The organism is Cupriavidus sp. GW823-FHT07A04 (genome assembly GCF_058794615.1).
On record NZ_JBXAHA010000010.1, the window covers coordinates 113,069 to 168,192 of the forward strand.

Below are 55,124 nucleotides of genomic sequence, written 5' to 3' on the forward strand. Positions count from 1 at the left end.
CCTGCATGTCGGCCACCTTCTGGTCGGTGTCCTGCTGCGCCACCGAGCGGGATTTGAGCAGGTCTTGCCAGCGCTCGGCGGTGCTTTTGGCCAGCGCGTAGTTGGCCGCGGCGATGGCTTCGTCGGCGTGCGCTTGTCGCAGCTGGTCGCTGACCTCGGGCGCGTCGATCTCTGCCAGCAACTGGCCTTGCTTGACCGGGGTGCCGATGTCGGCGTACCAACGGCGCAGGTAGCCGTTGACGCGCGCATAGACCGGTGCGTCCTGGAAGGCGCGCACGTCGCCCGGCAAGGTCAGTTCCTGCAGCGCTGGCGCGCTGGCAGGCCGCACCGTCGAGACGGTGGTGGCCAGGGCTTCGGCGGTGCGCGCGGCCAGCGTGGCATGGGCATGCAGCCTGGGGAGGATGCCGGTGGCCAGCGCGCCGCCAAGCACTGCCAATACCAGCAAGCCCAGCAAGCTGGCTCGCAGGCGGCGCGTGCGCGCGGGTGCCATGCCTGGGGCGGCGGCGACGTCGCTGGATGGGGACATGGGGGGAGCAGGGAGAGTCATGCCGGGCCTTTCTGGTCGAGACCGAGAGCGGGATGCAAATCAGGGACAGGGATAGGGGCCGGCGCACGAGCGGCAAGCCACCGGTGCAGCAGCGCGAACAGGGTGGGCACCAGCACCAGCGTGGCGACGGTGCCGCAGGCTAGCCCGCCGATCACGGCGCGGCCGAGCGGGGCGTTCTGCGCGCCGGCATCGCCCGCGCCAAGCGCCATCGGGATCATGCCGATCAGCATGGCCAGCGCGGTCATCACCACCGGACGGAAGCGCCCGATGCCGGCCTGCAGCGCCGCCTCGAGGGGCGCCACGCCCGCCGCGCGCAGTTCGCGCGCCAGGCTGACCACCAGGATGCTGTTGGCGGTGGCGATGCCGATGCACATGATGGCGCCGGTCAGTGCCGGCACGCTGATGGTGGTGCGCGTGACAAACAGCATCCACGCCATGCCCGCCAGCGCGCCTGGCAGGCCGCCGATGATGGCCAGCGGGTCAAGCCAGGACTGGAAGTTCACCACCATCAGCAGATACACCAGCACCACCGCAATCGCCAGGCCGCCAAGCAGCCCGGCGAAAGAGGCGTGCATGGTCTGCACCTGCCCACGCACCACCAGCTCGGAGCCGGGCGGCAGCGTCTTGCGCGCGGCATCGACGATGCGGCCGATGTCGCCCGCCACCGCGCCAAGATCGCGCCCGCGCACCGAGCCGAAGATGTCGATCACCGGCTGCACGTTGTAGTGCGACACCACGCCTTGCTGGCTGGACCGCACCACGTTGCCGAGCGACCCGAGCAGGTCGCCGCCGCTGGCGGAGTCTAGCGAGGCGGCGCCAAGTCCCATCGGAATGTTGGACAGCGACTGCAGCGAGCCCATGGCGGACTGCGGCACCGACACCATCAGCGGATAGCTCACGCCGTTGCGCGGATTGAGCCAGAAGTTGGGTGAGGTCTGGCCGCTGCCGGAGAGTGAGATCAGCAGGTTCTGCGCCACCTCGCGTTGCGACAGCCCGGCCTGCAGCGCGCGGGTGCGGTCCACATTCACCGTCAGCGCGGGCTGGTCGTCCGGTTGCTGGATATGCACATCGGCCAGCCCCGGCACCGCGCGCAACTGGCCAACCAGTTTCTGCGCCACCGCGCGATTGGCTGCCAGCTGATTGCCCACCACCTGGATATCGATTGGCGCCGGCAGCCCGAAATTCAGGATCTGGCTGACGATGTCGGCCGGCAGGAAGGAGAAGCTCACGCCCGGGAATGCCTTGGGCAGCAGGGCGCCCAGCTGGTCGACATAGCCCGCCGTGGCGCCATGGCCCGGCTTCAGCGACACCAGGATCTCGGCGTCGGCGGTGCCGATCGGCAGCGCGGAGTCATAGGTCAGGTTGATGCCGCTGACAGGCAGGCCGATGTTGTCGATGATGCCGGCCACCTGGTCCGGGCCGATGGCCGCGCGGATACGGTTCTCCACCGCATCGGCGATGCGCGCCGTTTCCTCGATGCGGGTCCCCGTGCGCGCGCGCATGTGCAGGCGGATCTCGCCACTGTCCACGCTGGGGAAGAAGTCCTGCCCCAGGAAGGGCACCAGCGCCATCGAGGCGGCACAGCAGGCCAGGAAGGCGGCGGCCAGCCGCCTGGGGTGGCGCAGTGCTGCAGCGAGGGTCGCGGCGTAGCGCGTGCGCACGCCTTCGAACCCGTGTTCAAAGCGCGCCTGCAGCCGCGCGCAGGCGCGACGCAGGCGGCCGGTTCCGTGCGTCTGCGCCGCGTCGTTGTGCTCGTCGTTGCGTTCGCCACGCAGCAGGTAATGCGCCAGCGTGGGAATCAGCGTGCGCGAGAAGAAGTAGGACGCCGCCATGGCGAACACCACGGCCTCGGCCATCGGCACGAACAGGTAGCGCGCCACGCCGGTGAGCAGGAACATCGGCAGGAACACGATGCAGATCGACAGCGTGGATACCAGCGTGGGCACGGCGATCTGCGCCGAGCCTTCCAGGATCGCATGCTCCAGCGGCTTGCCCAGCTCGCGGTGGTGGGTGATGTTCTCGATGGCCACGGTGGCGTCGTCCACCAGCACGCCCACCGCCAGCGCCAGCCCGCCCAGCGTCATGATATTGAGCGTCTCGCCGAGCGCGCTGAGCGCCATCAGCGCGGCCAGCACCGAGAGCGGGATCGAGATCGCGATGATCAGCGTGGCGCGCCAGCTGCCCAGGAACAGCAAGATCATCGCTGCGGTCAGGCAGGCGGCGATCAGCGCTTCGTGCAACACGCCGTGGATGGCGGAGGTAACAAAGACCGACTGGTCCGACACCGGCTGCACCCGCAGCGAAGACGGCAGCCCGGCCATGATGCGCGGCAGCATGGCCTTGACCTGGGCGATGATGGACAGCGTGGAGGTGTTGCCGCTCTTCTCGATCTCCAGCAGCGCGGCGCGCTTGCCGTCGCGGCGCACCACGTTGGTCTGCGGCGCGTAGCCGTCGCGCACCTGGGCCACGTCGCGCACATAGACCGTGCCGCCGGGGCCGCTCTTGACCGGCAGGTTGTTGAGGCCGGCCACAGTGGCGGTGCTGCCGTTCAGGTCGACCCGGTATTCGAGCGCGCCGATCTTGGCGGTGCCACCGGGCAGCACCAGGTTTTGCGCATTGATGGCGTTGACCACGTCCAGTGGCGCCAGGCCGCGTGCCTGCAGCGCGCGCGTATCGAGATCCACCATCACCTGGCGCACCTTGCCGCCGTAAGGCAGCGGCACCGACGCGCCCTGCACGGTAGCTAGCTGCGTGCGGATGAAATTATTGCCCAGGTCGTAAAGCTGCTGCTCCGGCAGTTGGTCGCTGGCCAGCGCCAGCCGCAGGATCGGCACGGTGGAGGCACTGTAGCTCAGGATCAGCGGCGGCGTGGTGCCCGGCGGCATGTTGCGCAGCATCGATTGCGCACCCGACGAGGTCTCGGCAATCGCGCGGTTGATGTCGGCGCCGGGATGGAAGAAGATCTTGATCACCGCCACGCCGGCGAGCGATTGCGACTCGATATGCTCGATATCGTCCACGCTGTTGGTCAGCGAGCGCTCGTAGCCGGTGACGATGCGCCGCGCCATGTCCTCGGCGGACAGGCCGTTGTAGGTCCACACCACGCTGACCACCGGGATGTCGATGGCCGGAAAAATGTCGGTAGGCGTGCGCAGCAGCACCAGCGGGGCAGCAAGCAGCAAGCACAACGCCAGCACCACAAAGGTGTAGGGGCGGCTCAGCGCGAGCCTGACAATCCACATGGTGTGCACTCCGGGATGAGGGGTGGGGGCCGCGACGACCGCTTTGTTGCGGCGTCAGCGGTGTGCGATGGCCGCATTCTAGGAAGCCAGGGGAGCCGGTAATGCTGTCGAATCGATTACAGATTTGTCATTCAGGAGCGCCACGCCAACGGCTATCATCCGAGCATGCAAGGCGCCCGAAGCGCGCCCTGCCGGTACAGGCCAGGCGAGGACGGACATGAGAATTCTGGTGGTGGAGGATGAGCCCAAGACGGGCGAGTACCTGCGCAAGGGGCTGACCGAATCGTCCTTCGTGGTCGACCTGGCGGTGACCGGCGCCGATGGCCTGCACCAGGCGCTGGAGGTGGTGTACGACCTGGTCATCCTTGATGTGATGCTGCCTGGCATGAACGGCTGGGACGTGCTCAAGCAACTGCGCGAGCACAAGGACACGCCGGTGCTGTTCCTGACCGCGCGCGATGAAGTGGAGGACCGCGTGCGCGGGCTGGAGCTGGGCGGCGACGACTATCTGGCCAAGCCCTTCGCCTTTGTCGAGCTGCTGGCGCGGGTGCGCACCTTGCTGCGGCGCGGCCCGGTGCGCGAGGCCGACCGCATCGAGATCGAAGACCTGGAGATCGACCTGATCCGCCACCGCGTGACGCGCGCCGGCCGGCGCATCGAGCTGACGCCGCGTGAATTCTCCCTGCTGCATTTCCTGGCGCGCCGTCACACCGAGGTGCTGAGCCGTACCCAGATCGCCTCCCATGTCTGGGACATGAACTTCGATAGCGATACCAATGTGGTGGATGTGGCGGTGCGCCGCCTGCGCGCCAAGATGGACGACGATTTCCAGCCCAAGCTGATCCACACCGTGCGTGGCATGGGCTATGTGCTGGAGCGCCGGGAACCCTGATGCGCAGGCTCTCGCTCACTGCCCGCCTGGCGCTAGCCTTTGGCCTGGTGGCCGCGATCGTGTTCGGCGGCGCGGGCGCCTACCTCTACCGCGCGCTGGCCATGCAGGTGATAGAGCGCGACGACGCGGAACTGCTGCGCAAGGTGGCGCGCGCGCGGGCCGAGCTGATGGAACAGGGCGCCCGGCCCGACAGCGACTGGCGGGAAGTGGCCGGCGTGGTGTCGGGCAACGATGAGTTTGCGCTGGTGGTGCGCGCCGCTGGTGGCGCCGTGTTGCTTGCGGCCAATGCCGGCGAAGGGCCGCCCGCCTTGCAGCCGGTGGCGCCGGATGCGCAGCTCGGGCCCGAAGCGATCCGTGCCTGGACCACGCGGCAGGGCTACCCGGTGCACGGCGTGCAGGCGCAGGTCCCAGTCGGTCCAGGTACTGCTGGCACTGGCGCCGTCACGCAGACGCTGGCCTTCACGCTCTACCAGACCGCCATCTCCCGCACCACGTTGCTGCGCGCATACCGCGCGAAACTGCTGTTGACGGGCCTGCTGGGCACGCTGGCCGTGGCCGGGCTTGGCTACCTGGTGCTGCGCGCCGGCATGGCGCCGCTGCGGCGCATTGCCGCCGGGGCATCGTCGGTCACGGTGCGCCGGCTCGAGCTGCCGATCGACCCGGCGCGGCTGCCGCCCGAACTGGCGGAACTGGCTGCGGCCCTGCAACAGATGATGGACCGGTTGCGGGATGGGTTCGAACGCTTGTCCCAGTTTTCCGCGGACCTGGCGCACGACTTCCGCACGCCCATCGGCAACCTGCTCGGGCAGAGCCAGGTCGCGCTGTCTAGCGAGCGCAGCGCCGACGAATACCAGGCGCTGCTGGCGTCCAATATCGAGGAATATGAACGCCTGGCCCGCATGATCGAGAACATGCTGTTCCTTGCGCGGGCCGAGAACGCCCGCGTGGCGGTCAACCCGGTGCGCCTGGACCTGGCGCGCGAACTGGGCGCGCTGTCCGACTATTTCGAGGGGCTGGCGGAGGCGAGCGGCGTGGCGATCGCGGTGGATGGCGGGGGCGCCGTGCTGGCCGATCCGCTGCTGCTGCGGCGCGCGGTCAGCAACCTGGTGGCCAATGCCATCCGCTACACACCCGCCGGGCAGACGGTGGTGATGGCGGCGCGCACGGGCCCTGCAGGTAGCCGTATCGAAGTGCGCAATCCTGGGGCCGGCATCGCGCCGGAACACCTGCCCAAGCTGTTCGATCGCTTCTTTCGCGGCGATCCTGCCCGCGCCAACTCGGGAGAGTCGGCGGGCATCGGCCTGGCCATCGTGAAGTCCATCATGGACTTGCACCATGGGCACGTTGAGGTGGAGTCCGAAGTCGGGGGAACCACAGTCTTCAGGTTGCTGTTTCCGCCGAGCTTGGCGGATCCCGCGTCTTAGGGGGCCGCTGCCGGCGTTACTGGCGCAGCGACGTGAGCAGCCGGATGCCGAGCAGCGCCATCACCCCGCCGGCCGCGCGATCCAGCCACAGCTTGAAGCGCAGGTAGAAGGCACGCGGCCTGGCGGAGGAGAGCGCGATCGCCACGATCGCGTACCAGCCAGTCTCGATGGCAAAGACCATCAGCGGCAGCGCCAGCAGCAGCGAAGGCGGCACCTGGGCGGGCAACAGCGCGGCAAACACGCTGGCGTAGACCACCGCCGTCTTGGGGTTGCTCAGCTGCGTGGCGAAGCCGCTCAGCAGGACACGGCCGCGCCCCGTGGCGGGCGTTCCACCGCCTTCTGCTTTGCCGGCCGCCATCGTCAGGGGCGCGCTGGCGCCGCGCCAGATGCGCACGCCCAGATACACCAGGTAGATGCCGCCGCCCACCTTCATCGCCATGTACAGCCAGGGCACTGCCGTCAGCAAGAGCTTGAGCCCGAGCAGCGCAGCCGCCGCAAACACCACGCCGCCCAGCCCCATGCCCAGCGCCATGTAGAGCGCATCGGCGCGGGAGCGGGCAATGGCGGCGCGGGCCACCATGACAAAGCTCGGGCCGGGGCTGACCGCGCCGAGCGCCAGCGTGCCGCCAATGGCCAATGTGGATGTGAGTGCGTCCATGGGATTGTCTCGTCAGGAAGGAGGGGATCCGCTGCGGGCCAGCATGAGGCCGTTGCGCGTGGCGAAATGGTAGCAGCAAGACGCACGCGCCGCCGGCTTCGGCAGGCCCCGCTCAGTTCGCCCCGAATCCCGCCCCGCTCAGTGCCGCAATCGTCTGCGCCAGCTCCTCGCGCAGTGTCGCCACGAGTTGCGCTGCCGGCAGGGCGCGCGCCAGCGGCGCGGCTTGCCCGGCCCATTGCGCGGCGTAGTCCGCGTTGCCGCGCGCCTTGGCCGCCGCATGCAGGGCCTTGCCGGCGTCGTAGGTGATGGGGTAATCGGGGATCGCCGGGCGGTCCGCTGCCTCGCCCAGTTCCGTCAGCCGGTTGACGAAGCCGCGCGCGGCCCGGCCGGAAATGGAGCGGGTCAGCGTGGTGCTGGCAGGCCGGTCCGCCAGCAGGGCGGCGCGGTAGGGCGCGTCGGCCACGGTCTCCGGGCAGGCCACGAAGGCGGTGCCGAGCTGCGCGGCCTGCGCGCCCAGCGCCAGGGCCGCCGCAATGCCGGCGCCGTCCATGATGCCGCCGGTGGCGATCACGGGCAGGGCGGTATGGCGGACCAGCAGCCGTACCAGCGCCAGGGTGCCGAGGCCTTCGTCATGCCCTTCGGGCTTGAACGTGCCGCGGTGGCCGCCGGCTTCCACGCCTTGGGCAACGATGGCATCGACGCCGGCAGCGGCGATCTGCCGCGCTTCGTCCAGGCTGGTGGCCGTGGCCATCAGGAAGATGCCGGCGGCGTGCAGCGCGTCGATCCAGGCCTGCGCCGGCAAGCCGAAATGGAAGCTCACTACCGCGGGCCGCTCCTCCAGCAGCATCGCGAACATGGCGTCGTCGGCGACAAAGCTGGTGTAGATCTCGCGCAGGCTGGCGGGCGGCGTGGCGCCGAATTCGGCGAAGCTCGGCGCCAGGTAGGCCAGCCATTGCGCCTCGCGCGCGGGGTTGGCGACGGCGGGCGCATGGCAGAACAGGTTGATGTTGAAGGGCTTGTCCGTCAGCGCACGGGTTTCGCGGATGGTCTTGCGGGCGCCCTCGGCGTCCATGGCGCCGACGCCGAGCGAGCCCAGGCCGCCGGCATTCGACACTGCCGCGGCAAGCGCCGGTGTGCTGACGCCTGCCATTGGTGCCTGGATGATCGGGGTGGCAAGGCCGAGCCGGGAGAGCAGCGTGCGTGGTTGCGTGGCGTGGATGGGGTCGGTCATGACGGGCTCCTCGTTTCTTCGGTAATGGGTGGATTTTGTGGGGGTGGATTCTGTGGGGTGGGTTCCGTGCCGCGCGCCGGGCATGCGCTGGCCTTCACAGGAAGCAGAAGACGGCAGATGCCAGCAGCGCGGCAGCGGCGGCGGCAAGCGGCCCGCTGAAGCTATGGCTGTGCGCCATCAGCGCATCGGATACCAGCGGGCCGGCGATCTGGCCTACGCCATAGGCGGCGGTCATGATGGCAAGCAGGTTGAATGTCACGCGGTGGGCCACGCGTTTCGCGGCGGGCATGGCGATGGTCACGGTGCCAACGAAGGTGCCGCCCACCAGCAGCGCGCTAGCCAGGTAGGCCACGGCCGAGTGGCTGAGCGCGGGCAGGATCACGCCCACTGCCTGCACCAGCAGGTTGAGCGCGAGCGCACGCCGCGTGCCAAGGCGCTCGTGCAGCGCATGCCAGAGAAAACACGAAGGTGCCGCGCCAAGCCCGAACGCGGCCCAGATATGGATCGGGTCGATGTGGCCGAGCGCGTCGCGCACAAAGAGCGGCAGGTAAGTTGCCGTGACAATGTAGCCGAACCCCGCCAGCCCGTAGCTGGCCACCAGCGGCCACGGACCAGGGCCGTTGGCATTGGCCTCGTCCGTGGCACTGGCACTGGTAGCGGCATGCGGCTGAGGTGCCGGCACGCGGCCCGCAAGATAAGGCCATGCGAGCAAGCTCAGCACGGCGGCGCCACCGCCGATGGCCAGCCACAGCAAAGGACTGTGCCAACCGGCCAGGTTGCCGGCGGCAATGAGCTCGGCGGACAGCAGGATGCCGGCACCGACGCCCGAGAACAACAGCGGCGCGCCATGCGGATGCCCTACCACCTGGAACAGCCACACGGACGCGCAGATCAGCGCGATGGCGCTGAGCACGCCCGCCAGGAAGCGCACGCCGATAAAGAACCAGGGCGCGGCCGGCACGGCCAGCGCCAGCAGGCACAGGGCCGTGCCGAAGAGCGCGATGCGGCAAAAGCGCGGCGCAACGCGCTGCGGCATGCGGCTGACCGCGAGGGCGCCCACGAGATAGCCTGCATAGTTGGCGGATGCGGTCAGCGAGCCGGCACTGACGCTCAGCAGGCCGTCGCGCACCATCAGCGGATACATGCCGGTAAATGCAAAGCGCCCGAAGCCCATGCCCACCGCCAGCACCAGCGCGGCGGCCAGTGAGGGCATCCATGGCGCCATGGTCTTGCCGAAGGATTGCGGCGCGGCTGTGACGGTCCGGATCCTAGCCATGCTGCAGCTCCTGGAGAAACGCCGCGTATGCCGACGTGGCAAAACCCGAACGGCGCACCAGCAAGGTGTGCGCGACTCGCACGGGCACGGTTTGCAGGCTTGCGGCATCGGGGTGCAGCGCCAGCAGCGACCTCGGCAGGATGGCCACGGCCGAGCCCGCCGTCACGCAGGCGAGGATCGCGTGGTAAGACGCCAGTTCCAGCACGTTCAGCGCCAGCCGTGGGCCTTCGCCGCTGGCGAGCCAGTCCTCGGCACACAGGCGGTACGTGCAGCCGCGCGAGAACGTGGCCAGGCTGCGCAGCTTGATGTCCTGCGGCGTGCGCACTGGCGGATGGCTGTGCGGCAGCACCAGCAGCAGTTCTTCAGAGAACAGGAACGTGCCTTCCAGGCCGGGGCCGAGTACGTCCATGTCTAGCGTGTCCGGCGCGCCCTCGGAGGGATGGGCCACCACGGCGCAGTCGATGCGATGCGCCAGCAGTGCGTCGATCAAGGCTTGCGTGGTGCCGGTCTGGATCTCGATCCGCACGTCCGGCCATTTGCCGTGATAGCGCGCCAGCGGGCGGGGCAGCCGGCTGGCGGCCGAGCTTTCCATGCTGCCCACGCGCAGCGTGCCCGAGGGCGCATCGCTGCGCATGGATTGGCGGGCCTCTTCGGCCAGCGCCAGCAGCCGCTCGGTATAGCCCAGGAAGCGCTGTCCTTGCGGCGTCAGGGTCATGCGCTTGCTGTCGCGCAGGAACAGGGCGACGCCGAGCTCCTCTTCGAGCTGCTTGACGCGCGTGGTGACATTCGACTGCACGCGGTCCAGGGTCTTGGCCGCCCGCGTGATGCTTTCTTCAAGCGCAACGGCTCGGAAAATCTCAAGTTCGGCCAGGTCCACGGCAATCCTTTGATTGAAATAGGTTCTTAAAAAGAGAACAAATTTCAATTAACTATCATAGATAGGGAATGATAAGTCAAGAAAGCCATGATGGCAGCGGGGTGAGGCGAAGCGGGAAGCATATTCCGGCGAGCAATGCCCCGGCCCTCCGTGTACCCAAGGCGCGGGACTAATGCGGATCCTGGTATTGCGAGGGTTGGGGTTGCGCGGGTTGCTGCTGCGAATGCCGTTGCGCCGGTGCTGGCCGCGCCAGGAGCGCACGGATCGACGCAAGGTAGCGGTCGCCAACCTCCCGGCTGGCCCGGTTCGACTGGGCGCGCAGGGTGCGGCGGGCCGGTGGCGTGATGTTCAGGCTGCGGCAGATCGTTGACAGGTAGGGCTTGCGGTCTCCCGCCAGTCGCTGTGCCGCGGCTTGTACCGCCGCGTCGCCTACGCGTTCGCGCAACCAGGCCAGGACCTGCCTGTCGTATTCGTTCTGTACCCGGACCAAGTGTTCCATGATCGGCTCCCGTAGATACTGTTCATCCATACAGTTACTGTGAATATATACAGTAATCTGGTTTTTTCAAGGATGAATGCCGAGGACCAGATACGGGCCACCGTCCAGGGGGCTACAGGACCATGCAGGCGGCAGCGCTGGCGCCGGCGCGTTGCGCCAGGCAGGCGGGCCCGGCGGGCGGCATTTCCAGGTGGCAGCGCTGGCTCACAGGCAGGTTATCTTCCGGGGGCTTGCCGGCTGGGGGCGCGTCATGCCGCGGCGGGTGGTTGTCGCGCAGGGCCGGATGGTGCTTTTCCACCCAGCGCGCCGCTCTCCAGAGCGCGAAGATGCAGGCAACCGCATAACTGCAGTAGATGAGGATCAGCATAAGCACCTTGCTTCGCGCCCGCTTGGGGGCGAGTAGTTCAAGAAAGTGCGAGTATGCGCAAGATCACTCTCGATGCGGTATCACTCGATTGGGGGGAGCCCGGTGGTTGCGCGGGCCGTAAGGCCAGGCGGGTGGCCGATCTGGCGGAAATGCCGCAGTGGGAAGAGAGACAATTGTTTGCAGTTCAGGCCTGATCTTCGCCTGGCGTATCGGCGCGGTACTCAAGCAGGTCGCCCGGTTGGCATTTCAGCGCCTCGCAGATTTTCTCCAGCGTATCGAAACGGATGCCCTTGACCTTGCCGGATTTCAGCAAGGAGAGATTGGGCTCGGTGATGCCGATGTACTGGGCGAGCTCGCGCGATTTCATCTTGCGCTCAGCAAGCAGGACGTCAAGCCGGACGAGGATAGTCATAGGGTCAGGGTGCCTCAAACGCAAACGCAAACTCAAACAAAGCTCTCATTCTCCAGCGCGACGCGCGCGGCCTCGACCATCGCCCAGGCGATGGCCAGCAGCAAGCCGCCCAGCAAGCCCAGCATCACGTCGCCGAAGGTGATGATCACCACCATGTAGGGGCCGTTGGCAACCGTGCTGGCCAGGGTCATGGCCAGCAGTGTCTTGGTGAGCGGAACCACCAAGCTGAACGCCGTCACCACCAGCGCCACGCGGCGCAGGCGCACGCCCGTCTCCAGGGTAAGGACCGCGCCGCCCGCCAGGGCCGCGAATAGCCTGTGCGCTTGCATCAGTCCACTGACCAGCAAAGCCGTGGCCACGCTCGTGATGGCCAACCCGAGCAGCCGGTACGGCATCGACACCAGCAACTGCCCGCCTGGCGCAGGCCCGGCCAGGAACGCGCGCAGGTTCCGGTCCAGCTCCGCATCGGGGAGCAAGAACCAGAAGGCGAACAGGGCCGCCGTCACCACGACGGCGCAGCACAGTGTCAGCCACTGCATGCGGCGCGCGATGACGCTAACGCGCGTTAGCGCGCCATCAGCGGGCAAGGGAAGGGAAAGGGGGGTCGGCATGCCGGTCTCCTGAAGGGATTGCGCATGGCAAAAAATTACTGTAAAACAGCAATGTATTATCGTTTTACAGTAATTTATATTCGTCGGAGATTAAATTATATGCGTTTTATAGCCTTCCCTGGCCGCCTCTTTCCCATCGCGCCTGCTGCCATGTTGGTGCTTTTGTCGGTTGTGCCTGCGCATGCCGCAGCCGAGGAACTTGCCGCCAACTATTGGTACGTCGGCGGCGACCTCAATATTGCCCGCGACAAAGTCAGTGCGAGCACGCCCGGCTGGGCGGGCGGATCGTCCAACAACGTTGGACTTGGCTTGCGGGGCGGCTATCAGTTTTCGCCCTATGTGTCGGTCGAAGGCTCGCTAGCCAGCCTTGGCCGTGTCGTGGCCAAAAATGGCAACGCCAACGACAAATTCGACGTGAACGCCTTGTCCGTCAACGTAGTGGGCCACCTGCCCCTGACCGAGCGTTTTTCGCTGCTGGGCATTGCCGGGGTCAACTATATGCATGGCCGGCGCTCGGGCGATCTCGAATCGAGCAACAAGTCGCAGGGGCTCATCAGCCTGGGGGTGGGCGCGTCCTATGCGGTCACGCAGAACTGGCGCTTGCGGATGCAGTACATGAATTACGGCAAGCTCAGTTGGAAGGGCAACGATGCTTCGGTCAAGAGCCAGGCCGTATCACTTGGCGTGGACTACCTGTTCCGCTGAGGCAGGCGCACGGGCCCGCGGCGCTACCAATACTTCAACACTTCAACACTTCAATACTTCAATGGCTATGACCATCAGGACAATCGCAGGCGTTGCATGGACCGCCGCAAGCTGCGCGCTGGCCGGCTGTGCGCCAACGCAGCTTTCCAGCCCGGCCGCATCGGCGGTCAGGATCACCCACAACGAGCCTGCCGCGGGATGCACCTATCTTGGCGACGTGACCGGCAGCCAGGGCGATTTTGTGCGGGGCGCCATCACGGCCAATGCGGATCTGGAAACCGGTGCTCGCAACGACATCAAGAACAAGGCGGCGGCAATGGGCGGCAATCTGGTGTACCTGCTCACCCAGCGCGCAGGGCAGACCGGCGGCAAGGATCGCCTGGAGCAAACCAATGTGACCCTGTCGGGCAACGTGTATCGCTGCGCGTCCCCAGGCGCGCGCTAGCGCGCCGAACAGGGATCAGGCCAGCTTCTGCTTGAGGATGTCCTGCGCGGATACCGGCTGGCGGCCCCGCTTGCGCCGGTAGTTGCCGTCCGCGTCCATTTCCCAGGTGTCGCGGTTGTCCTTCAGGTAGACCTTCAGCCCCTCATCGATCACGCGATCCTTGAGGGCTTTGTCCAGCACGGGGAAGCACACCTCGATGCGCCGGAAGAAGTCGCGGTCCATCCAGTCGGCGCTCGATAGCCGCACGTCTTCGGCCTTGTCGTTGTAGAAGTAGAAGATCCGCGCATGCTCCAGGAACTGGCCAAGCACGGAGCGCACCCGGATATTCTCGGACAGGCCCGCAATGCCAGGGCGCAATGCGCAGGCCCCGCGCACGATCAGCTCGATCCGCGCGCCATCGCAGGATGCCTGGTACAGGGCCTGGATAAGCTTGGGCTCCAGCAAGGCGTTCATCTTGGCGATGATCAATCCCTTGCGGCCAGCCTTAGCGTGCTTGCCTTCGCGGCGGATGGCATCGAGCAGCGCCGCGTGCATGGTGAACGGCGATTGCCAGAAGTGCGCCAGCGTGCCGGGGTGGCCGAGTCCGGTCAGCTGTGAGAACACGTTGGCCACATCGTCGACGAGCGCTTCCTTGCAGGTAAACAGGCCGAAGTCCGTGAAGCTCCTGGCCGTCTGCGAGTGATAGTTGCCGGTGCCGATATGGGCGTAGCGCCTGAGCTTTTTCCCTTCGCGCCGCACCACCAAGGCCATCTTGGCGTGGGCCTTGTAGCCAACCACGCCGTATACCACGTGCGCGCCCGCTTCTTCAAGCTGGGCTGCCCAGTTGATATTGGCCTGCTCATCGAAGCGGGCGAGCAACTCCACCACCACGCTGACTTCCTTGCCTCTGCGCGCGGCGCCGATCAGCGCCTCCAGCAGGGCCGAGTCGTTGCCGGCGCGGTACACCGTCTGCTTGATGGCCATCACCTCCGGATCTTCCGCGGCCTGGCGGATGAAATCCACCACGGGCGAAAACGACTGGTACGGATGGTGCAGCAGGATATCGCCGTCGCGGATGGCGCGGAACATGTCGGGCTGGTCCTGCAGCGCCTTGGGCAGGCCGGGGCGGCACGGCGGGTACTTCAGGTCATCGCGGTCCACGCTGTCAGGAACTGGCAGCAAGCGCACCAGGTTGACCGGGCCATTCACCGAAAACACCTCGGCATCTTCCAGGCCGAACTGGTTTTGCAGGAAGCGGGTCATCTCCTCGGAGCAGTTGTCCGCGACCTCGAGTCGCACCGCATCGCCAAAATGCCGCTGCGGCAGCTCGCCCTGCAGCGCATCGCGCAGGTTCTTGATTTCTTCCTCGTCGACGAACAGTTCGCTGTTGCGGGTGACGCGGAACTGATAGCAGCCGCGCACGCGCATGCCGGGAAACAGCTCGCAGACGTGGGCATGCAGGATAGACGACAGGAACACGAAGCCGTGTTCGCAGCCGGAAATCTCCTTGGGCAGCAGGATCACGCGGGGCAGGGCCCGGGGCGCCTGCACGATGGCTGCGTTCGCCTCCCGGCCAAAGGCATCCTTGCCTTCGAGCTCCACGGCGAAGTTCAGGCTCTTGTTGAGCACACGTGGAAACGGGTGCGCCGGGTCCAGGCCGATGGGGGTGAGCACCGGCATCAGCTCGCGGAAGAAATAGCTGCGGATCCACTCGCCTTGTTCCTGCGTCCAGTGCGGACGGCGCAGGAAGCGGATTCCCTCTCGGTCCAGTTCCGGAACCAGCACTTCGTTGAACAGGCGGTACTGTTCCGCGACCAGCTTGTGCGTGCGGGCGCTGACAAGCGCGTAGATCTGCCGCACGTCCAGTCCATCCGGGCCGGTGGTCGCCGGCGCCTGCAGCTTGATCTTCTCCTTCAGGCCGGCAACGCGGATCTCGAAGAACTCGTCCAGGTTGCTGCTGAAGATGCAGAGGAAGCGCAATCGCTCCAACAACGGAATGTCGTGGTTCTCGGCCTGGGCAAGCACGCGCCGGTGGAACTCCAGCTGGCTGGCCTCACGGTTCAGGAAGAGCTGCCGTGCGTTGGCGCCGAGGTTTGTGCTGGCACTGGCGAGGAAGTCCGACGGGGCGCCGTGAACGTCACTCGGTGCCAGGGGGAGGGAAGGGGCGATCTCAAGTGGAGCTGCCGAGCCTTCTTCCATGATTCGCTTCAATCCTTCTCTGGGAATGGATCATCGTGCACCGATGACCTGTTGGAAAGATAGTACCGCGCGCCGCGCCGCTTGAGGAGTGGGCGCGGTGCACGTTTCCCGATCTGAGGCAGGGCCGTGTGGCTGGCGGGCCACGGACAGATGCCGGGGAGGGGCGTCCGGTCGTGGCTGCCTTGCGGGAAAACCCTGCTGTGAGTGAGGCACTGCCCCCGGCCCTGCAGTCAATGGGAATTGCAGCTACCCTGTCGCGCAGTGATGGACTGACACCGAGAAAACACAATGCAAAAGACGCTGAAAATCGATTTTGTCTCCGACGTCGCGTGCCCGTGGTGCGCCGTAGGCCTGAGTTCGCTGCAGCAGGCGCTGGCGCGGCTTGGCGATGCCGTTTCGGCAGACATCACGCTTCGCCCATTTGAACTCAATCCGGACATGGGGCCAGGAGGCGAGTCGATCCAGGATTACATGGCACGCAAGTATGGCCGCACCGAGGAGGAAATCGTGCAGAGCCAGGCCATGATCCGCCAGCGTGGCGCCGACGTCGGATTTGAGTTTGGCTCTCGGACCCGCGTATACAACACGTTCGACGCGCATCGGCTATTGCATTGGGCAAACCTGGAAGGGCGCCAACTGCCGTTGAAGATGGCGCTGTTCCGTGCGTATTTCACGGAGTCCAAGGATTCCAGCAATCATGAGGTCCTCGTCGAGGCCGCGGCTGCAGCCGGCCTGGACGCCGACAAGGCACGCAAGGTGCTATCGGGCGACGCGTATGCGGCGGAAGTCCGTGAGATGGAGAAGCACTATCAGGACATGGGCATCCGTTCCGTGCCTTCGATCATCTTCAATGACCAATACCTGGTGAGCGGCGGGCAGCCGGTGGAGGCGTTCGAGAATGCCATTCGGGAGGTGCTGGCAAAAGGCTGAAGGGGCGCATGACTATCCTGGCGCCTGCGCTAAGCACCGCAGCCATGGACGCCCCGCGCACGGGGTATCGGCGCGTCGCGCGGGCTGAGGAGATCGAGGCTTGCTTCCTGCAAAGCGTTGCCTTTCTGCATACGTACTATCACCTAATGCTGCGTTGCGTCATTTCCTTTGCTATGATTAGGGAAAACCCGATAAGGGTTATCCCTGAAAGGAAGAAAGCCATGGACACGCAAAGCGACATCAAGATGACCGACCAAATGGAACGCGATCTGATCGAGCGCGAACTTGGTCCCCGCAGCCCCAGTCTGGTGGCAGACGCGAAGCGCGCCATCTTCGCCGTCCAGCATATGCTGAGCCGCCTGCAGAACCAGGCGCGCAAGGCAAAGATCGTCTACGCGAACGGCTGATCGTTCAGGTAGCGGCATCGCATCGCGGGAGGTGTCTCCCGCACAGCAAGACCGGCCTATACGCCGCTCCGCCGGAGCGCAGCGTGGGCCGGTTTTTTTATGGGTGTCTCGCGGGCCGGAACCGCGGCATATTCGCCGCGGGACGTTGCGACCGCGCATTGCATTTGCGGCGCATCCGATAGCTCCGGTGCTCATCCCCCCGTTGGGCGATTGACGTCTTCCTGCGAGACGATTCCCCTTCCCTCCATTACCCAGCGCGTCGGCGGTTTCCCAAACTGCACCCCAAACCACCGCGTGAACGCGCTCACCTCTGAGAATCCAAGCAGATCCGCCGTACGCGATATGGACTGCTGCTGGCTCCGCAGATAGCGCTCGGCCAGTTCGCGCCGCACCTGATTGACCAGGCCCGAGAATGTTTCCCCACGCTGCTCCAATTGGCGCTGCAGAGTCCTCGGGCTGACACCTAGGTTCTGCGCAACCTGTTCCACCGCACTGCGGCCGCGCGGCAGTAGCAGGTGAATTGCCCGTCGTACGTCAGCCGCTAGGGAGTGCTCCTTCGAGGGCGATTGAAGGTCAAGTAATTCCCTGGCGTATCTGGCCAGGCTGGCATCCGCCAGGGGGTTCACGCGATCCAGATCCTGGCTCGACAGGACCAGGCCATCGAATTCGCAGCCAAATTCGACCTGCTGGCCGAACAGGCGACGATGCACCCGCAGGTCTGCAGGGGCCGCATGCGAAAAGTGCACGCAGCGGGGTTTCCATTGGGCGCCAAGTATGGCGCGGATCAGGCAAAGCACCGCGCCTACGGTCAGCTCCATGGCCTGCCGGCCGGGTTGCTGCCTGCCGGTCAGCAACGTCACTCGCAAGACCGCGATATTCGCATGCTCGGTGAACTGCGTCGCGACAGAGTCGCTGAGCAGGTGGCGATAACGCTCGACCTCTGCCAGTGCATCCCGCAGTGTGGGCTGATGCTGCAGCGTCAGGCTGACCGGGCCGAAGTCGGAGAGCCGCCACGATTCGCCCATGAGCAGCCCGAGCGAATGGCAGGCAGTGATCCGCGCGGATGTCTCCAGAACCTCCGCAAGCCGGAATTCGGGGATGCGCAGGTCGGGCGTGTGCAGGCATTCCCGGTCCAGGCCGACATGGGAAACCATCTGCACCGGGTCGATACCCGCGGCGCGAGCGATCCCGGAGTACTTCGTGAGGGAGGCGCTGCGAACCAGGACGGTCATAGGGGGCTCTTTCTGAAGAGGGATAGTCAGGTTGATCGAAGGCCTGCGCAATCTACTGATGAAGCCACCGTCGCCTTGCTGCCAGTGTTGGACATGCATTGCATACGCCGCTGGCGCCGCGTCTGCTTGCAGTGAATCAAGCCGGGAATCGACTGTCATGGATGGTCAACTTCTGGCGTGGCTTGTCAAAGGTCCTGCGCATGCGAGAGCCGACAATCAACCCAGGCTACCGAATGATAGTGGCGGCAGCAATAGACGACAACAGGAGACGGAATTGGCAAAAGCCGCTCGCATGTACGAGGTGGGGGGGCAGAGGTCCTCCGATACCCCAATGGCACTGACCCTGTGCCGCAGCCCAACGGCATCGGGATCCATCAGCGCCATGCGCTGCAGGATGCGGTCCAGGCGCATCGGGACCTGGAGCCGCGCAAGACCACCGGCTCGTCAATCTTTGTAGTGTAAAGGGAGCTTTCCATGCACGTAGAACCTATTACCTGCACCATTGGTGCCGAAATCGGCGGCGTCAACCTGGCCGATGCAGCGCGCGATAGCGCGTTGCTTGCCGAGATCAAGGCGCTGCTGCTCAAGCACAAGGTGCTGTTTCTGCGGGACCAGGATATCAGCCGGGCCGATCACGTGGCCTTCGCACGCCGTTTTGGCGAACTGGAGGACCACCCCGTCGCTGGCAGCGACCCGGATCATCCCGGCCTGGTACAGATCTATCGCAGCGACAAGCGCGAGAACTACGAGAACAGCTACCACACCGACGGCAGCTGGCGCGAAACCCCGCCGATGGGCTGTGTCCTGCGTTGCATCGAATGCCCGCCGGTCGGCGGCGACACCATCTGGGTGAACATGGCCGCGGCCTACGAGAACCTGCCCGAGGAAATCAAGGAGCGCATTGCCGGCCTGCGCGCCAAGCATGGCATCGAACATTCATTCGGGGCGGCGATGAGCCCGGAAAATCGCGCCAAGCTTGCCGGGCAGTACCCCATGGTCGAACATCCCGTGGTGCGCACGCATCCGGAGACCGGCGAGAAGGTGCTCTACGTCTGCGGCTTCTCCACGCATTTCGCAAACTTCCATACGCCAGAGAACGTGCGCTACGGACAGGACAAGACCCCGGGCGCGAGCCATCTGCTGAACTACTTGATCAGCCAGGCGGCGATCCCCGAATACCAGGTGCGATTCCGCTGGCAGCCTAATAGCGTGGCCATTTGGGACAACCGCTGCACCCAGCACTACGCGGTACAGGACTACTGGCCGGCCCCACGCAAGATGGAGCGTGCAGCCATCATCGGAGACAAGCCGTTCTGAGGCGCGCCAGCCGCCGCCAAGCCTTGCCCCACCTTTATCAATGGAGACATGCCGTGAACTACCTCGATGGATCCCTGTTCCCCGAAAACCAGCAGCCGTTGATCATCACTGCGGCGCCCTACGCACCGGGGTGGCTGCCGTCCGATTTCCCGGAAGACATCCCCGTGACGATGGAAGACCAGATCCAGAAGGCCGTGGATTGCTACAACGCCGGCGCGACTGTGCTGCACCTGCATGTGCGCGAGCTTGACGGCAAAGGCTCGAAACGTCTGTCCAAGTTCAACGAGCTGATCGCCGGGGTGCGCAACGCTGTGCCGGAGATGATCATCCAGGTGGGCGGGTCGATCAGCTTCGCACCCGAAAACGAGGGGGCCGCCGCCAAGTGGCTGTCCGACGACACCCGCCACATGCTGGCCGAACTTGATCCCGTTCCGGACCAGGTGACCGTCACGGTGAACACGTCTCAGATGAACGTGACGGAGCATGCGGAACTTGCGGATTTCAAGGGTACCTCGCGTGAGAACCCTGCGATCTTCGACGCGTACAAGGAAATGACGGTTCCCGCCCAGCCCGGCTGGGTCGAAGAGCACATCCGCCGCCTTACCGCAGCCGGCATCCAGAGTGCCTTCCAGTGTTACAACATCAATAGCTTCGAGTCCGTGGAGCGGTTGATTCGACGTGGCGTCTACAAGGGCCCGCTGGTCATGAACTGGGTGGCAATCAGCGGCGGTATGGATGCACCCAGCATCTTTAATTTCGCCAATATTGTTCGTGCCGTCCCGGATGGTGCGGTGCTTACCGTTGAAAGCTCTGTGCGCAACGTGCTTCCTGTCAACATGATGGGCGTTGCCTTGGGCTTGCATGTGCGCTGCGGGACCGAGGACTGCCTCTGGAACCAGTCGCGCACGGCCAAGATGAGCACGGTGAAGCAGATTGAGCAGCTGGTGCGCATCGCTGGCGAATTCGGCCGCAAAGTGGCAACGGCCCAGGAAGCGCGCGAAATCCAGAAGATCGGCGTGTTCTATGACACGGTCGAGGAGACGCTGGCTGCCAATGGTTTCGCGCCGAACCGCAATGGCGGCAATCAAGGCTTCCTGCGCAAGGCCGCCTGACTCAGGCCGGTTGGAACTGACCGGCAGGTGAGGGAGTCCGCGCGCTTGCGCGGCGCGGTGCCAAGGGGCACGCCTGCATATCAAGACAGACAATCTCATTGCGGTTATTTTGTTTATGTCGACAATAAAAAACATGACTGCTATGATCGTGCCGAAGATAGCCTGGGCAGGTAGAGATGGCTCGTCGCGCAGCTGGCCTCGGTGAGGCCGACAGCACTTGGCAGGCTGGATAGCAGTCAAAAAAATGGGGGAGACGATGTCATTACTAAAAAAGCTGCTCGCAGCTGCGTTGTGCGCCGAGACAATCATTGCCTTATGCGCGCCAGGCCTGGTCCAGGCACAGGAAGCCTGGCCGGCGCGCCCGATTCAAATGATCGTGCCGTCGTCTGCCGGATCGGGAACCGATGCGCTGGCGCGGGTCATGGCGCAGCGCCTTTCCGAATCGCTGAAGCAGGCCGTGGTCGTGGAGAACCGGCCGGGTGGCAGCGGGGTGATCGGGACCAACGCCGTCCTCAAGGCGGCGCCGGATGGCTACACGATTCTCTACACAACGGCGTCCAACATGGTGGTTGCGCCGGCAGTCATCAAGTCCATTTCCCAGGAGGCACGAAAGAGCCTCATGCCGATCGCACAGACAGCGGTGGGTGGGGTGTTGCTGCTGGTGAGCCCGGATCTGCCGGTCTACGACTTGCCTGGGCTTATCGAGTTCGTGAAGGCGAATCCGGATAAGTACAGCTATGGCAGCTGGGGCACCGGCTCGTCCGCGCACTTGACGATGGAGTGGTTGAAGAAGCAGACCGGCATGAAGACCGAACACGTTGCATATCGGACCTCCAGTCAACTGCTTACCGAGCTCTCCTCGGGTGTGCTAAAGATCGGCTGGACCGATCCCAGCGTGGCGGTTCCGTTCCTGCGTTCGGGGAAGGTGCGCGGCATTGCCATTGTGGGCAACGTGCGGTCTCCCCAGCTTGCCAACGTCAAGACGATGGGTGAACAGGGCTACAAGTTTGGCACGGTGGGATGGTTCGGCATGTTCGCGCCGGCGGGAACTAGTCCGGTGATCGTGAAGCGGCTGGCGGATGAGGTCAACAAGGTACAGGCGTTGCCGGAGATCGCGGCCCTGATGAAGAGGCAGAACTTCGAGCCGCCGCCGGTAAAGTCCTCCGCGCAGTTGGGCGAAATTATCCGGGACGATCTGCAAGTCTGGACGAAAATCGCCAACGACGCAGGGATCAAGCTTGAAGAATAGGATACGGCTCCCGCCCGGGGGGCTAAGGAATGATTGCGTGAATTGCTCTGAACGCTCGGGTGCGGTCCCTGCCTCTACATCGTCGCAAACTCTGCGCGTTGACTTCTACCTTGACCTGATATGCCCCTGGTGCTGGATCGGGTTGCGTAATCTGCGTTCAGCATGGGCAAGCTTTCGACAGCAGCATCCCGGATTGGCGCTGGAGACGATATGGCATGCCAATGCTCTGCTGCCGCAGATTCCTGCGCAAGGCATTCCGTACCAGGCATTCTATGAGGCACGGCTCGGCGGCCAACGGGCTGTGGCGATGCGCCGCGCACAGATCTGCGCTGTGGCTGAATCGGTCGACTTATCATTGAACTTCGAGAGCATTGAGACCTTTCCGAATTCGGCGCTGGCATGTGCCTTGGTCAATGCGGCCCAGTCCAATTTGGTGCCGCAGGCCATGTACCAGTTGGTAGAGTCCATCTATCGCGCATTCTTCTCTCAAGGGCAAGACATCGGTTCAACGCAGACCCTGCAGACCCTGGCTCAAGCGTCTGGGTTCAACTGGGATGCCAGGGCATCCTCCGCGCCCCAGTCCTCAATGGGGGCCGAGCATACAGGAGGGGTTCCTCATCTCGTCTTCAATGCACAGTGGCCGGTTACTGGCGCGGTTCCAGCAAGCGAGTTGGTTCGCATCATGAAGCAAGCGGTGGTGGCCAAGCGTTTGAACAGCGAGTGCGAATCCAATGCCTGATCCCGAATGGATTCTGGTCGGGCCTGCGGAGTCACTGGCTCCAGGCGCACGCAAATTGGTCTTCTTGCAAGACGGTCAATCGGCAATCGTGTTCAACCTTGGCGGCCAGTTCTTTGCCATGGAAAACAGTTGCCCGCATGCGGGAGCTTCCATGGCGGGAGGCTCGTGTGTTGAGCAAGTCATCAGTTGCCCTTCACACGGCTTGCGATTTGACATTCGCAACGGCCAGTGCATTTCGTCTTCGAGCTTGCGTATCCGCACCTATGAGGTCGTTGCGGCGGACAAGCAACTCTGGCTACGTACGCCAGAACTCAATCAATGAGATTTCCCTAAAGCAGGCGGACATTAACCTGCGTCAAGAGAAGGAATGAAGATGACCAATGGGTTCGATACGGAGTTCTTCGCCGAGCGCTTCGGCCTGCGCGGCCTGACGGCAATCGTCACCGGCGCTGGCTCGGGACTTGGGCGGCAAGCGGCAAGGACGCTGGCAGCTACCGGCGCGCATATCGCCCTGCTGGGCAGGCGCCCGGAGCCTCTGCAGGAAACTGCGAATCTGATCGCACAAGCCGGCGGTACAGCGCGGGCTTTTCCCGTCGATGTCGCCGATCAGGAAGGCGTGCGCCTTGCCTTGGATGACATCCTGCAATGCATGCCGCCGCTATGGGCACTTGTGAACAATGCGGGCGTCGGCGGGCGCGCGGCGCTGCTCGATGTGGACGAGACGATGTTCGACCGGGTATTCGACGTGAACACGAAGGCCGCGTTGCTGATGTCCACCGCCTTCGCACGCCGGCTCATCGACCGGCAACTGCCAGGCCGCATCATCAATATATGCTCTCTCGCCGCGCTGACGCACCCGCGGCACCTCGGCATCTACGGCGCCAGCAAGGTATTGTCATAAAAAGGCAAGTTCAAGGCGTGCAAGGTAAAGCGGGAAGTGGCGCCAGGCCAGATGATTCACTCGTCGCGAAGGACACTCTGACATCACCGGTTAAAGGAGATGCTCGCTTGCGCACCGCCGTGGCGAAGATGGCGCTGTAAATAGGGTTCTAAAGCTCTCTCATCTAGTTCGACATACTCAATATTCACATTTCAACTTGGATATCCATCATCATGAACTTCCTTGACGGCCACCTGTATCCCGAGAACCAGCAGCCCCTGATCATCACGGCCGCTCCCTATGCGCCGGGCTGGATTCCCTCCGACTTCCCGGAAGATATCCCTGTCACGATGGAGGAGCAGATCCAGAAGGCGGTGGATTGCTACGAAGCTGGTGCCACCGTGCTGCACCTGCATGTGCGCGAACCCGATGGCAGGGGCAGCAAGCGCCTTTCCATGTTCAATGAGCTGATCGCCGGGGTGCGCAAGGCCGTGCCCGAGATGGTCATCCAGGTGGGTGGCTCGATCAGCTTTGCGCCCGAGGACGATGGCTCGGCGGCCAAATGGCTCTCCGACGACACGCGGCATATGCTGGCCGAACTCGATCCGAAGCCCGACCAGGTGACGGTGACTGTCAACACCACGCAGATGAATGTGACAGAGCATGCTGGCCTGGATGACTTCAAAGGGGTTTCGCGGGGATTCCCGCACCTCTATTCAACCTACAAGGACATGATCGTGCCCTCGAACCCCAGCTGGGTCGAGGAGCACATCCGACGCCTGACAGCCGCTGGAATCCAAAGTGAGTTTCAGTGCTACAACATCAACAGCTTTGAAACGATTGAGCGCATGATTCGCCGCGGCGTCTACAAGGGGCCACTGGTGATGAACTGGGTGGCTATCAGCGGCGGCATGGATCAAGCAAACATCTACAACCTGGCCAACTTCCTGCGTGCAGCGCCCGACGGCGCGGTGATCACGGTGGAGAGTTCGGTGCTCAATGTGCTGCCCGTGAATATGATCGGCATTGCCTTGGGCCTGCATGTGCGGTGCGGCATCGAGGATGTACTCTGGAACCAGACCCGCACGGGAAAGGCCACCTCTGTCGAGCAGATCAAGCAACTGGTGCGTATCGCCGGCGAATTTGGTCGCCCCATCGCGACGGCGAAACAGGCACGAGAGATCATGCAGATCGGGGTCTTCTACGACACGGCGGAAGAGACGCTCCAGGCCAATGGCTTCGCTCCCAATCGCAACGGTGGCAACCAGGGATTCCTGCGCAAGCCGGCCTAAGGCCTCCGGGGGAGTTGACATCATATGCTGTATGAGTCGTCCAGCGTTTCCTGGGGGGCGGACTAAGGCTGAAGGTGCAGTTTCCCCCATCGATCGGACGGCTTTGATATTCATCTAGCCTATTTGATACAGAACAGGAGACAACATGGCGAAAGTCGTTAAATTCTACGAAACGGGCGGCCCCGAGGTCCTTCGTTTTGAAGACGCTGAGGTTGGCGAACCTGGACCGGGAGAGGTCCGCGTTCGCCACGTGGCCGTGGGCCTGAATTTTGCCGACACCTACTTCCGCGGTGGCACCTACCAGGTTCCGCTGCCCAGCGGCCTCGGCAACGAGGCGGCCGGCGTGGTCGAGGCAGTCGGTGCCGGTGTGACCCAGCTGGCGGTCGGCGACCGTGTGACCTACACGGGCTTTGTCAACACGCTGGGCGCCTACAGCACTGAGCGATTGATTTCTGCCGCACTCCTGATCAAGCTGCCGGATGCCATCAGTTGCGAAGCCGCGGCGGCCATGACCATGCGGGGCTTGTCCGCCTCCTACCTGGTGCGCAGGATCTACCCCTTCGTGGCGGGCGAGGCCGTGCTGCTGCATGCCGCGGCAGGTGGCGTTGGCCTGATCGTTTCGCAATGGGCCAAATTGCTCGGGCTGACGGTGATCGGCACGGTGTCGACCGATGCCAAGGCTGAGGTCGCGCGCGCTCACGGCTGTGATCACACGATCAACTACAGCCATGAGGATGTCGCCAAGCGCGTGCGGGAACTGACGGGCGGAGTGGGGGTGTCCGTGGTCTTCGACAGCGTCGGCAAGGCCACCTTCATGTCCTCGCTGGATTCACTCAAGCGCCGCGGCCTGATGGTCTGCGTTGGTACCGCCTCCGGCACAATTCCGCCATTCGATCCGCAAATCCTGGCCCGCAAGGGCTCGCTCTACCTGACCCGCCCGGGCCTGGCCGACTACATCGCCGATCCGGCCGAAAAGGCGGAGCTGGTCGACGAGCTATTTGGCCACGTGGCAGCAGGGCGCATCCGCATCGAGATCAATCAGCGCTATGCCTTGGAGGACGCCGTGCAGGCACATCGGGACCTGGAGGCTCGAAAGACCACGGGTTCGTCCATTTTCGTGATTTGAGGCTTTCCCCTCCTGGGGAGCTCGAGCCGTCAGGCTGCCTTGGCCTGCAGAACGTGATCTAGTGATCTAGTGATCAAGTGAGCTGGCAGTTGGGTCAGGGTGTTCAGGACCCGCTGCCGGTAGCGCTCCTCGTTGTACGCGATGTCGGGATCCGCATATTCCACGCCGTAGCGCAGTGCGTCGCACAAGAGAGCCGCCATCTCGCGAACGGTGGCGGCAGCGGTGTTGGTGATTGCCTCGGCGTCGCCCACGATGTGAATCCCGCCACCACCCAGAATGCAGGCACGGTTTCCGCTCATCCGCCTGCGACCTCCCCCCTTCCGATCCGAATGACTCCGCCTGGCTTGAGCCTGCCGGTTTGGGCACGCATGCTTATGCCCGGGCACATGACGCCATGCAGCCATGCATGGTCTGCATTGCTGCATGGCCACGAGGACCATGCGTTTGGCGATGCGGGCTACATGGAAGTGGGGAAACGCGACACAAACCGGTCGGCTTTGTGGCCCTGGACGATGACGGTATTGTTCACGTCTGCGATGGTCTTCGCGCCAAGCATGGCCATGTTTCGATCGACCTCATCGCGCAACAGCGTGATAGCGTGGCGTACGCCCTCGGCTCCCCCAACGGCTGCAGCGTAAATAAAAGGTCGCCCCAGGAAGACAAAGCGGGCTCCTAGCGCCAACGCTTTCAGAACATCACCACCGCGCCGGATACCGCTGTCCATCATGACGGTTGTCTTGTGCGCGACTGCCTCACAAATCTCCGGCAATACAGCAAACGGTTCCACGGCACCGTCCAGTTGGCGCCCACCGTGATTCGAGACAATGATGCCGTCTGCGCCCAAGGCGACAGCGCGTTCGGCGTCGGACGTATGCAAAATGCCCTTTATGATCAGGTTGCCGCGCCATCTTTGCCGGATTCGCTCGATATCCGTCCAACTCAGGTGATCGCGCCCCGTCGTATCGCGAATGGCGGAGGCCGACAAGATCGGTGCGCCGCGAGACGCAAAGGAATTCTCAAAATGAGGCATCCCGCTCGAAATGAGCGTTCTGGCGAACGTCCCGGCCAGCCAATGCGGCCGAGATATCCCATCGAACGCCAAGCGCAGAGATGGTCGCAAAGGCAAGGAGAAGCCAGTACGGACGTTATTCTCCCGGTTGGCCCAAACGGGAATATCAACCGTGAGGACAAGCGTAGCGAACCCGGCCGCTTCAATCCGCTCAATCAGGGCGTCCCTGCGTGCGGCGTCACCCGGCAGGTATGCCTGAAACCAGGTGCCTGGCGCGGCTGCGTGAACGTCTTCCATCGGAATCAGGGACGTGCCGCTCATGATTGCCGGTATCCGCTCTTCCCACGCTGTTTGCGCGAGAACCACATCGCCGCGGTAAGCGGCAATCGCACTGATACCAACGGGCGCCACGCCAAAGGGAGACGCGTAACTTTGCCCAAAGATCTCAGTCGCCTGCGATCTTGCCGACACGTCGACAAGGACTTTGGGACGAAACTTGACCTCGTCGAATGCCGTCCTGTTCGCGGCAAGCGACTTTCCATCCTCCGCGGCGCCGGCAATATAGCCAAAGATCGGGCGCGGAAGCTCCCTCTTTGCCGCGACTTCAAAATCGGCCAGCGAGAGAATCGGTCGCAGTCGTCGATGAATTTGACTATTGGCTCCATATGCCGGCTTGGCGGGCATTCCAGCGCTCGCAACGGCCTGGCTATCTGCAAATTCTGTTTGATGTGTCATGTTGATTTGAAGCGTCTATCAGGCCCAACCGCTGTCACTATCAGCCACGCCGGATCACATTGATGATTAGGCGAACGTGCCTCGCTGGCGCATCAGCTCACGGAACAGCGCCGAATTCTTCTCGAACGGCGCACGGCCGTGGAGGTAGAAGTAGTTGTTCAGGACAACCAGGTCGCCGACGGGCAGTGAAACTTCCTTTGTTCCCGGCGAAGCTTCCATGGACGTCGACAGGTCGTTGAGAAATGCGGCCTCCTCGCGATTGCGAGGCTGTACAAACTGATCGATGAAGGACATCGACAGCCCAAACGCGTTCTGGAAGAAGAGCGGCCGTTCGACCCTATCGCTGACATTCTTGGACCCCGGCGCCTTGTAGAGGAAAGGCTGCGTCCCGAGGCGGTGACTGACAAACCGGTCACGCTCTTGCCAATCGTCCAGATGCAAGAATCGGGACTCGCCGCCACTTGCATTCTGTTCTGCGAATTTCATCATCAACAGCCAGTCCGTCGCTTCGGTAACGAAGGTGCCATCGGTGTGCATCGTGAAGAGTCGATAGGCCTGGCGCAGATAGGAGTCGCTATCGTCCGTGTGCCTGACCACGAAGCGAGCATAGTAGGTGCCCGACATCGCATCGTGGTTGCCGGGGCCCAAGAGGTGCCCAATGGCAGTACCGAAGCGAACGAAATCGTCGGCGTCCGTCGTCAGTCCCTGGAGGCCTACCGTAAAGCCACCGTGCTGCCGGTCCTTCACAATGCTGTTGATGGTTGTCGCGAAGTCTTCGCCGACATGCTTCGCGAGTACATCCGCCAGCCCGTAGCGCATGAAGGGAACATACTCGAGGTTCTGGACATCGACCTTGCGTACGTCATGCAGGAACCCAAGAAGGGCATTGCGCTCAACGGTCACATGCAGGAGGCGATGGTGAGCTGGGTGGGCAGAAAACTGGAAGCGGGACTCGTCATTGCTGGCAAGCACGGCAGCAGGAAGCGGGGCATTCATCGATGGTTCTCCGGGGTGTTGTATGGCGCTATTTCATCTGGATTCTTTGATATGATCCAGATAGGAGACAGTAATCTTTGTTCCGAAATTGAGATTAAAACGATGATTGACGTTCGCCAGTTGCAGAGCTTCCTTGCCGTGGCAGAAGAGCTTCACTTTGCGAAGGCGGCAGATCGCCTGGGTGTCGCACAATCAGGGCTTAGCACCCAGATCCAACGCCTTGAACAGGATTTGGGGGTCACGCTCTTGAACCGCAACAAAAGGAAGCCAGTGTCACTTACCGACGCGGGGCGCCTGTTCCATGCCGAGGCGGTCGCTGCGCTGCGGCACATTGAGCGAGCCGACCAGGTGGGACGCCTGGCTGCCCGAGGGCTGGCTGGCGTCATCCGGCTCGGCTATGTGGCATCTGGCGTAAGCAGCGGCCTTTTGTCCACGATGCTGAGCGAGTTCCGGAAATCACACGAGATGGTCCGGATTGAAGTCGTGCCAATGGAAACGCCAAGGCAGCTCGAAGCGCTCAGCGATGGCCAGATTGATGTGGGAATTGTCAGGCCCAGACGACTCTATCCGGCTGGCGTGATCACGAAAGTCGTGCAGACTGAACGTCTACTGGCTGCAATGACAGGAAGCCATCCACTTGCAAGGCGAGGGACCGTTTCAGCGCGCGCACTAGCAGATCAATCCTTCATCGTCCCGCAGTTTGCAGACGAGGAAGGATTCGGGGATGCGCTATCCGCCCTGGGCAAAGCCGGAGGGTTCACGCCTCATCTGGAATATCGCGTCCAGGATTTCATCTCCGCAATCTGCCTCGCGTCCGCGGGATACGGAGTGGCCATCGTGCCTGAGTCAATGCAGAATTTCTCCCAGCCAGGCATCTTCTACGCACAGATCGCCGACTTCAAGTTCTCAGTGCACCTGGCGCTAGCGTATAGGCGTCGGGAAATATCCCCCGCGGTACGAGCCTTTGTGCAACTTGGAACTGAGGCTCTCAATGGCCGTGCATCGTAGACTCGGCAGCGCGCTCAGCCGCGTCGCGCTTCCGCGACGTAGCACCATCTGCCAATGAGGAACACGGTGAAGGGCAGAATTGCCGCGAACGGTAGCCAGCGCAAGGCAACTTGAAGACCAACCGCATCCGCTACCATGCCGGTGATAAAGGGGCCTGCTGCGAGGCCCAGTATGTTGTTAAACAGCGTCAGAGTGGCAAATGCCGAGCCGTGAATGGCTGGCGGCGTGGCCCCGGCAATGATCGCGCTGCATGTGCCGAACGAGCTGGCAAGGAAGAACACCCCGGGCGCAAGGAGCGCGAGTTGCAGATTGCCCTGTGGCAAACGGAACGCGATCGCCAGCAGAACGCCTAACACGAGGCAATAGCCAATGGCCATGTTCCACCTTTTGAGCGACGAACCCCCGCTGATCCGATCGGTCATCACACCGCATATGAGTTGGCCCAGGCCGCTGACAAGGACCAGGCCTGCCGCCAATGTGGCTGCTTCGCTGACAGGCATGCCCCAGTAGCGATTCAGGTAGCTGGGCAGCCACACGAACAGAGTGCCTTGAACGAAGATCTGCAGGGCGCAACCGAGGTAGGCACAAAAGACGGAACGGGACGGAAACAGGCCAGAGAAAAACGCGCGCGGTGTTAGTTTCACATGCCCGAGGACCGGAGTTCCGTTTGCATTGTCCGGTTGCGCACTCGCGAGTTTTTTCTCGGTGACCACGAAGTAATAAATGATCACCAGCACAAAACCAACGATCGCCATCAGACCCATTGACCATCGCCATCCAAAGTGCGTCGCAATGATCCCGGAAAGCGAAACACCGAGCACGGACCCAAAGGCAGCGGCAGACGTGAAGCCGCCGGCAATGGTAGACCGCATATGCCTTGGGAAGACGCTCACGAGCATAGCGAATCCGACACTTCCATAGGCGGCCTCGCCGACGCCAACGAACAAGCGCGCAACGAACATCTCGTGATAGGTGCTGGCAATGGCGCACCCGAGCGTGGCAACACTCCACACCGCCACCATCAGTGCAATGCTTTTGACGCGCCCCCAGCGGTCCGCGATGATGGAGAACGGGAGGGTCAGCACGCCGACCATCAACGGCACCACGCTGCTAATCGAGCCGAGCTGTGTATCGGAAATCTGCCACTGCGCTTTCAATAGCGGAAACAAGGCATTGATCGCTTGCCGCGACATGTAGTCAGACAGTAACAGGCAAAACATCAATGCAAAGACCACCCACGCGTAGGGTCGGGCACCAGTGGTAGCCGCAGCCGGCCCAGCCGGCATCGCGTTACTCGTAGACATGTTCAATTTCTGTCTCCTTATGACTTCTTGCATCGGATCATCTAGCCTGGCGCTACTTCCCGCTTTACCTTGCACGCCTTGAACTTGGCTATTTATGACAGTCATCCGCAGGCGCAGGGGAGCCGTGGCCGGGGCCAGCCTGCACGCTCTGGAGATCTGAGCAGGGTTTTCCCTTTGCTTGCGCGAGTTGGTAATAACTTGTCGTGAACGGTCAAGCCGGTTGGCCCGGTGCGATCCGAGAATAGACGAACAAGCCTTTCTAAACACGCAAAGCATCGCAATCGAAATCAAAAGGGGTAGACATGAAGAAGCAGGCCAATCACTTGGGGTGGCGCGGTTGCGCCTTGGTAATCGGTGTTGGTGTCGCCGGGGGCATGTCCGTGGCCCAGGCCCAGGAGGCTTGGCCCAGCAAGCCGATCCGTCTGGTGGTGGCGGGGCCTGCCGGCGGTAGTGCTGACGCCTTGGCCCGGCTGCTGGCGCAAGGCCTGCAGCAAAAATTGAGCAAGCCCGTCATCGTAGAAAACAAGGCTGGTGCCGCCGGTGCGCTGGCGATCAGCGATTTGCAGTCCAACGGCAAGGATGGCTATACCTTCCTGGTTATCCAGGGCGGTGTCGTGAGCGAGGCGCCGTTGGCCTACAAGGTCCATTACAAGCCTTTTACGGACCTGAAGCCCCTGGCCCAGATCAGTCGCACGGGGCTGGTGCTGGTTGCCAACAAGGATGTGCCCATCTCCAACCTGAAGCAGTTGGTGGACTACGGCAAGTCGCAGAAGGACGGTATCGTTTTCGCGTCCTATGCTACGGGATTGAAGGGCCACACCTCGGGCATCCTGCTCGGGCAGCTCACGCATGTACCAATGCGGCATGTGGGCTACAAAGGCTCGCCCCCGGCGTTGAACGACCTGATGGGTGGTCATGTGCCCCTGATGTTCGATGGGGTGACTACCTCGTTGCCGCTGATCAAAGCGGGAAAGATCAAGGCGATTGCCTTGAACTATCCGACCCGGATTGCCGAATTGCCGGATGTGCCGACTTTCAAGGAGCTCGGCTACCCGCAACTGGCGCAAGCAGGGTGGTTCGCAGTGTGGTCCCGCCCGGACGTCGCTCCGGCAATCCAGGAGAAAATCCGCGAGATAACACTGGCGTATTTCAAGCAACCCGCGGTGCAGAACCACGTCAAGGACATGGGGATGGAGCAGGGGGGCGCCGCTACGTCGGAAGAGTTGATGGCGGACCTGAAGCAGGCATACCAGCAACAGGCCGCGCTGCTGAAGTCCATTAACTACCAGCCGGATTAATAAGCGATTATTCTGCGCAAACTCGCCATTGCAGTCCGAATGGCCTTTGCGCAGTCGTTGGCCAGTGTATGCGGCATCGTCGATCTGGCTCGTCCGTCAGTTACGGATACGGATCGCGGTCGTCGAGTCTGGCTGATCGTTTATAGCGGGCGCCGCCATCTTCAAATCCCGCGGGCCCGCTCTTTTTTTCCCGGCCGGCGGCATTCCGCCGCCGGTTCGGTCACGAGAGTTCGCGAATGAACGCTTTGGCTTGCGGCCACTCGCCATAGCCTGAAGCGGGATTCAGATGCCCGACCTCGCCGAGTTCGACAAAGCGGCTGCCCCACGCCTTCGCCAGGCCACGGGCGCGATCGAGGCGCGTCAGGGGATCGTTGCTGCTCGCCGCAACGATGCTCGGAAACGGCAATGTGCCGCGAGGGATCGGCAGCCAGCCGTGGTCGCTCAGCGTGCCGAGCGTCGGATAGCCTGCCGGCATAGACGTTTCGAGGTCCGCGGGCGCCGCGAGCAGTGCGCCGAGGATCTCCCGTGTGGCGCCTCGGGCGGCCCAATGGGCGACCATCATCGCGCCTGCGCTGTGCGCCACGATGATCACCGGCCCCTCGATGGTGGCCAAAGCGCGATCGATCGCGTCGACGCGAGCAGCGCAACTCAGCTTGTCTTGCTCAAGCGGAGCGACGCTGACGACGCGAGGCAGCGTCGCCGCCAGCAGGGTTTGCCAGTGTTCCGGCACATGGTCACGCAGGCCAGGGACGATGAGAACGGTCGGTGCCGTAGAGGTCATGTCGATCTTTCAGTAAGGCGCGTCACCGATGATGGCGGTACGCTCCATCTTTCGGTGGCACGGTGGATAATCCATCACTGCGTAGTGCTGGGTGGAACGGTTGTCCCAGAATGCAACGCTGTTCTTCTTCCAACGAAAACGCACTTGGTATTCGGGGATGTTGGCCTGGCTGACCAGGTAGCTAAGCAAATTGCCGGCACCCGGCGCCTTGTCCAGCCCGAAGCGCACGTTGGCCGGCACATTGAAATTTGTGAAGTGCGTCGTAAAGCTTCCATTGACGAACAGCACTTTCTCTCCGGTTTCGGGATGGATGCGCACAACCGGGTGTTCGGCGTCCGGGTACTGAGCCTTCAGCGCAAGACGCTTTTCGATCGGCATCGCGGCACCGAAGCTCGCCTCGATGCTGTGGCGCGCGCGCAATGAGGCGATCTTCGTCTTGATATCCTCGGGCAACTGGTTGTAAGCCTCGACCATGTTGACCCACATCGTGTCACCGCCCACTGGCGGGCATTCGACGCAGCGCAGCACGCAGCCCATCGGAGGCTTTTCGCGCCAGGTGGCATCGGTATGCCAGGAATTCTCGTTGCGTTCGGGGGGGCTGTCCGGGGTCTTATAGATCTGAACCAGTCCTGGGTAATCGGGATGGCTGCCTACCACTGGATGGTCCTCCAGCTCACCGAAGCGGCGCGCAAAGGCCACGTGCTGCGCGCGCGTGATGTCCTGGTCGCGGAAGAACACCACGCGATGTTTCAGGAGCAGCGCCCGAATCTCCGCCATCTGTTGGTCGTCCTCGGCAGCCGCGCCCAGGTTGACGTTGCTGAGTTCCGCACCGATCGTGCAAGTGATGGGCTCGACCCGGATCGAGTTGCCTAGAGAGGTTGCGCGGACCACTGCGGGTGCCGCCTTGAGGTGTTGAATCATGAGCGTGTCTCCGATTGTCGGTTTGGCCGATCGATCCTTGCGAGTCTGGATGTCGCGGGTATCTCCCGCTTGACAGTACATGACAGGCATTTATCATTCCATGCCAATGTCCTACTCAGTACTCTAATGTCGTCACTTGTCCGCGCCGCGGCCCTCACCAACTACAACGAGGTCGCCAGAGCCGCTGGACTGGACCCAGTGCGGATGCTCTTTGATGCGGGGTTGAGTCCGAGCGTACTGAGCGAGCCGGACATCATGATTCCCGTCGAACGTGTCGGACGGCTGCTTCAGGCGTCCGCAACCATGTCAGGCAACGAGAGTTTCGGGCTGTGCATGGCCGAGTCGCGCCTATTGTCCAATCTTGGGGCGGTAGGATTGCTGATCCGCGACCAGGCGACCCTGCGTGAGTCGCTTCACATGCTGGTGCGCTATCAAGCGTCGCTCAACAGTGCGCTGTCGCTGGCGATCGAGGAGTGCGATGGACTGGTCATTATTCGCGAGGTGGTAGTGGCTGGCAGCGCACATCAACCCACGCGTCAAAGGGTTGAGCTGGCGCTTGGTGTCATGGTGCGGTTGATACGTCAGCTCCACAAGCCCGACTGGGAGCCGCGGCGTGTTTGCTTTGAGCACCCCGCGCCGCGCGATCTGAGTATCCACCGGCGGTTTTTTGGCCCTTGCGTCGAATTCAACTATGACTTCAATTGCATTATCTGCGCAAAGGCCGATCTCGATGCACGCAACCCGTCCGCGGATCCGGCCATGGGGCGCTACGCGCAGCGGCTGATAGACGCGTCAGCCCTGTCGCAGCAGGCGACAATGCTTGAGGATGTGCGGCGCATGATCCTGCTGCTGTTGCCCAGCGGGCGCTGCAGCATCGAACAGGTTGCGGAGCATCTGGGCGTGGTGTGCCGCACGGTCCAGCGCCGGCTGGCGGAACACGGGCAGAGCTTCTCGTCGATCGTTAACGACGTTCGTACGGAACTCGCCATACGCCATGTCACCGAGAGCGATCGTCCGTTGACGGAGGTGGCGACCCTGCTCGGTTTTTCCGCGCCGAGCGGATTCTCGCGCTGGTATCACGTGCAATTTGGCTGCAGCCCCAAGGAGAGCAGGGCAGCGCGCGGCACATTGCGCCGGCAGACGGCACCGACCTGAGCATAACCCTGGCAGAGCGTAATCCGCGTCAGGCCATGTCTTGTATTGACGCTCTCTTTTCCGGATTCCGCAGGGCTTCCGTCTGGCCAGCCGCGCGGCGCGCGGCGCGTGGCGAATAGGCGTTCGAGCAACCTTCAGTGACCCCACAGGCTCTGCGGAACCCTCAGTGGAACCGGTGCGGGCTAGCGCTTATATTGTCGACAAAAATAAAATACCGTATCATGGGGACGGCACGCCTTTCCTGGAGCGCCATCGGAAAGCGCCGCGCATGCTTGGATGCCAGGGTGACAAGCTTCCATGTTCTGCGGGCCGTGCGCGCAGAACATGGGCGAGGGGAGATATCACAATGAAAGACGATCAGCCAGCCGGTAATGGCCCGTACCTCCATCGGATGGGCGGGGCGATCTGCATGGGATTCTGCTGGCTCGCCGAGCGGCTGTCCTATGCCACGGCAGCGATGCTGTTGACCGATCTGATTGCGTGGGAACATGACGGGTACGTCGTGCGCAAATACCTGAACATCGATGCGCTTCCCGGAGCCGACGAGTAGGCGCGGTATCGGAATACGCGAGCGACGGCGGGCGTCAAGCGCCTCCTTGCTGGCTCCGCTTCCCCTGTCTCTGCCCTGGCGTGCGGCCCCCTGTTTCTGCGGCGGCCCGATGTACCGGGGGCCCGTAGCGAGCCTGCAAGGACGTCGTCCTGCGCAGGCCCTTGTCGTTTTGGGAACGCGCGGCTGCCAGGATCAATGGTCCCGTTGGCTCTGGCAGTATCCGCAATCTGCCCGATTCGCCACGTAAGGTAAGATCTCGGGCGCTGCAAGCGGTGCAATGCCGACCAAGGGCAGCACCCGACCCGTTCCCCAATCATCGGAAGGACTTACCACTCATGGGCAGGCTCAAGACTACCAACACGCCGGAATTGCAGTCGCTGCTTGCACCGCAAACACCGCAGAATCCGGTCACGCTGGCTGTCGAGCAGGCGCTTATGCATGGACGCGACTGGTCGGCATCCGTAGCTGACCAGATTGCGGTACGGCTGGCGGGCCTGATTACGATCGACGTGATCCACGCAGGCCAGCGCTTGCTGGAGAAAGACATCAGCGAGGTCCTGGCGGTCAGCCGCGCTCCTGTGCGCGAGGCCTTGCGCATTCTGGAGCGGGAGCGCTTGATTGAGTTCCGTCCCCGGCGCGGCGCCATCGTCACCGAGCCCAATGCCCAGGACCTGCGGGATATCTACGTCGTGCGGGACGCGCTGTTCGAGATCCTGCTCAGGCAGTTGATGGAAGAGCGTGCGGACGCGCTGGAAGCGTTGTTCGAGCAATTCATTCCGCAGTTCAGCAAGGCCGCCGAGGAATCGGTAGACGCCTATATCAGCGTGACCTTCCTGGCAAACATGGCCATGGCAGATCTGTCCAGCAACCGGCTGGTAGGGGAGGTGCTGAACTCTATCTCGCTGCGGGTCCTGCGCTATGTGCGGCTGGGGCTCGCAGCCCATCCCGGCTCGCTGGAGAATTCCTTCAAGACCTGGCGTGCTCTGCAGCGCGCTGTAATCAAGCGGGACATCGAAGCGGTCTTGCAGACCGCGCACAAGCGCATCGGAAATTCCCGCGAAGCAGCCGTCCGTGCCCTGTCATCCGGCGTCCAGAAAGGCAAGGGCGGCGCTGCCGGCCGCAGCGCTGTGCCGGCGTAGGCCTTCCAAGCGCGCGCGGGCAAGACTGCCCGCCATCGCTCTCCAGTTATCCTCTCTATCGGCAGGCTGCCAGCGAAGATCGCGATATCTGCTCGCAAGTATGGCTCCCGCGAGGCTGCGGCTGTGCCAATGGGAGAAATCAGCGCGGGTTAGCAGAGTCTCAAGCGCCGCTGTGTGTTGAACGGGGCTTTACCCGAATCGAATTCCTCAGAACGGCACGGGCTCCTCGGCGCCGGCAAGACCGGCTGCTTATTCACCTGCTGCGCACGCGGGAGAACGAGCCAAAGCACCTGCCGATGCGCGCCACCTCAGGGCAATCTCCCAATGAATAAGCATAGCAGTGACCGCGGGGTCGCCTCAGAGCCGCGCGAAGGCCAACTGCGCGCGCTCGCGGCGTTCAACGCATTTCAGTCAATGTTATTTATGTCGACAAGAAAGATTTCTGGCTGATATCATTGCCTGCACCCGAGGCCGGAATAGGGCATTGATCGGTAAGGAACGCTACTGAAGCGCGCTGGATGTGATCGAACGTTTCATGATGCGGATCGAACAAGATGACCCGCGCGGAGATTCTCTGGTGGCGATGGCCGGCCTATGGACAGCCGGGCTGGACACGAACGCTTCGTTCGCTGTGATCGCGGCAGCGAATGTGACGTTCGATCTAGTGGATCTAGTACGCGACCCCACTCCCATGGCGTTGCCGTAGTCGCGGTGCCACGGGTCAACGAGGACGCCAGGGGCGCAGAAATAAACCAAAGGAGAAGAGACAATGGGATCATTCAGCAAGCGGAGCAAGTTTCATGGTGCACTCATCGCTGCGGGCGCAATCTGCACCGGCGGCGCATACGCACAGAGCAGCGTGACGCTTTATGGCGTGGCGGATATGAACGTCGAATTTGCTAGCCATGTTGGCGCGGTGCCCAGTGCAGCCAACAAGTTCAATGCGGGCCCGTCAAACAATGTCTACCGAATGGACTCTGGCGGCCTGTCTGGATCGCGTTGGGGCTTGCGTGGCGTGGAAGATCTCGGCAACGGGCTGAATTCCATTTTTGTCTTGGAGAGCGGCTTTAACCTGGATGCCGGCACGTCGCAGCAGGGCGGCCGCCTGTTCGGTCGCCAAGCCTATGTGGGCATGCAAAGCTCGCAGTTTGGCCAACTGACTTTTGGCCGTCAGTACACGTCGATGTTCGAAGGCCTGGCAAACTTTGTACCCGCAGCCTTTGCCACGCAGTATGAACCGATCGTGATGCTGACAGGCGCGAACTTCCGCGAGGACAACACCATCAAGTACACAGGTCGGTTCGGCCCGGTCACCGCACTGGCACACTGGTCCTTCGGTACCGGCCTGGCGTTGCCGACGACGGTGGCCAATGGCCCGCTTCTAGGCGGCAACGGTGAAGTCCCTGGCCAGTTCCGTCGCGATACCGCCTATGGTGCGGCTTTGACCTACATTGCCGGCCCTGTCGGCGTGGCTGTTGCTTACGACCAGTTCAATCCCACCGTTTCGAACCCCTTGAATGCTGCTGTCCTCGGGAGTGGAAGCTTCAAGAAGGCGACGATCGCGGGAAGCTATGCGTTTGGCCAGGCAAAGATCATGGGCGGCTACCGCTGGGGCCAGAACAGGGACCAGAATGGCAGCCTGCTTGAACGCGACGACCTCTACTGGATCGGCGCCAACTACCAGGTGACGCCGGCGCTTGGCCTGACGCTCGAATACAACTATGACCACGTCAAGCGCTTTTTCGCGAACACGTCGACCCCGAACCCATGGCAAGTTGCTTTCATCGCCGACTACGCCCTCTCCAAGCGGACTGATGTCTACTTGACCACGGCATATGCAAAGAACGCGGGCCTGGGACTGGATTCCGCGATGATCGCCTACGCGAACAGCCTTTCCCTTGGCAATAGCTACACGCTTGCCAGCGGCCAAAGCAATATGCTCGGTGTCGCCGCAGGCATTCGCCACAAGTTCTGAGAGCCTGTTTGAGAATTCGCTGCAGATGTGTTCTGAAGGTGGGATGTCGAAAGAAGAACATCGAGAGCGGCAAGCAAGCACGGTGGGCAAGACGAAACGATGCCCAAGCGATCTGGCAGACGTGCAGCCCCGGCGTCTGCCAGATCAGCCCAGCGGGGTGTGCACACAGAGGAGACCGGAATCTCCCAATAACGTCCGGTCAGGCCAAGTTGAAGGGCAACTGCCGCTGGGGCTTGCCGGTGAGGCGTGCAATGGCGTTGGCAAACGCTGGTGCGAGCGGCGGCAGGCCCGGTTCGCCCATGCCGGTGGGTGGGTCGGCGCTGGGCACGATGTGGACATCGAATGCGGGGGTATCCGTGATGCGCGCCACGGTGAAGTCGCCGAAATTGCTTTGCTCGACGATGCCGTCCTTTAGCGTGATGGCCGAGCCTGCCATGCACATGGACAGAGCCATGACCGCCGCACCTTGCACCTGCGCCTCCACCGTCCGAGGATTCACTACCAGGTTGCAATGCACGCCAGCGGTAACGCGGTGCAGCACCGGACGGCCATCCCGCACCGCGGCCTCCACGACGTAGGCCACCACTGAGTCGAAGGACTCGTGAACAGCGACACCCCAGGCGCGGCCCGAAGGCAATTGCTTCTTGCCGTAGCCGCTCTTGTCCACCGCCAGTTGCAATGCGGCGCGGTGCCGCGGATTCTTGTCACTGAACAGGCCCATGCGGTACGCCACCGGATCCTGTTTGGTGGCGCGCGCAATCTCGTCCAGCAAGGTTTCCATGACGTATGCGGTATGGGTGGAACCCACGCTGCGCCACCACAGAACCGGTACGTTTAGCTTGGGGTGGTGAACAGTCAGGCGCATCGGTAGCGGGTAGGGAGCACGCATACCCTCCGTGGCCGTGGCGTCGATGCCGTTCTTTATCTGGAATTCCCCGAACACAGTCCCGGTCGTGATGGATTGACCAACGATGACGTGGTCCCAGGCCAGCACCTTGCCGCGCTCATCGAAGCCGATGCGCGCGCGGTGCAGGTGCATGGGGCGGTAGTAGCCGCCTTTTATGTCGTCCTCGCGGCTCCAGAGCGTGCGCACCGGCGCGTTCATGCCGGCGGCGCGAGCGGCCTTCGCGACCTCGCAGGCCTCGACCACATAGTCGCTGGTGCCCACGAAACGCCGGCCAAAGCCGCCCCCCGCCATTTGCACATGGATCTTCACCTGCTCGGGCTTGAGATCCAGCGCACGCGCGGCGGCGATACCGTCGAGACCCGGGCACTGGGTGCCGACCCACAGTTCGGCATGCCCGTCAGACAGTTGGACGGTGCAGTTCAGCGGCTCCATCGGTGCGTGGGCCAGGTAGGGGAACACGAACTCGGCTTCGAGCTGGTGCGCAGCGGTGGCCAGGGATGCCATGTCGGCGTCGAACTGGCGCGGCCCGGGACGACGGGCCAGGTCGCGGTACTGGGCCAGCAACCGTTCGCTGTCCACCTTTTCCACCGCGCCCGTATCCCACTGCAACTTCAGTGCGTCGCGCCCCTGCTTGGCAGGCCAGTAGCCGTCGGCCACCACCGCAATGCCTTCGCCGCCGCGGTCCAGCGGCACGCGCAGCACGGCCCTCACCCCTTTGACGGCGCGCGCGGCGCTATCGTCCATCGTGTTCAGCCGGGCGCCGAACACTGGCGGATGCGCCACCACAGCGGTGAGCTGACCAGGGAGATGCACGTCAATGCCGAAGTCCTGACGCCCACTGCTCTTGGCGCGCGCGTCGAGGCGTGTCGTGGGGCGCCCAATAATGCGGAAGTCCTGCGGGTTCTTGAGGGTGACGTTCTCGGGCACGGGCAGGGCCATGGCGGCCTCGGCGAGCTCGCCGTAGGTCAGCTTCCTGCTGCCCGGGCCCAGCACGGTCCCGGCCCGGGTACGCAGCGTCGACACGTCCATGTTCCAGCGTGCTGCCGCGGCAGAAAGCAACATCGCGCGGGCACGCGCACCGAGTTCTCGGTACTGCGTGAAGCTGTTCTTGACCGAATGGGAGCCACCGGTAAGGTGAATGCCGAATAGCGGGTCGACGAAGGCCGCGTCGTTCGAGCCGTGCCGGCTACGCACCAGGTTCCAGTCGGCGTCCAACTCCTCGGCGAGAATCATCGGCAATGCGGTCTGTACGCCTTGGCCGAACTCAAGCCGGTTGATGGTCACCATGACTTCGCCATTTGGGGAAATCTGCACGAAGGCCAAGGGCTGCTGCGTCGGCTTCAGGGCATTCGTAGCCTGGCCGTTTCCGGTAGCTTGCCCTATCGCCAGATGCGGGAAGGCACCGAGCGCCAGGCCGGCAGTGCCCGTCAGTTTCAGGAAGCTACGGCGCGACAGCCTGGCGGCGTTGTCGGCGTGGTCTCGCTCCAGCATATGCAGAAGGGCGCGCGGCATTTCGCTGTAGTCAAATTTGGGCAACATGGCGGCTCCTTCAGGCGACGGACTTGGCGGCATCGGCCACCGCGGCGCGGATGCGGGCGTAGGTGCCACATCGGCAGATATTGCCCGCCATGGCGGCATCGATCTCGGCGGCGGTTGGTTGCTTGCCGCGAGGTAGCGATTTCAGAAAGGCGATAGCGCTCATGATCTGCCCGCTCTGGCAGTAACCGCACTGCGCCACGTCGTGCTTGACCCACGCCGCATGCACAGCGGTTCCGAGCCGGTCGCTGCCATCGGTGGCGGCCTCGATGGTGCCAATCTTCTTGCCCTCAGCGGCTGAGATCGGCGTGATGCACGAGCGGATGGCTTGCCCGTCCAGATGCACGGTGCAAGCGCCGCACAACGCGGCACCGCAGCCGAACTTCGTGCCGGTCATGCCAAGTGTGTCGCGTAGGGCCCATAGAATGGGCGTGCCGGGATCGGCGTCTACCGTGTGCTCACGGCCGTTGACGTTGAGTTTGCTCATGCTGGTTCGATTCTCCGTAGACTTTCATTCGCGCGAGCGTGCCGATCTCAGTTGGCCCAGTTCTGCAACCAGAAGGCGTAGGGTGTGGGCAGCACCGACGCCGCATTCTCGAGCTTGAGATCGCGCGCCGCATGGAAAGGCCAATGCGGATTCGCCAGCAGGGTACGCGCTAAGAAGACGAGGTCCAGTTGCCCCTCACGAACAAAGGTGTCGGCCTCTTGCGCGCTGGTGATCTGCCAGCTCGTTGCAACTGGCAGACCGGTTTGCGCGCGAATCCGTTGTGCGTAGGGCACCAAGAAATTGGGCCCCCATGGCACTTGTTCTTCCGAGGTCGACAGGGCAAGTCCCGCGTCGACGAGATCCAGGCCGGCATCCTTGAGCCACTTCAGGACCTGAACGGAATCCGTGAGCGTTTCGTCTTCGCGGCCGTCAAATTCCACAACACCCAGGCGCGCAGTTAGCGGAAGGTTTTCCGGCCATACCTTCCTCACTGCGGCCACTGTCTCGATCAGAAAGCGGGCGCGATTCTCCAGCGAGCCGCCGTAGTGGTCGTCCCGCGCATTGGAGTGAGTGGACAGGAAGTTCTGCCCGAGAAAGCCATGGGCAAAATGAAGTTCCAGCCACTGGAATCCAGCCTGCAGGGCGCGGCGTGCGGCATCTACGAAGTGCTGCTGCGTGTCTTGGATGTCCTCAACGCGCATCTCGCGTGGCGTATGCGCACTGGCGGGCATGAAGGGCAACGCGCTTGGCGCCACCGGTTGCCAGGCTCGCGGGTCCTTCTCGTTCAGCGGCGCACCGCCCTCCCAGGGCGGAGTGCAGCCGGCTTTGCGACCGGCGTGGCCAATCTGGATACCCGCTACGGCGCCGCCGGCCTTGATGGCCTTGGCCGCAGATGCGAGGCCTGCAATGTGAGAATCACCCCACAGGCCCACATCGCCAGGCGTGATCCGTCCCTCCGGCGACACGGCCGTGGCTTCAACGATGACGAGTCCAGCGCCGCCGCGGGCCAGCGTCGCATAGTGACTTTGGTGCCAGTCGTTGAGGTGCCCATCCTCAGCCATGTACTGGCACATGGGGGAGGCGACGATACGATTACGAAGGGTGACGCCCTTCAAGGTGTAGGACGAGAAAAGGGACGGCATCGGGAAAGCTCCGGGTAAGCATCAACGGGAGCCAGTTTGAGGGATCAGGCGTCGAAACCGTTTGCCAGATTTGCGCCACTTTTTGCACAATTCGACGAATAGCGCGCCATCAGGGTAGGTTGGCTTCGGCCCGGTGCTAGACTCCGAGCAGCAAACCGAGGGCCGAAAAGGACGATGAACGCGAGCGACAGCAAGAGTATTCCCGTCAAGGCTGCGGGCATTGATGCCCTCGTGGAGGCAATCAGCCGGGTTGCCCAAAGCGATGGCGACTACTCCACTGCAATTTCAGGCTTGACTCTCCACCGCAGGAGTGCCGCCGCAGAACCCATGCCGTGCATCTACGGGTTCGGCCTGGGTGTTGTCGCTCAGGGCGGCAAGCAGGTCATGCTCGGTGATGACGTATTCAACTATGGTCCCGGGCAATCCATGTTGACCACTATCGACCTGCCGGTCGTGTCAAATGTGACCATAGCTACGCCGGCCGCTCCGTTTCTTGGCCTGATGCTGGCCATGGATCCGCGCGTCATCGTGCAACTGGCGGCCGAGATGGAATTGGCGCAGCCCCCGAAGGAGAGTTCGGACCGGGCAATTTCATTCAGTGACCTTGAGGCGCACGTTCTGGATGCGTTGATCCGCCTCGTTCGATTGCTCGATGAGCCAAAGCTGATACCCCAAGTCTCCTTGTTGATTCAACGGGAGATCGCCGTACGCCTGCTGGCGGGAGGCAATGGCCCGGCACTTCGAAAGCTGGTAGCGACAGGTTCACCGAGTCAACAGATCGCCAGGGCGGTGGCCTGGCTCAAGTTGAATTTCGCTCAGACTCTGCACGTCGACAAACTTGCGGCGACTGCGCACATGAGCCCATCTACGTTTCGGCAGCATTTTCGCGCCATCACTGGCACGAGCCCGCTCCAGTACCAGAAGCAATTGCGTCTCCAGCAGGCGCGTCAGCTCATGTTCAGCCAAAACCTCGACGCGGGAAGTGCAAGCCTGCAAGTTGGGTATGAAAGTGCATCACAGTTCAGTCGAGAATATGCACGCCTTTTCGGCGCGCCTCCATTGCGTGATATTCAGCGGCTGCGCATTGGGTGAAAAGCAAACACAGTCGTGTTGGCATGGGCGCCCATTTGGTAGGCCCACGAGCGATTGGAAAGTCGCTTTTCATGGCGCGTTGGCGAATGACCGTGCGGTCGTCTCTAAAGCTGGTCTTCGCTGCGGAGCAAATGACCGAGAATGGTTGCGCGGTTCGGTGCTCGCAATGGTTGGATCGGGCAACTGCAGTCGTCGCAGCCAAGAAGCCCCCCTGGGTTCACCAATAATGATTGCTGAAGCCGAAGCGAGAGGAGCTGGCGCGAGAGCCCGCTCTTCTCATCTGTCATTCACCCCTCAGAAGATATGCTTCACGCCAAACATGGCGCCGAGTTGATTGCCGCCCGGCGCCGGATTCGACCCCGTCGCCCCCGAACTGACCGACAAGGCCAGGCTCCCCCGGTTGTCGATGAAGCCAGCCGTTGCGTACACGGAGGTCCGCTTGGAGAACGCGTACGTTCCGCGCGCCGCGTATAGCCAGGCCTTATTGGCGCTGCTGTGGTAGCGCAGGTGGAAAACCTCACCGTCGACACTGAATGCCGGTGTCACGGCGTACGAGATGCCGCCGTACCAGAGATCGCTGAGGGGCGTGGAAGTACTGCCATTGTTGTCGCGCCGGATCCAGCCTCCGCCCAGCTTGGCCACGCCGATATTGGCGTAGCCGTTGACCGACAGGCGATCGTCTTTCAGCCCGCTGCTGGTAAGACCTGCGAACGCCCCTGGCGCGCCACGTAGCGAATCATAGGCCACGCCTGCGCCCCATGCTTTTGCATCGTACTTCAGCAGCGCCGACCACTCTCTGCAAGCGAGGTGATCGGCGGGATTCTCGCCGGCGCAGTTGGTGCCGGCCGGTCCTGGCCCAGCATTGGCGCCGTCTCGCCCGAAACTGTAGGTTGCGCCAAGTGTCACGCCTCCAAACGTGCCCTTGTATGAGACGGCGTTGTCCGCGCGAGCATTCGGCAGGTAGCTGTCCAGAGACGAGGAGCCGAACGTGTTCGGTCCCAGCATGTCGGCGTCGAGCGTCGACCAGAACAGCATGGTGTACTGCCGCCCAAGTGCTACTTGGCCCCACGCTCCGGTAAGGCCCACCCAAGCCTGACGCCCAAACAGCCTGCCGCCCTGGTTCGACACACCTGAGTCTGGCGCAAAGCCTGATTCGAGCGCGAACGCGGCCTTAAGGCCGCTGCCGAGATCTTCGGTACCGCGCATGCCCCATCGCGAGGGCACCGTGCCGGACAGATTGTCCATGCGCGCCACGCTGCTGTTGCCTGCGCCTATGTGATTCACGTACTCGATGCCAGTGTCGACCACGCCGTATAGCGTCACATTTTGCGCTTTGACGGCGCAAGGCACTGCAAAGGCCACGCTGGCCGCCAGAATGCTGAATTTCATGTCTCCTCCATTCTTGTTCTAGTTGATTTAGGCACGCAGTGACCCAGGCCGGCGCGGTGGCCGACCAGTGTGTTACTGCGTCATTGCTTACTCAGAGAAGTGTCAAGCAGCGTGTTCGCGCTTGGCCGCGGCCTGCCGGCGAAGCAGGAGTGCGGCCAGGGCTGCGACTGCTGTTGGCGCGGCCATCCAGGCGACCATGGCCAGATAGCTCCACCCTTGTGACAGGAGGAACCCGCCAATCAAGGGCCCCAGCACCGTTCCGACGCGCCCCACGCCAAGAGCCCATCCCACCGCGGTAACGCGAATGCGCGTCGGATAGAGTTCCGTTACGACCCCGTTCATCAGGAGTTGCGAGCCGACCAGGCCGGCACCCGTCAGGAAGGTTGCGATCATGAGCAACTGGCCGTTGCCACCGCTTGCCGCGACGACGATGATTCCGAACACGGCGGCCGCGTATGACGCAGCGATCAGTGACAAAGGGTGGAAACGACGAACGGACGCACTTAGCAGGGCGCCGCCCACTACCCCGCCCAGGTTCAGGAGCGCAGTGGTAACGATGGAAAGCGACACGCTCATCCCCCGTTGCTTGAGGAGCGTCGGAAGCCAGGCCGTCATCGTGAACACAACCAACAGCGTGCAGAAGTAGGCGAGCCAAACCAGAAGCGTGGTCCGGCGGTGGTCGCTCCGGAACAGCTCGGATACGCTTGGGGGAGTTACTACGCCGGAGGTCGGCTCTTGCGTGATGGTCTTTTGCGACATGGCGCCGAAGCTCGGAGACTCGGGGAGCCGCAGAAGCAGACCCAGGGCCACCAGCAGCGGTAATCCGCCACCAAGGTAGAAAACGACTTGCCAGCCAAACTTCCCGATCAGCGCGGCGCTGACGAAGCCGCCAACCACGGCCCCGAGCGGATAGCCCGAAAACATGATGGTCACCATACGCGCCCTGGCTGTGGGTGACGACACCTCCGAGGTCAGGGCAATCAGATTCGGCATGGCTCCGCCCAGCCCGATGCCGGTCAGGAAGCGCAGCACCAGCACCTGCTCGATGGAGCCGGCGTAGGCCGTCGCCAGGGCGAAGCCGCCAAATACGATAGTCGACCCAATGATCACGGGCCTTCGGCCAATCTTGTCGGCATAGGGTCCGACGAAGAGTGTGCCGACGGTCAGACCCAGCAAGCCAGCCGCGAACACCAGGCCGAAAGATGCCGCAGGAATGCGCCAGGCCTCTGCGAGCACGGGGGCGACATAGGCGATGGCCTGCGTATCAAATCCATCCAGCAGTGCAACGAGGGCGCACCAGAAGGCAACCTCACCGGGAACTGCGCGCGTGGCCACTCGCGTCCCCGCCAACGAAGTACTTGTACGGTCCATGGTTCTATCCAGGTAAAGGGCCGATGGCGGCATCAAGCCGGTTGCAGGCAGGCATAGTTGCCAGCGTGGAAGGCGAGGGGATTCGCATCGCAGTAGGTGTAGCGCTGCACGAGGCCGTAGAAGATCACGTGATCGCCCACGACCTGGTGGGAGATGCGCTTGCATTCGAACGTCGCCAGCGCTCCCTTGAGCGTGGGCAGGCTCCCGATTCCGCTATCGAATGCGTCCTCGATTTCCGTGAACTTGTCCATTTGGGGCCGGCAGAAGTGGCGGGAGATATCGATCTGATCGGCATGCAGCACGTTGATGCAGAAGTGTTCTGCGGTAATAAACGTGGCCAGGCTGCCAGCGCCCCGACGCAAGCTCCACAGGACGATGGGCGGCTCCAGCGAAACGGAGCTGAATGAATTCGCGGTCAGGCCCTCGCGCTTGCCGTCGGATCCCATGGTTGTGATCAGGCATACCCCGGTAGCAAAGCGCCCCAATGCGTTGCGCAGATCGCGCGGATCGAAGTCCGGCGCTGCTAGTTTGCCGTTCGGCAGATCGCCCGGCGAAGTGGCCCATGCACTTTCCCAGCTCATGATAGTCTCCTCAGAGTTTGTTCCCGAAACGGTGGTGCCGCTCAGGCTTACATGCATGTGCATGCTAAAATTCGCTTCGCACCGACACTGCGACGCTGTATGGACAGCCACCGACCCGCCAGCATGAAGCCGACCAAAAAAAGTACTCAGTCCGTTGTTCGAGAAGCGAAGCCGAAATCCCGGGGCATCGAGCCTGCTATTGCTGCGGTTCCGGAGGGATTCGACCTAGAGCAATCGGTGCCGTATCTCCTCAATCGTGCTGGTGTAGGCATTGGCGTAGCCTTCTCGAAGTACCTGCGGCAGTTCGACATTACGTTGCCCGGTTACCGCGTACTCGCCTCACTCTCGCACCGCGACGAGCAGGCCATTGTTGAGCTCGCGGAGCACACCAGCATCGACGTCTCCACGCTGTCGCGCCTGATCACTTCGCTCGAGGAGAAGGGCCTGGTTGCCCGCCGCCGCGACACTGCGGATGCGCGTTCGATCAAAATTCAACTGCTTGCCCCGGGTGCCCAGCTCGCTTCCCAGACCATCCCGCTTGGCGCCTTGTTCGAAAGGGTGGTCATCGCTGGCTTCAGCGCGGAGGAAGTTAAGGTGCTCAAGCAGATGCTAGTACGCATGTATTCCAACCTTTCGCCGCTTGCCGGCTAGCATCTATATATTTGCGTTTGCAAGTTAATTAAGAGTATAGATTCTCGCGCCTGCTCTGAGCAGAATTCTTGCCTCGGGGTTTTTCCTAAGGGGGAATCCCCTATGTTGGCGCCAAATTCCAGCTTTCCCTGGTGCTGATGCGGCGCAACGCCGCATTCACTTTCTGGAAAAGCACTCGAACTAGGGTAACTCCTTACGTCAAAATATTTGCGTTTGCAAATAACTGGACGTAGATTTCAGGCAGGCAACGACGCCATGTCCCGAAACGAGTGCAGCGATGAACGATTCCCCCAACCCCACCCAGGCCTCCCGCGTGGATGCGGCAGGCGCCCCAGGCAGGCACTCGCCAGTGGCGAGTGCGCCCGAGCTCTCCAGGTTGATGGAGCGCGCCAGGGAGATCTCTGAAGGCTTCCTGAGGCCGCATGCCCAGCGGACTGAAGAGGCACGGCGCGTCTCCGAAGAGGCCACGGCGCTCTTTCGCGACGCAGGCTTCTTCCGGCTCATGCAGCCTGCGCGCTTCGGCGGCTACGAGTACGGTTTCTCGGCGTTCGTGGACATCATCAGCGAGCTCGGGCGAGGCTGCCCCTCGTCGGCCTGGGGCTGCTCGTTGGGCAGCGTCCACCAGTGGCTTCTCGGCACTTTTCCGGCTCAGGCTCAGGAGGACGTCTGGGGTACCAATCCGGATGCTATCGTGTGCGGCTCCTATGCCCCGACGGTAAAGGCCGAGCGCGTTCAGGACGGCTACGTCGTCGCGGGCAGATGGCACTGGGCTTCGAATATCGACAATTCCCAGTGGGCGTTGATCGGCGTGCAGTTCGCGCCGGACGACGAGACACCGGTGCCACATGCTGGGTTCCTGCTCGTCCCGCGTGAGCAATGGACAATCCATGACGACTGGTTCACGGCCGGCCAGGCGGGCACCGGCTCCAAGGCTGTCGACATCAAGGTCCCCACACTGGTGCCGGCTCATCGGAAGCTGACATTCGCTCAGGCCTCATCTAACCTGCCGCCCGGCGCGGTGGTGAACACCAATCCGCTTTACCGCATCCCTTTCTTGTCGGCGCTGCCGGTGTGTCTGGTGTCGCCGATACTGGGCGCGGCGCAAGGCGCTATCGATGCCTTCCTTGCCGCCGCGGGCTCGCGCGTCACGCGTGGCGCGGTGGCGGGGGGAGGCAGCCGCCTTGCAGAGTTTTTCCCGGTCCAGTCTCGGGTCGCAGAAGCATCGGCGATGATTGATGCCGCCCGCCTGCTGATCTATCGCGACGTGGCCGAAGTAGAGCGACTTGCCCTGGCTGGCCAGGAAATCGACGTTGATACACGTATCCGCAACCGACTCGACCATGCCTTCGCCGCGCGGCTCGCTCGCGATTCGATCAATGCCATTTTCGACAACACGGGCGGCAACGGCCTGGCGCTGTCGCAGCCGATCCAGCGCCTCTGGCGTGACGGCAATGCCATCGCCAAGCACATCAGCCTGAATTGGGATGCGGTGTCTTCAATGGCCGGCCAGCATTTGCTTGGCCTGGAGGCCAAGGGGCAGTACTGAGCCGCATCGACGACGCCTCCCTCACGTTCACCGGACCTATCCCGGGACCTTAGATTCGACAATAAGGAACACCATGCAAGGAAAGATTGGACTGGAAGAGCATTTCGCCATTCCCGAGACGCTCAACGACTCCGCCGGCTTCGTCCCTGGCGACTATTGGAAGGAATTGAGCCGGCGGCTGCTCGACATCCAGGATGACCGCCTGCGGCAGATGGACGAGAACGGCATGGAGATGATGCTGTTGTCCCTGAATGCGCCAGCGATTCAGGCGATCCCCGATCGCAAGAAGGCGTGCGAGCTGGCAGTCCGTGCCAACGATTTTCTGGCGGAGCAGGTGGCGCGGCGTCCAGACCGGTTCCAGGGGCTGGCGGCACTGCCACTGCAGGATCCGGACTTCGCCACGACGGAGCTCACGCGCTGCATCCGGGATTTGGGCATGCGCGGGGCGCTGGTCAACGGCTTCTCGCAGATCGATTCACCCGAGAACGTCGTCTACTACGACGCGCCGCAATACGCGTCGTTCTGGGCTGCCGTGGAAAAACTGGATGTGCCGTTTTACCTGCATCCGCGCAACCCGATCGCATCATGGGCCCAGATCTACGAAGGTCACCCCTGGCTGCTGGGTCCGACGTGGGCATTCGGGCAGGAGACCGCGGTCCACGCCTTGCGCCTGATGGCTTCCGGTCTGTTCGACCGGCATCCCGCGTTGCAGATCGTCCTCGGCCACCTGGGCGAGGGACTGCCGTACAGCCTGTGGCGCATGGACAACCGCAATGCCTGGGTCGACACCCCCAAGTCTTATCCCGCGCAGGAGAGCTTCCGCCACTATTTCCAACGGAACTTCCATCTGACCACATCCGGCAATTTCCACAACCAGACGCTGATCGATGCCATTCTGGAGGTCGGCGCGGACCGCATCCTGTTCTCGACGGACTGGCCATTCGAGAACGTCGATCATGCCGCGAAGTGGTTTGACCACGCGAGTATCAGCGAGGCGGATCGCGAGAAGATCGGCCGCGGCAATGCCATCAAGCTGTTCAAACTGAAGTAGCCGGTGGGCGTCCGCCGCTGCGGACGCCACGACACCTTCATCGGGATCATGGTGACAATGAAAGACATCGACGAAGTCAGCATCACCCAGGCCGTGCTCGCAGCCAACCGGTCGGGGAATCCGCGCCTGGTCAAGATTATGGAGAGTCTGGTCAAGCACCTCCACGAATTTGCCCGTGAAGTGGAGTTGACGGAAGCGGAGTGGCATCAAGGGATCCGCTTCCTGACCGAAACCGGCCAGATGTGCGACGACAAGCGCCAGGAGTTCATCCTGCTCTCCGACACACTGGGTCTCTCCACGCTGGTGACTGCATTGAACAACCGCAAACCGCCTGGCTGCACCGAGGCCACGGTATTCGGCCCGTTCTACGTGGAAGACTCGCCCGTCGTGGAGAACGGCGGGGATATCGCCAATGGAGCCCGTGGCATCCCGTGCTTCGTTTCCGGGACCGTCAGGGGACTCGGCGGCGAACCGGTCGCCGGCGCGGAAGTGGCAGTCTGGCAATCCGATGACGAAGGCTTCTACGATGTCCAGCGTGCCGGGCTCGATCACCTTCAGGGCAGGGGCAGGGTCCGCACGGATGCCACGGGTGCTTTCCATTTCCGCTCGATCCTGGCCGTGCCTTATCCGATTCCCTATGACGGTCCTGTAGGCCGCATGCTGCAGGCTCTGGAGCGTCATCCGTGGCGGCCGGCGCACCTGCACTTCAAGATCGAAGCCGAAAGCTATGAGCGGCTGATCACACATATCTTCCGCAGCGATGGCCCGTATCTCGACTCAGATGCCGTGTTCGGTGTCCGTTCGACCCTAGTCTCCAACTGGATCTCGCACCCGCCCGGCATCGCCCCCGACGGGTCTGAACTGGATCAACCCTACTACACCTTGCACCATGACTTTGTCCTCAACCGATGCTAATTCCCGTCACAGTGATTCCACCTTTCAGGAGCCGCGCATGATCCGTCATATAGTCATGTGGAAGGTCGCGGCCGGCAGCGACGCCGAACGCCAGGCCGCCTGCGAACTGGTGAGGCGCCAGTTCGAGAGCCTGGCCGGCCGCGTTCCCGGGCTGCTGCAAATCGAGGTTGGCGTGGACATCAGCCGTATCGACTACGCCGCTGATGTCGTGCTGCTGTCCGATTTCGAGTCTGTGTCCGCGTTGCGCGCCTATGCCGATCACCCCGCCCATACCGCAGTGCGCGACGCACTGGAGGGTGTCCGTATTTGGCGACAGCAGGTGGACTACGCCGTTCCCAACTGAAAGGAAGCGAGCCGGCCATCACCGAGATGGTCACCAAGGTACATCAATGGTTCGGCAGAATGGGCACGCTAATCGGCACGTCCCTTGCGTATCGTGACGAATAGCTCCAATGGGGTTACGTCGGAACAGCGCCGATCTGTTGAAGCAAGGAAAGCAGATCGGGTTGCCCGCGCTCTTCGACAAATTGCCCACCAGACAACCGGTAGAAGTTCGTCGCTTGAACTTCAATTTTCTTGCCTGTGGGAGGAATGTTGAAGAAGGTGCCCTGGTGCGTACCACGCATCGTGAATCGAGCTGCCACTTTCTCACCTTCAGCGACCAACTCTTCCAGCGTCCATTGAATATCCGGAAATCCACCGCGCATCATGCCTATGATCTCAAGATAGCCGGCCGGACCCACCACGGGCTCTGGCCGACCCGGAACATGGAATATTGCGTCAGGAGAAATGAGCTCTTTGGCGAGTTGCTCGCTGGCGGTGTTAATGAAGTCCACAAAGCGGGACATGATTAGTTTGTTTGTTTCTACCGTCATAATATGCTCGGCCTCTCAAAAAAAGTATGGGCAACTCATGTGCCGAGTGCCTTCAGAATCGCGCTCCGCACTATGTCTTCCTGTCCGTGAAGCGTGATGGGCACACTGTACGGCAGCAAACAAGACGCGATAAATTGGTAAAGCGCTGATTTACTGCAAACGAGATATTTCTAATGGACCGTCTTGCTGCCATGCAGATCTTTGTCAAGACCGTCGAGGCCGGCTCGTTCTCGGCGGCAGCAGACGCTCTGCGGACCTCCCCCCAACTGGTTGGCAAGCATGTCCAGATGCTGGAGCAGCACCTGGGCGTTCGATTGCTTCGCCGCACGACCCGGCGCCATAGCCTGACGGAAATCGGCAGGACGTTTTACGAGCGGGCCAGAATCATTCTTGCCGAGGTGGAAGCCGCCGAATCACTTGTCGCCGAGACCCGCGCCACACCGCGCGGTCGACTCAAAGTCAACGCGCCGGTCACTTTTGGAATCCATGCCTTAACGCCATCACTGACCGACTACCTAGCGGCCCACCCGGACGTCACTGTGGACCTCACGCTCGCGAACCGCACGGTTGACCTGATTGATGAGGGCTACGACGCCGTGTTCCGGGTGGGCGAATTGGCCGATAGCAGCCTGATGGCCCGCACCTTGCGGCCTTATCAACTCGTACTATGTGCGGCGCCGACTTATCTCACTAATTGTCCGGCGCTGAATCACCCGATGGATCTGCAGCAACATCAATGCCTCGGCTTCTCCCATACCTCTCTACGAACACATTGGGATTTTTGTAGTGCCGATGGCCGCGTCACCGTGCCGGTGACCGGACGGCTGATGGCAGACAGCGGTGAAGCCCTGCGCATGGCTGCGGTGGCTGGGCAGGGCATCCTGCTGCAGCCGCTTGAACTGGTGGAGGCTGATCTGGCTGCCCGCCGGCTTGTGCGCCTATTACCGGACTACGAACCGCCAACCCGTCCGCTCCATATCCTCTACGCCCCGGACCGCCGAATGACGCCGAAGCTGCGCAGCTTTCTGGATTTCGCGGTAAAGGTGTTCGGATAGACGGCTGGAGCGAAAGCACGCCAATTCTGCATACGATCAAACTGCGTCGGGTGGGTTGGCCCATGGGTCTGGATTCGTGAACCAGGTTTGGCGAGAGGCGCCATTCAGGGCCGCGGGCAGCGGTTTCGACGGCGCACGATGAACAGTTCGCTTCTCTTAAGAGGCGGCGGCAGGGCAGCATACAGCCATGCCCACTTTGGCGGCCTCATCACGACGAAACTCTCGTCCTGGCTTGTAGCCCACCTGTCTGGTTCAATGTGGCCCTGTAAAGCTGGGCTATCCACGGTTTCCTGCCACGGTTTGCGCTCAACCCTGTCAGATCGGAAGAGCACAGTTCTGTCGTCCAGTGGTGCAGGTCAATCCGCTCAATTGCGGACCAGCACAGCACGCCTGCAATTCGGCGGAGTTAAGCCAAAAGCAGGCGTGCATCCGAATCAGATATCGCGCATTTGACCCGGCGCCACTCAGGGCGGTAACAGCGCGGCGCGAGCGGCGGCGAGAACCTCGCGATTCAAACCTTCGAGCAACCCTGACGCCGCGCGTGCGTGTTGCCAGTGAAGCGGTACATCAAGCTGGGTGTTCGGCACCAACTCGACGAGTGAACCGTCCTCAAGATGAGGGGCGATCAGTGCCTCAGGATGCAAGCCCCAGCCCATGCCAGCCAACGCCGCTGTCACAAAGGCGTGGGACGAAGGCAACGTGTGCCGGGGAAGCTCCACGTGCCGATGGCACAAACGCCGCACCCACCGCGCCTGCAACTCATCTTTGGTGTTGAACATTAGGCTGGGCGCCTGCGCCAGGCTGCCGGCGCCCACGCCATCGCCGAAATGGCGCTGGATGAAAGCCGGGCTGGCGGCCGCCAGGTAGCGCATGGAGCCCAGCGGACGACTGTTGCAGCCAGCGGCAGGACGGGCTGTGGCTGTTACGGCGGCCAGCACTGCGCCGCTACGCAACCACTCCGTGGTGTGGTCCTGGTCGTCCACCGCCAACTCCATCAACACGGGACTTTCTGCCGCGAAGGTGGCGATGGCCGGCGCGACCCAGGTGGCCAGGCTGTCGGCATTCACCGCAATGGGCAGCGCTACCCGTGCCATGCCCTCCGGGGCAAGCGCCGGTAGCGCCCCTTGCAACTCCTGCTCGAGCAGCCGCACACGGTCAATGTGCTGGCAAAGCCGGCGGCCCGTCTCCGTGGCCCGGCAGGGCTGATCGCGCACCACCAGCGCGCAGCCTACGCGCTCTTCCAGCAGCCGAACGCGCTGCGAAATTGCCGATGGCGTTACATGGAGAGCGCGGGCTGCACGCTCGAAGCTACCCTCCCGAACCACGGCAGCCAGCGCGGATAGAGCGGAGTAATCCAGCATAAGTTAAGTTCGGCTAAATAGAATGAAGAAAAGGTAGTTTGTCTTCATTCGCTAGTGCAGGCAAGCTAGATGTATGAATACTTCTCTTGCCTTATCCGTTTCCCTCCAAGGCCTGGCCCTGAGCCTGGGGCTCATCGTTGCCATCGGCGCACAGAATGCATTCGTACTGCGCCAGGGGCTGCGTCGTGAGCATGTGGGCAGCGTGGTGCTGTTGTGCGCCATGGCGGACGCATTGCTGATTGCAGCGGGTGTCATGGGCATGGCCCAGGCATTGGGGGAGCGCCCCGGCCTCGCGCGTGTCCTAGCACTGGCCGGTGCCGTCTTCCTGGCGGTATATGGATGGCAGGCGCTGCGCCGCGCGCGGCATGCTCATCCATTGAAAGCATCCGACGGTGGGAAGGGGCTTAGCAGGGGTGCCGCGTTGGCTCAGGCGGCAGCGTTCACGCTGCTCAATCCTCATGTTTATCTGGATACGGTGCTGCTGGTGGGCAGCATCGGTGCCCAGCAACCGGCAGCGCTGCGAGGCTGGTTCGTGGCGGGCGCCAGTTTTGCCAGCCTATTCTGGTTCGGGCTTCTGGGCTTTGGCGCGCGCTGGCTGGCGCCGTGGTTCGCCCGGCCGAGGGCCTGGCAGGTGCTGGATGGTCTC

Annotated in this window: 53 protein-coding genes and 2 pseudogenes (2 of these 55 running past the window's edge); 29 read left to right on the top strand and 26 right to left on the bottom strand. The window is 62.8% G+C overall.

The window, feature by feature from the left end; genetic code table 11:
• Together AC1Q7Q_RS18665 and AC1Q7Q_RS18670 are read right to left on the bottom strand one after the other, a co-directional pair.
• On the bottom strand, positions 1–547 hold the 5' portion of the coding sequence (locus AC1Q7Q_RS18665; protein ID WP_492373163.1) for an efflux RND transporter periplasmic adaptor subunit. 716 nt of this gene lie to the left of the window's left edge; the window shows 547 of its 1,263 coding nt (coding positions 1–547); it begins with the start codon at positions 545–547; the stop codon falls past the left edge of the window.
• Positions 544–3,789, bottom strand: coding sequence for an efflux RND transporter permease subunit (locus AC1Q7Q_RS18670; protein ID WP_492373162.1), 3,246 nt, complete (start codon positions 3,787–3,789; stop codon positions 544–546). Before AC1Q7Q_RS18670 ends, AC1Q7Q_RS18665 begins: the two co-directional genes overlap by 4 nt.
• Before the next feature lie 217 nt (positions 3,790–4,006).
• Here AC1Q7Q_RS18670 and AC1Q7Q_RS18675 point away from each other — a divergent pair, with 217 nt between their 5' ends.
• Together AC1Q7Q_RS18675 and AC1Q7Q_RS18680 are read left to right on the top strand one after the other, a co-directional pair.
• Complete coding sequence (locus AC1Q7Q_RS18675) at positions 4,007–4,681, top strand: heavy metal response regulator transcription factor (protein WP_150991420.1); 675 nt, start codon at positions 4,007–4,009, stop codon at positions 4,679–4,681.
• Positions 4,681–6,105: a heavy metal sensor histidine kinase gene (locus AC1Q7Q_RS18680; RefSeq protein WP_492373161.1), complete on the top strand. Its 1,425-nt coding sequence runs from the start codon at positions 4,681–4,683 to the stop codon at positions 6,103–6,105. Before AC1Q7Q_RS18675 ends, AC1Q7Q_RS18680 begins: the two co-directional genes overlap by 1 nt.
• A gap of 16 nt (positions 6,106–6,121) precedes the next feature.
• On the opposite strand, the gene AC1Q7Q_RS18685 is transcribed toward AC1Q7Q_RS18680, so the two are convergent.
• The 8 genes from AC1Q7Q_RS18685 to AC1Q7Q_RS18720 all read right to left on the bottom strand — a co-directional run bounded on the left by AC1Q7Q_RS18685 (position 6,122) and on the right by AC1Q7Q_RS18720 (position 12,036).
• Complete coding sequence (locus AC1Q7Q_RS18685; RefSeq protein ID WP_492373160.1) at positions 6,122–6,763, bottom strand: LysE family translocator; 642 nt, start codon at positions 6,761–6,763, stop codon at positions 6,122–6,124.
• 112 nt (positions 6,764–6,875) lie between these two features.
• Positions 6,876–7,994 carry an NAD(P)H-dependent flavin oxidoreductase gene (locus tag AC1Q7Q_RS18690; protein ID WP_492373159.1) on the bottom strand — a complete coding sequence of 373 codons (1,119 nt, stop codon included), beginning with the start codon at positions 7,992–7,994 and terminating at the stop codon, positions 6,876–6,878.
• Positions 7,995–8,088: 94 nt separating this feature from the next.
• Positions 8,089–9,270 (bottom strand): YbfB/YjiJ family MFS transporter, encoded by a 1,182-nt coding sequence (locus AC1Q7Q_RS18695; RefSeq protein WP_492373158.1) that lies wholly within the window; start codon positions 9,268–9,270, stop codon positions 8,089–8,091.
• Complete coding sequence (locus AC1Q7Q_RS18700; protein ID WP_492373157.1) at positions 9,263–10,147, bottom strand: LysR substrate-binding domain-containing protein; 885 nt, start codon at positions 10,145–10,147, stop codon at positions 9,263–9,265. The genes AC1Q7Q_RS18695 and AC1Q7Q_RS18700 overlap by 8 nt, the downstream gene beginning before the upstream one ends.
• A gap of 169 nt (positions 10,148–10,316) precedes the next feature.
• On the bottom strand, positions 10,317–10,646 hold the full coding sequence (locus AC1Q7Q_RS18705) for a CppA family protein (RefSeq protein ID WP_174425005.1): 330 nt from the start codon (positions 10,644–10,646) through the stop codon (positions 10,317–10,319).
• A 112-nt stretch (positions 10,647–10,758) separates the two neighbouring features.
• Positions 10,759–11,013, bottom strand: coding sequence for a hypothetical protein (locus AC1Q7Q_RS18710; protein WP_492373156.1), 255 nt, complete (start codon positions 11,011–11,013; stop codon positions 10,759–10,761).
• Positions 11,014–11,197: 184 nt separating this feature from the next.
• Complete coding sequence (locus AC1Q7Q_RS18715) at positions 11,198–11,425, bottom strand: helix-turn-helix domain-containing protein (RefSeq protein ID WP_150991403.1); 228 nt, start codon at positions 11,423–11,425, stop codon at positions 11,198–11,200.
• A 32-nt stretch (positions 11,426–11,457) separates the two neighbouring features.
• Complete coding sequence (locus tag AC1Q7Q_RS18720) at positions 11,458–12,036, bottom strand: hypothetical protein (RefSeq protein WP_492373155.1); 579 nt, start codon at positions 12,034–12,036, stop codon at positions 11,458–11,460.
• A 24-nt stretch (positions 12,037–12,060) separates the two neighbouring features.
• On the opposite strand from AC1Q7Q_RS18720, the gene AC1Q7Q_RS18725 reads away from it, so the two are divergent.
• Positions 12,061–12,741, top strand: a complete 681-nt coding sequence (locus tag AC1Q7Q_RS18725) for a porin family protein (RefSeq protein ID WP_492373154.1) — start codon at positions 12,061–12,063, stop codon at positions 12,739–12,741.
• A 67-nt stretch (positions 12,742–12,808) separates the two neighbouring features.
• Positions 12,809–13,186, top strand: a complete 378-nt coding sequence (locus AC1Q7Q_RS18730) for a DUF4156 domain-containing protein (RefSeq protein WP_492373153.1) — start codon at positions 12,809–12,811, stop codon at positions 13,184–13,186.
• Positions 13,187–13,201: 15 nt separating this feature from the next.
• Here AC1Q7Q_RS18730 and ppk1 read toward each other — a convergent pair whose 3' ends face one another.
• Entirely contained in the window at positions 13,202–15,364 is a 2,163-nt protein-coding gene (gene ppk1 / locus AC1Q7Q_RS18735) for a polyphosphate kinase 1 (RefSeq protein WP_492373152.1), read from the bottom strand.
• Between the two features lie 288 nt (positions 15,365–15,652).
• Here ppk1 and AC1Q7Q_RS18740 point away from each other — a divergent pair, with 288 nt between their 5' ends.
• Both AC1Q7Q_RS18740 and AC1Q7Q_RS18745 read left to right on the top strand, forming a co-directional pair.
• Positions 15,653–16,294 (top strand): DsbA family oxidoreductase, encoded by a 642-nt coding sequence (locus AC1Q7Q_RS18740; RefSeq protein WP_492373151.1) that lies wholly within the window; start codon positions 15,653–15,655, stop codon positions 16,292–16,294.
• A 221-nt stretch (positions 16,295–16,515) separates the two neighbouring features.
• A complete protein-coding gene (locus AC1Q7Q_RS18745) occupies positions 16,516–16,701 on the top strand; it encodes a hypothetical protein (protein WP_492373182.1) in 186 nt (61 codons plus the stop codon).
• 191 nt (positions 16,702–16,892) lie between these two features.
• Here the strand turns inward: AC1Q7Q_RS18745 and AC1Q7Q_RS18750 are convergent, their stop codons facing one another.
• The gene (locus AC1Q7Q_RS18750) at positions 16,893–17,933 is read right to left on the bottom strand and encodes an AraC family transcriptional regulator (RefSeq protein ID WP_492373181.1); all 1,041 of its coding nucleotides are present in this window, start codon (positions 17,931–17,933) and stop codon (positions 16,893–16,895) included.
• Positions 17,934–18,296: 363 nt separating this feature from the next.
• Here AC1Q7Q_RS18750 and AC1Q7Q_RS18755 point away from each other — a divergent pair.
• The 9 genes and pseudogenes from AC1Q7Q_RS18755 to AC1Q7Q_RS18795 form a co-directional block, all read left to right on the top strand.
• Positions 18,297–18,395, top strand: a pseudogene (locus tag AC1Q7Q_RS18755) (quinone oxidoreductase); the annotation flags it as partial.
• Positions 18,396–18,407: 12 nt separating this feature from the next.
• Positions 18,408–19,250, top strand: coding sequence for a TauD/TfdA dioxygenase family protein (locus AC1Q7Q_RS18760; protein ID WP_492373150.1), 843 nt, complete (start codon positions 18,408–18,410; stop codon positions 19,248–19,250).
• A 53-nt stretch (positions 19,251–19,303) separates the two neighbouring features.
• Positions 19,304–20,362, top strand: a complete 1,059-nt coding sequence (locus AC1Q7Q_RS18765; protein ID WP_492373149.1) for a beta-keto acid cleavage family enzyme — start codon at positions 19,304–19,306, stop codon at positions 20,360–20,362.
• Between the two features lie 256 nt (positions 20,363–20,618).
• Positions 20,619–21,611 (top strand): Bug family tripartite tricarboxylate transporter substrate binding protein, encoded by a 993-nt coding sequence (locus tag AC1Q7Q_RS18770; protein WP_492373180.1) that lies wholly within the window; start codon positions 20,619–20,621, stop codon positions 21,609–21,611.
• Between the two features lie 37 nt (positions 21,612–21,648).
• Positions 21,649–22,350, top strand: a complete 702-nt coding sequence (locus AC1Q7Q_RS18775; protein WP_492373148.1) for a DsbA family oxidoreductase — start codon at positions 21,649–21,651, stop codon at positions 22,348–22,350.
• Complete coding sequence (locus AC1Q7Q_RS18780) at positions 22,343–22,672, top strand: Rieske (2Fe-2S) protein (RefSeq protein ID WP_492373147.1); 330 nt, start codon at positions 22,343–22,345, stop codon at positions 22,670–22,672. The genes AC1Q7Q_RS18775 and AC1Q7Q_RS18780 overlap by 8 nt, the downstream gene beginning before the upstream one ends.
• 45 nt (positions 22,673–22,717) lie before the next feature.
• On the top strand, positions 22,718–23,251 hold the full coding sequence (locus tag AC1Q7Q_RS18785; RefSeq protein WP_492373146.1) for an SDR family NAD(P)-dependent oxidoreductase: 534 nt from the start codon (positions 22,718–22,720) through the stop codon (positions 23,249–23,251).
• A 212-nt stretch (positions 23,252–23,463) separates the two neighbouring features.
• On the top strand, positions 23,464–24,522 hold the full coding sequence (locus AC1Q7Q_RS18790; protein ID WP_492373145.1) for a beta-keto acid cleavage family enzyme: 1,059 nt from the start codon (positions 23,464–23,466) through the stop codon (positions 24,520–24,522).
• Between the two features lie 145 nt (positions 24,523–24,667).
• On the top strand, positions 24,668–25,648 hold the full coding sequence (locus AC1Q7Q_RS18795) for a quinone oxidoreductase family protein (RefSeq protein ID WP_006156180.1): 981 nt from the start codon (positions 24,668–24,670) through the stop codon (positions 25,646–25,648).
• A gap of 29 nt (positions 25,649–25,677) precedes the next feature.
• Here AC1Q7Q_RS18795 and AC1Q7Q_RS18800 read toward each other — a convergent pair whose 3' ends face one another.
• The 3 genes and pseudogenes from AC1Q7Q_RS18800 to glaH form a co-directional block, all read right to left on the bottom strand.
• Positions 25,678–25,947: a hypothetical protein gene (locus AC1Q7Q_RS18800; protein ID WP_492373184.1), complete on the bottom strand. Its 270-nt coding sequence runs from the start codon at positions 25,945–25,947 to the stop codon at positions 25,678–25,680.
• A 212-nt stretch (positions 25,948–26,159) separates the two neighbouring features.
• Positions 26,160–27,341 (bottom strand): annotated as a pseudogene (locus tag AC1Q7Q_RS18805) (alpha-hydroxy acid oxidase); the annotation flags it as partial.
• A gap of 117 nt (positions 27,342–27,458) precedes the next feature.
• Positions 27,459–28,388 (bottom strand): glutarate dioxygenase GlaH, encoded by a 930-nt coding sequence (gene glaH, locus AC1Q7Q_RS18810; RefSeq protein WP_492373144.1) that lies wholly within the window; start codon positions 28,386–28,388, stop codon positions 27,459–27,461.
• 51 nt (positions 28,389–28,439) lie between these two features.
• Here glaH and AC1Q7Q_RS18815 point away from each other — a divergent pair, with 51 nt between their 5' ends.
• On the top strand, positions 28,440–29,396 hold the full coding sequence (locus tag AC1Q7Q_RS18815; protein WP_492373143.1) for a LysR family transcriptional regulator: 957 nt from the start codon (positions 28,440–28,442) through the stop codon (positions 29,394–29,396).
• A gap of 14 nt (positions 29,397–29,410) precedes the next feature.
• Here the strand turns inward: AC1Q7Q_RS18815 and AC1Q7Q_RS18820 are convergent, their stop codons facing one another.
• Entirely contained in the window at positions 29,411–30,700 is a 1,290-nt protein-coding gene (locus AC1Q7Q_RS18820; protein WP_492373142.1) for an MFS transporter, read from the bottom strand.
• A gap of 302 nt (positions 30,701–31,002) precedes the next feature.
• Between AC1Q7Q_RS18820 and AC1Q7Q_RS18825 the strand changes: the two genes are divergently transcribed.
• Positions 31,003–31,998 carry a Bug family tripartite tricarboxylate transporter substrate binding protein gene (locus AC1Q7Q_RS18825; protein WP_492373141.1) on the top strand — a complete coding sequence of 332 codons (996 nt, stop codon included), beginning with the start codon at positions 31,003–31,005 and terminating at the stop codon, positions 31,996–31,998.
• Positions 31,999–32,218: 220 nt separating this feature from the next.
• Here AC1Q7Q_RS18825 and AC1Q7Q_RS18830 read toward each other — a convergent pair whose 3' ends face one another.
• Together AC1Q7Q_RS18830 and AC1Q7Q_RS18835 are read right to left on the bottom strand one after the other, a co-directional pair.
• Positions 32,219–32,779, bottom strand: a complete 561-nt coding sequence (locus AC1Q7Q_RS18830; RefSeq protein WP_492373140.1) for an RBBP9/YdeN family alpha/beta hydrolase — start codon at positions 32,777–32,779, stop codon at positions 32,219–32,221.
• Positions 32,780–32,788: 9 nt separating this feature from the next.
• The gene (locus AC1Q7Q_RS18835; RefSeq protein WP_492373139.1) at positions 32,789–33,700 is read right to left on the bottom strand and encodes a TauD/TfdA dioxygenase family protein; all 912 of its coding nucleotides are present in this window, start codon (positions 33,698–33,700) and stop codon (positions 32,789–32,791) included.
• Positions 33,701–33,826: 126 nt separating this feature from the next.
• Between AC1Q7Q_RS18835 and AC1Q7Q_RS18840 the strand changes: the two genes are divergently transcribed.
• The 4 genes from AC1Q7Q_RS18840 to AC1Q7Q_RS18855 all read left to right on the top strand — a co-directional run bounded on the left by AC1Q7Q_RS18840 (position 33,827) and on the right by AC1Q7Q_RS18855 (position 38,519).
• On the top strand, positions 33,827–34,855 hold the full coding sequence (locus AC1Q7Q_RS18840) for an AraC family transcriptional regulator (RefSeq protein WP_492373138.1): 1,029 nt from the start codon (positions 33,827–33,829) through the stop codon (positions 34,853–34,855).
• Between the two features lie 346 nt (positions 34,856–35,201).
• Entirely contained in the window at positions 35,202–35,405 is a 204-nt protein-coding gene (locus AC1Q7Q_RS18845) for a hypothetical protein (RefSeq protein ID WP_492373137.1), read from the top strand.
• A gap of 335 nt (positions 35,406–35,740) precedes the next feature.
• Positions 35,741–36,544 carry a GntR family transcriptional regulator gene (locus AC1Q7Q_RS18850; protein ID WP_492373136.1) on the top strand — a complete coding sequence of 268 codons (804 nt, stop codon included), beginning with the start codon at positions 35,741–35,743 and terminating at the stop codon, positions 36,542–36,544.
• A gap of 769 nt (positions 36,545–37,313) precedes the next feature.
• Positions 37,314–38,519, top strand: a complete 1,206-nt coding sequence (locus tag AC1Q7Q_RS18855; RefSeq protein WP_492373135.1) for a porin — start codon at positions 37,314–37,316, stop codon at positions 38,517–38,519.
• 199 nt (positions 38,520–38,718) lie between these two features.
• Here AC1Q7Q_RS18855 and AC1Q7Q_RS18860 read toward each other — a convergent pair whose 3' ends face one another.
• Genes AC1Q7Q_RS18860 through AC1Q7Q_RS18870 form a run of 3 tightly spaced genes read right to left on the bottom strand, consistent with a single transcriptional unit; the run spans position 38,719 to position 42,591 of the window.
• The gene (locus AC1Q7Q_RS18860) at positions 38,719–40,965 is read right to left on the bottom strand and encodes a xanthine dehydrogenase family protein molybdopterin-binding subunit (protein ID WP_492373134.1); all 2,247 of its coding nucleotides are present in this window, start codon (positions 40,963–40,965) and stop codon (positions 38,719–38,721) included.
• Positions 40,966–40,975: 10 nt separating this feature from the next.
• A complete protein-coding gene (locus AC1Q7Q_RS18865) occupies positions 40,976–41,449 on the bottom strand; it encodes a (2Fe-2S)-binding protein (RefSeq protein ID WP_492373133.1) in 474 nt (157 codons plus the stop codon).
• Between the two features lie 47 nt (positions 41,450–41,496).
• Positions 41,497–42,591, bottom strand: a complete 1,095-nt coding sequence (locus tag AC1Q7Q_RS18870; protein ID WP_492373132.1) for an NADH:flavin oxidoreductase/NADH oxidase — start codon at positions 42,589–42,591, stop codon at positions 41,497–41,499.
• Between the two features lie 174 nt (positions 42,592–42,765).
• Between AC1Q7Q_RS18870 and AC1Q7Q_RS18875 the strand changes: the two genes are divergently transcribed.
• Positions 42,766–43,683 carry an AraC family transcriptional regulator gene (locus AC1Q7Q_RS18875; protein WP_492373131.1) on the top strand — a complete coding sequence of 306 codons (918 nt, stop codon included), beginning with the start codon at positions 42,766–42,768 and terminating at the stop codon, positions 43,681–43,683.
• Between the two features lie 294 nt (positions 43,684–43,977).
• Here the strand turns inward: AC1Q7Q_RS18875 and AC1Q7Q_RS18880 are convergent, their stop codons facing one another.
• From AC1Q7Q_RS18880 to AC1Q7Q_RS18890, 3 genes are all read right to left on the bottom strand, one after another.
• Entirely contained in the window at positions 43,978–45,072 is a 1,095-nt protein-coding gene (locus AC1Q7Q_RS18880; RefSeq protein ID WP_492373130.1) for a porin, read from the bottom strand.
• Positions 45,073–45,174: 102 nt separating this feature from the next.
• Positions 45,175–46,443, bottom strand: a complete 1,269-nt coding sequence (locus AC1Q7Q_RS18885) for an MFS transporter (RefSeq protein WP_492373129.1) — start codon at positions 46,441–46,443, stop codon at positions 45,175–45,177.
• A gap of 32 nt (positions 46,444–46,475) precedes the next feature.
• The gene (locus AC1Q7Q_RS18890) at positions 46,476–47,024 is read right to left on the bottom strand and encodes a flavin reductase family protein (protein WP_492387196.1); all 549 of its coding nucleotides are present in this window, start codon (positions 47,022–47,024) and stop codon (positions 46,476–46,478) included.
• Positions 47,025–47,147: 123 nt separating this feature from the next.
• Between AC1Q7Q_RS18890 and AC1Q7Q_RS18895 the strand changes: the two genes are divergently transcribed.
• The 5 genes from AC1Q7Q_RS18895 (at position 47,148) to AC1Q7Q_RS18915 (ending at position 51,530) form a co-directional block, all read left to right on the top strand.
• Positions 47,148–47,675 carry a MarR family winged helix-turn-helix transcriptional regulator gene (locus AC1Q7Q_RS18895; RefSeq protein ID WP_492373128.1) on the top strand — a complete coding sequence of 176 codons (528 nt, stop codon included), beginning with the start codon at positions 47,148–47,150 and terminating at the stop codon, positions 47,673–47,675.
• A gap of 277 nt (positions 47,676–47,952) precedes the next feature.
• Positions 47,953–49,221: an acyl-CoA dehydrogenase family protein gene (locus tag AC1Q7Q_RS18900; protein WP_492373127.1), complete on the top strand. Its 1,269-nt coding sequence runs from the start codon at positions 47,953–47,955 to the stop codon at positions 49,219–49,221.
• A gap of 73 nt (positions 49,222–49,294) precedes the next feature.
• Complete coding sequence (locus AC1Q7Q_RS18905; RefSeq protein ID WP_492373126.1) at positions 49,295–50,272, top strand: amidohydrolase family protein; 978 nt, start codon at positions 49,295–49,297, stop codon at positions 50,270–50,272.
• 57 nt (positions 50,273–50,329) lie between these two features.
• On the top strand, positions 50,330–51,187 hold the full coding sequence (locus AC1Q7Q_RS18910) for an intradiol ring-cleavage dioxygenase (RefSeq protein WP_492373179.1): 858 nt from the start codon (positions 50,330–50,332) through the stop codon (positions 51,185–51,187).
• Between the two features lie 37 nt (positions 51,188–51,224).
• The gene (locus AC1Q7Q_RS18915) at positions 51,225–51,530 is read left to right on the top strand and encodes a Dabb family protein (RefSeq protein WP_492373125.1); all 306 of its coding nucleotides are present in this window, start codon (positions 51,225–51,227) and stop codon (positions 51,528–51,530) included.
• Between the two features lie 115 nt (positions 51,531–51,645).
• Here the strand turns inward: AC1Q7Q_RS18915 and AC1Q7Q_RS18920 are convergent, their stop codons facing one another.
• Entirely contained in the window at positions 51,646–52,035 is a 390-nt protein-coding gene (locus tag AC1Q7Q_RS18920) for an ester cyclase (protein WP_492373124.1), read from the bottom strand.
• Between the two features lie 200 nt (positions 52,036–52,235).
• On the opposite strand from AC1Q7Q_RS18920, the gene AC1Q7Q_RS18925 reads away from it, so the two are divergent.
• Positions 52,236–53,117 (top strand): LysR family transcriptional regulator, encoded by an 882-nt coding sequence (locus AC1Q7Q_RS18925; protein ID WP_492373123.1) that lies wholly within the window; start codon positions 52,236–52,238, stop codon positions 53,115–53,117.
• 464 nt (positions 53,118–53,581) lie between these two features.
• Here AC1Q7Q_RS18925 and AC1Q7Q_RS18930 read toward each other — a convergent pair whose 3' ends face one another.
• The gene (locus AC1Q7Q_RS18930; RefSeq protein ID WP_492373122.1) at positions 53,582–54,478 is read right to left on the bottom strand and encodes a LysR family transcriptional regulator ArgP; all 897 of its coding nucleotides are present in this window, start codon (positions 54,476–54,478) and stop codon (positions 53,582–53,584) included.
• A 73-nt stretch (positions 54,479–54,551) separates the two neighbouring features.
• On the opposite strand from AC1Q7Q_RS18930, the gene AC1Q7Q_RS18935 reads away from it, so the two are divergent.
• Positions 54,552–55,124, top strand: partial view of a LysE/ArgO family amino acid transporter gene (locus AC1Q7Q_RS18935; RefSeq protein ID WP_492373121.1) — the 5' portion only. Its footprint extends 63 nt past the window's final position; the window shows 573 of its 636 coding nt (coding positions 1–573); the start codon lies at positions 54,552–54,554; its stop codon lies beyond the right edge, outside the window.

Excerpts from the sequence above, each read along its gene's own strand:
- AC1Q7Q_RS18925 (WP_492373123.1), top strand. The coding sequence starts at position 52,236 with ATGGACCGTCTTGCTGCCATGCAGATCTTTGTCAAGACCGTCGAGGCC.
- AC1Q7Q_RS18815 (WP_492373143.1), top strand. The coding sequence starts at position 28,440 with ATGATCCAGATAGGAGACAGTAATCTTTGTTCCGAAATTGAGATTAAA.
- AC1Q7Q_RS18670 (WP_492373162.1), bottom strand. The coding sequence starts at position 3,789 with ATGTGGATTGTCAGGCTCGCGCTGAGCCGCCCCTACACCTTTGTGGTG.
- AC1Q7Q_RS18680 (WP_492373161.1), top strand. The coding sequence starts at position 4,681 with ATGCGCAGGCTCTCGCTCACTGCCCGCCTGGCGCTAGCCTTTGGCCTG.
- AC1Q7Q_RS18890 (WP_492387196.1), bottom strand. The coding sequence starts at position 47,024 with ATGAGCTGGGAAAGTGCATGGGCCACTTCGCCGGGCGATCTGCCGAAC.
- AC1Q7Q_RS18740 (WP_492373151.1), top strand. The coding sequence starts at position 15,653 with ATGCAAAAGACGCTGAAAATCGATTTTGTCTCCGACGTCGCGTGCCCG.
- AC1Q7Q_RS18920 (WP_492373124.1), bottom strand. The coding sequence starts at position 52,035 with ATGTCCCGCTTTGTGGACTTCATTAACACCGCCAGCGAGCAACTCGCC.
- AC1Q7Q_RS18910 (WP_492373179.1), top strand. The coding sequence starts at position 50,330 with ATGAAAGACATCGACGAAGTCAGCATCACCCAGGCCGTGCTCGCAGCC.
- AC1Q7Q_RS18930 (WP_492373122.1), bottom strand. The coding sequence starts at position 54,478 with ATGCTGGATTACTCCGCTCTATCCGCGCTGGCTGCCGTGGTTCGGGAG.
- AC1Q7Q_RS18705 (WP_174425005.1), bottom strand. The coding sequence starts at position 10,646 with ATGGAACACTTGGTCCGGGTACAGAACGAATACGACAGGCAGGTCCTG.
- AC1Q7Q_RS18860 (WP_492373134.1), bottom strand. The coding sequence starts at position 40,965 with ATGTTGCCCAAATTTGACTACAGCGAAATGCCGCGCGCCCTTCTGCAT.
- AC1Q7Q_RS18750 (WP_492373181.1), bottom strand. The coding sequence starts at position 17,933 with ATGACCGTCCTGGTTCGCAGCGCCTCCCTCACGAAGTACTCCGGGATC.
- AC1Q7Q_RS18880 (WP_492373130.1), bottom strand. The coding sequence starts at position 45,072 with ATGAAATTCAGCATTCTGGCGGCCAGCGTGGCCTTTGCAGTGCCTTGC.
- AC1Q7Q_RS18725 (WP_492373154.1), top strand. The coding sequence starts at position 12,061 with ATGGCAAAAAATTACTGTAAAACAGCAATGTATTATCGTTTTACAGTA.
- AC1Q7Q_RS18845 (WP_492373137.1), top strand. The coding sequence starts at position 35,202 with ATGAAAGACGATCAGCCAGCCGGTAATGGCCCGTACCTCCATCGGATG.
- AC1Q7Q_RS18785 (WP_492373146.1), top strand. The coding sequence starts at position 22,718 with ATGAAGATGACCAATGGGTTCGATACGGAGTTCTTCGCCGAGCGCTTC.
- AC1Q7Q_RS18795 (WP_006156180.1), top strand. The coding sequence starts at position 24,668 with ATGGCGAAAGTCGTTAAATTCTACGAAACGGGCGGCCCCGAGGTCCTT.
- AC1Q7Q_RS18730 (WP_492373153.1), top strand. The coding sequence starts at position 12,809 with ATGACCATCAGGACAATCGCAGGCGTTGCATGGACCGCCGCAAGCTGC.
- AC1Q7Q_RS18895 (WP_492373128.1), top strand. The coding sequence starts at position 47,148 with ATGAAGCCGACCAAAAAAAGTACTCAGTCCGTTGTTCGAGAAGCGAAG.
- AC1Q7Q_RS18905 (WP_492373126.1), top strand. The coding sequence starts at position 49,295 with ATGCAAGGAAAGATTGGACTGGAAGAGCATTTCGCCATTCCCGAGACG.
- AC1Q7Q_RS18695 (WP_492373158.1), bottom strand. The coding sequence starts at position 9,270 with ATGGCTAGGATCCGGACCGTCACAGCCGCGCCGCAATCCTTCGGCAAG.
- AC1Q7Q_RS18745 (WP_492373182.1), top strand. The coding sequence starts at position 16,516 with ATGGACACGCAAAGCGACATCAAGATGACCGACCAAATGGAACGCGAT.
- AC1Q7Q_RS18770 (WP_492373180.1), top strand. The coding sequence starts at position 20,619 with ATGTCATTACTAAAAAAGCTGCTCGCAGCTGCGTTGTGCGCCGAGACA.
- AC1Q7Q_RS18685 (WP_492373160.1), bottom strand. The coding sequence starts at position 6,763 with ATGGACGCACTCACATCCACATTGGCCATTGGCGGCACGCTGGCGCTC.
- AC1Q7Q_RS18690 (WP_492373159.1), bottom strand. The coding sequence starts at position 7,994 with ATGACCGACCCCATCCACGCCACGCAACCACGCACGCTGCTCTCCCGG.
- AC1Q7Q_RS18760 (WP_492373150.1), top strand. The coding sequence starts at position 18,408 with ATGCACGTAGAACCTATTACCTGCACCATTGGTGCCGAAATCGGCGGC.
- AC1Q7Q_RS18710 (WP_492373156.1), bottom strand. The coding sequence starts at position 11,013 with ATGCTGATCCTCATCTACTGCAGTTATGCGGTTGCCTGCATCTTCGCG.
- AC1Q7Q_RS18875 (WP_492373131.1), top strand. The coding sequence starts at position 42,766 with ATGAACGCGAGCGACAGCAAGAGTATTCCCGTCAAGGCTGCGGGCATT.
- AC1Q7Q_RS18870 (WP_492373132.1), bottom strand. The coding sequence starts at position 42,591 with ATGCCGTCCCTTTTCTCGTCCTACACCTTGAAGGGCGTCACCCTTCGT.
- AC1Q7Q_RS18825 (WP_492373141.1), top strand. The coding sequence starts at position 31,003 with ATGAAGAAGCAGGCCAATCACTTGGGGTGGCGCGGTTGCGCCTTGGTA.
- AC1Q7Q_RS18800 (WP_492373184.1), bottom strand. The coding sequence starts at position 25,947 with ATGAGCGGAAACCGTGCCTGCATTCTGGGTGGTGGCGGGATTCACATC.
- glaH (WP_492373144.1), bottom strand. The coding sequence starts at position 28,388 with ATGAATGCCCCGCTTCCTGCTGCCGTGCTTGCCAGCAATGACGAGTCC.
- AC1Q7Q_RS18840 (WP_492373138.1), top strand. The coding sequence starts at position 33,827 with ATGTCGTCACTTGTCCGCGCCGCGGCCCTCACCAACTACAACGAGGTC.
- AC1Q7Q_RS18675 (WP_150991420.1), top strand. The coding sequence starts at position 4,007 with ATGAGAATTCTGGTGGTGGAGGATGAGCCCAAGACGGGCGAGTACCTG.
- AC1Q7Q_RS18780 (WP_492373147.1), top strand. The coding sequence starts at position 22,343 with ATGCCTGATCCCGAATGGATTCTGGTCGGGCCTGCGGAGTCACTGGCT.
- AC1Q7Q_RS18830 (WP_492373140.1), bottom strand. The coding sequence starts at position 32,779 with ATGACCTCTACGGCACCGACCGTTCTCATCGTCCCTGGCCTGCGTGAC.
- AC1Q7Q_RS18850 (WP_492373136.1), top strand. The coding sequence starts at position 35,741 with ATGGGCAGGCTCAAGACTACCAACACGCCGGAATTGCAGTCGCTGCTT.
- AC1Q7Q_RS18790 (WP_492373145.1), top strand. The coding sequence starts at position 23,464 with ATGAACTTCCTTGACGGCCACCTGTATCCCGAGAACCAGCAGCCCCTG.
- ppk1 (WP_492373152.1), bottom strand. The coding sequence starts at position 15,364 with ATGGAAGAAGGCTCGGCAGCTCCACTTGAGATCGCCCCTTCCCTCCCC.
- AC1Q7Q_RS18820 (WP_492373142.1), bottom strand. The coding sequence starts at position 30,700 with ATGTCTACGAGTAACGCGATGCCGGCTGGGCCGGCTGCGGCTACCACT.
- AC1Q7Q_RS18865 (WP_492373133.1), bottom strand. The coding sequence starts at position 41,449 with ATGAGCAAACTCAACGTCAACGGCCGTGAGCACACGGTAGACGCCGAT.
- AC1Q7Q_RS18900 (WP_492373127.1), top strand. The coding sequence starts at position 47,953 with ATGAACGATTCCCCCAACCCCACCCAGGCCTCCCGCGTGGATGCGGCA.
- AC1Q7Q_RS18720 (WP_492373155.1), bottom strand. The coding sequence starts at position 12,036 with ATGCCGACCCCCCTTTCCCTTCCCTTGCCCGCTGATGGCGCGCTAACG.
- AC1Q7Q_RS18885 (WP_492373129.1), bottom strand. The coding sequence starts at position 46,443 with ATGGACCGTACAAGTACTTCGTTGGCGGGGACGCGAGTGGCCACGCGC.
- AC1Q7Q_RS18855 (WP_492373135.1), top strand. The coding sequence starts at position 37,314 with ATGGGATCATTCAGCAAGCGGAGCAAGTTTCATGGTGCACTCATCGCT.
- AC1Q7Q_RS18915 (WP_492373125.1), top strand. The coding sequence starts at position 51,225 with ATGATCCGTCATATAGTCATGTGGAAGGTCGCGGCCGGCAGCGACGCC.
- AC1Q7Q_RS18835 (WP_492373139.1), bottom strand. The coding sequence starts at position 33,700 with ATGATTCAACACCTCAAGGCGGCACCCGCAGTGGTCCGCGCAACCTCT.
- AC1Q7Q_RS18715 (WP_150991403.1), bottom strand. The coding sequence starts at position 11,425 with ATGACTATCCTCGTCCGGCTTGACGTCCTGCTTGCTGAGCGCAAGATG.